General features: G+C 38.5%; 76 protein-coding genes, 9 tRNA genes and 4 rRNA genes (2 of these 89 cut by a window edge). All 89 read right to left on the bottom strand.

Going from position 1 to position 53,876, the window contains the following annotated elements; translation table 11 throughout:
* Window positions 1-1,475, bottom strand: a 16S ribosomal RNA gene (locus tag MHH88_RS00990); it reaches 77 nt to the left of the window's first position.
* A gap of 143 nt (window positions 1,476-1,618) precedes the next feature.
* Window positions 1,619-1,694, bottom strand: a tRNA-Ala gene (locus tag MHH88_RS00985).
* 20 nt (window positions 1,695-1,714) lie between these two features.
* Window positions 1,715-1,791, bottom strand: a tRNA-Pro gene (locus MHH88_RS00980).
* A gap of 9 nt (window positions 1,792-1,800) precedes the next feature.
* Window positions 1,801-1,877, bottom strand: a tRNA-Arg gene (locus MHH88_RS00975).
* 13 nt (window positions 1,878-1,890) lie between these two features.
* A tRNA-Leu gene (locus tag MHH88_RS00970) sits at window positions 1,891-1,979 on the bottom strand.
* A gap of 5 nt (window positions 1,980-1,984) precedes the next feature.
* Window positions 1,985-2,059, bottom strand: a tRNA-Gly gene (locus MHH88_RS00965).
* A gap of 48 nt (window positions 2,060-2,107) precedes the next feature.
* Window positions 2,108-2,192: transfer RNA gene (locus tag MHH88_RS00960), tRNA-Leu, on the bottom strand.
* A gap of 22 nt (window positions 2,193-2,214) precedes the next feature.
* Window positions 2,215-2,290, bottom strand: a tRNA-Lys gene (locus tag MHH88_RS00955).
* 6 nt (window positions 2,291-2,296) lie between these two features.
* A tRNA-Thr gene (locus tag MHH88_RS00950) sits at window positions 2,297-2,372 on the bottom strand.
* A gap of 3 nt (window positions 2,373-2,375) precedes the next feature.
* Window positions 2,376-2,451, bottom strand: a tRNA-Val gene (locus tag MHH88_RS00945).
* A gap of 10 nt (window positions 2,452-2,461) precedes the next feature.
* A 5S ribosomal RNA gene (gene rrf / locus MHH88_RS00940) occupies window positions 2,462-2,577 on the bottom strand.
* A gap of 115 nt (window positions 2,578-2,692) precedes the next feature.
* Window positions 2,693-5,620: ribosomal RNA gene (locus MHH88_RS00935) — 23S ribosomal RNA — on the bottom strand.
* A 366-nt stretch (window positions 5,621-5,986) separates the two neighbouring features.
* Window positions 5,987-7,538: ribosomal RNA gene (locus tag MHH88_RS00930) — 16S ribosomal RNA — on the bottom strand.
* Together the 16S, 23S and 5S rRNA genes with 9 tRNA genes alongside form the textbook arrangement of a ribosomal RNA operon.
* A gap of 554 nt (window positions 7,539-8,092) precedes the next feature.
* Window positions 8,093-9,595, bottom strand: coding sequence for a lysine--tRNA ligase (gene lysS / locus MHH88_RS00925; RefSeq protein WP_176723162.1), 1,503 nt, complete (start codon window positions 9,593-9,595; stop codon window positions 8,093-8,095).
* Between the two features lie 376 nt (window positions 9,596-9,971).
* Complete coding sequence (locus MHH88_RS00920; protein WP_339261026.1) at window positions 9,972-10,982, bottom strand: Abi family protein; 1,011 nt, start codon at window positions 10,980-10,982, stop codon at window positions 9,972-9,974.
* A gap of 543 nt (window positions 10,983-11,525) precedes the next feature.
* Window positions 11,526-11,813, bottom strand: coding sequence for a hypothetical protein (locus MHH88_RS00915; protein WP_339261024.1), 288 nt, complete (start codon window positions 11,811-11,813; stop codon window positions 11,526-11,528).
* Complete coding sequence (locus MHH88_RS00910; protein WP_339261022.1) at window positions 11,794-12,162, bottom strand: aconitate hydratase; 369 nt, start codon at window positions 12,160-12,162, stop codon at window positions 11,794-11,796. The genes MHH88_RS00915 and MHH88_RS00910 overlap by 20 nt, the downstream gene beginning before the upstream one ends.
* The gene (locus MHH88_RS00905; protein ID WP_339261020.1) at window positions 12,155-12,472 is read right to left on the bottom strand and encodes a YolD-like family protein; all 318 of its coding nucleotides are present in this window, start codon (window positions 12,470-12,472) and stop codon (window positions 12,155-12,157) included. Before MHH88_RS00905 ends, MHH88_RS00910 begins: the two co-directional genes overlap by 8 nt.
* Before the next feature lie 39 nt (window positions 12,473-12,511).
* Window positions 12,512-12,832, bottom strand: coding sequence for a YolD-like family protein (locus MHH88_RS00900; protein ID WP_339261018.1), 321 nt, complete (start codon window positions 12,830-12,832; stop codon window positions 12,512-12,514).
* Window positions 12,833-12,950: 118 nt separating this feature from the next.
* Window positions 12,951-13,250, bottom strand: a complete 300-nt coding sequence (locus MHH88_RS00895; protein ID WP_339261016.1) for an STAS-like domain-containing protein — start codon at window positions 13,248-13,250, stop codon at window positions 12,951-12,953.
* Window positions 13,241-14,149: an ATP-binding protein gene (locus tag MHH88_RS00890; RefSeq protein WP_339261014.1), complete on the bottom strand. Its 909-nt coding sequence runs from the start codon at window positions 14,147-14,149 to the stop codon at window positions 13,241-13,243. The genes MHH88_RS00895 and MHH88_RS00890 overlap by 10 nt, the downstream gene beginning before the upstream one ends.
* Before the next feature lie 206 nt (window positions 14,150-14,355).
* On the bottom strand, window positions 14,356-15,039 hold the full coding sequence (locus tag MHH88_RS00885; RefSeq protein ID WP_339261012.1) for an N-acetylmuramoyl-L-alanine amidase family protein: 684 nt from the start codon (window positions 15,037-15,039) through the stop codon (window positions 14,356-14,358).
* Window positions 15,039-15,296, bottom strand: coding sequence for a phage holin (locus tag MHH88_RS00880; protein WP_339261010.1), 258 nt, complete (start codon window positions 15,294-15,296; stop codon window positions 15,039-15,041). Before MHH88_RS00880 ends, MHH88_RS00885 begins: the two co-directional genes overlap by 1 nt.
* A gap of 12 nt (window positions 15,297-15,308) precedes the next feature.
* Window positions 15,309-15,617 carry a hemolysin XhlA family protein gene (locus MHH88_RS00875; protein ID WP_339261008.1) on the bottom strand — a complete coding sequence of 103 codons (309 nt, stop codon included), beginning with the start codon at window positions 15,615-15,617 and terminating at the stop codon, window positions 15,309-15,311.
* Window positions 15,618-15,674: 57 nt separating this feature from the next.
* Entirely contained in the window at window positions 15,675-15,848 is a 174-nt protein-coding gene (locus tag MHH88_RS00870; protein WP_339261006.1) for a hypothetical protein, read from the bottom strand.
* A 2-nt stretch (window positions 15,849-15,850) separates the two neighbouring features.
* Window positions 15,851-16,111, bottom strand: a complete 261-nt coding sequence (locus MHH88_RS00865) for a hypothetical protein (RefSeq protein ID WP_339261004.1) — start codon at window positions 16,109-16,111, stop codon at window positions 15,851-15,853.
* Window positions 16,112-16,131: 20 nt separating this feature from the next.
* The gene (locus tag MHH88_RS00860) at window positions 16,132-16,743 is read right to left on the bottom strand and encodes a hypothetical protein (protein WP_339261002.1); all 612 of its coding nucleotides are present in this window, start codon (window positions 16,741-16,743) and stop codon (window positions 16,132-16,134) included.
* The gene (locus MHH88_RS00855) at window positions 16,743-17,291 is read right to left on the bottom strand and encodes a putative phage tail protein (protein WP_339261000.1); all 549 of its coding nucleotides are present in this window, start codon (window positions 17,289-17,291) and stop codon (window positions 16,743-16,745) included. The genes MHH88_RS00860 and MHH88_RS00855 overlap by 1 nt, the downstream gene beginning before the upstream one ends.
* Complete coding sequence (locus tag MHH88_RS00850; RefSeq protein WP_339260998.1) at window positions 17,284-18,375, bottom strand: baseplate J/gp47 family protein; 1,092 nt, start codon at window positions 18,373-18,375, stop codon at window positions 17,284-17,286. Before MHH88_RS00850 ends, MHH88_RS00855 begins: the two co-directional genes overlap by 8 nt.
* Entirely contained in the window at window positions 18,375-18,779 is a 405-nt protein-coding gene (locus tag MHH88_RS00845; protein WP_339260996.1) for a DUF2634 domain-containing protein, read from the bottom strand. The genes MHH88_RS00850 and MHH88_RS00845 overlap by 1 nt, the downstream gene beginning before the upstream one ends.
* Window positions 18,779-19,105 (bottom strand): DUF2577 domain-containing protein, encoded by a 327-nt coding sequence (locus MHH88_RS00840; protein WP_339260994.1) that lies wholly within the window; start codon window positions 19,103-19,105, stop codon window positions 18,779-18,781. Before MHH88_RS00840 ends, MHH88_RS00845 begins: the two co-directional genes overlap by 1 nt.
* A 1-nt stretch (window position 19,106) precedes the next feature.
* On the bottom strand, window positions 19,107-20,069 hold the full coding sequence (locus MHH88_RS00835) for a hydrolase (RefSeq protein WP_339260992.1): 963 nt from the start codon (window positions 20,067-20,069) through the stop codon (window positions 19,107-19,109).
* The gene (locus MHH88_RS00830; RefSeq protein ID WP_339260990.1) at window positions 20,062-20,742 is read right to left on the bottom strand and encodes a LysM peptidoglycan-binding domain-containing protein; all 681 of its coding nucleotides are present in this window, start codon (window positions 20,740-20,742) and stop codon (window positions 20,062-20,064) included. The genes MHH88_RS00835 and MHH88_RS00830 overlap by 8 nt, the downstream gene beginning before the upstream one ends.
* Entirely contained in the window at window positions 20,735-23,041 is a 2,307-nt protein-coding gene (locus MHH88_RS00825; RefSeq protein ID WP_339260988.1) for a tape measure protein, read from the bottom strand. The genes MHH88_RS00830 and MHH88_RS00825 overlap by 8 nt, the downstream gene beginning before the upstream one ends.
* A gap of 14 nt (window positions 23,042-23,055) precedes the next feature.
* On the bottom strand, window positions 23,056-23,775 hold the full coding sequence (locus MHH88_RS00820; RefSeq protein WP_339260986.1) for a hypothetical protein: 720 nt from the start codon (window positions 23,773-23,775) through the stop codon (window positions 23,056-23,058).
* Between the two features lie 73 nt (window positions 23,776-23,848).
* Window positions 23,849-24,010: a hypothetical protein gene (locus MHH88_RS00815; protein ID WP_339260984.1), complete on the bottom strand. Its 162-nt coding sequence runs from the start codon at window positions 24,008-24,010 to the stop codon at window positions 23,849-23,851.
* A gap of 26 nt (window positions 24,011-24,036) precedes the next feature.
* A complete protein-coding gene (locus MHH88_RS00810) occupies window positions 24,037-24,462 on the bottom strand; it encodes a phage portal protein (RefSeq protein ID WP_339260982.1) in 426 nt (141 codons plus the stop codon).
* Window positions 24,463-24,522: 60 nt separating this feature from the next.
* Window positions 24,523-25,038 carry a phage tail tube protein gene (locus tag MHH88_RS00805; RefSeq protein ID WP_339260980.1) on the bottom strand — a complete coding sequence of 172 codons (516 nt, stop codon included), beginning with the start codon at window positions 25,036-25,038 and terminating at the stop codon, window positions 24,523-24,525.
* Between the two features lie 14 nt (window positions 25,039-25,052).
* Window positions 25,053-26,375, bottom strand: a complete 1,323-nt coding sequence (locus MHH88_RS00800) for a phage tail sheath family protein (protein ID WP_339260978.1) — start codon at window positions 26,373-26,375, stop codon at window positions 25,053-25,055.
* Window position 26,376: 1 nt separating this feature from the next.
* The gene (locus MHH88_RS00795) at window positions 26,377-26,604 is read right to left on the bottom strand and encodes a hypothetical protein (protein ID WP_339260976.1); all 228 of its coding nucleotides are present in this window, start codon (window positions 26,602-26,604) and stop codon (window positions 26,377-26,379) included.
* A complete protein-coding gene (locus MHH88_RS00790; protein WP_339260974.1) occupies window positions 26,597-27,034 on the bottom strand; it encodes a DUF6838 family protein in 438 nt (145 codons plus the stop codon). The genes MHH88_RS00795 and MHH88_RS00790 overlap by 8 nt, the downstream gene beginning before the upstream one ends.
* Entirely contained in the window at window positions 27,024-27,443 is a 420-nt protein-coding gene (locus MHH88_RS00785; protein WP_339260972.1) for an HK97 gp10 family phage protein, read from the bottom strand. Before MHH88_RS00785 ends, MHH88_RS00790 begins: the two co-directional genes overlap by 11 nt.
* On the bottom strand, window positions 27,443-27,751 hold the full coding sequence (locus MHH88_RS00780) for a hypothetical protein (protein WP_339260970.1): 309 nt from the start codon (window positions 27,749-27,751) through the stop codon (window positions 27,443-27,445). The genes MHH88_RS00785 and MHH88_RS00780 overlap by 1 nt, the downstream gene beginning before the upstream one ends.
* 47 nt (window positions 27,752-27,798) lie before the next feature.
* Window positions 27,799-28,194: a hypothetical protein gene (locus tag MHH88_RS00775; protein ID WP_339260968.1), complete on the bottom strand. Its 396-nt coding sequence runs from the start codon at window positions 28,192-28,194 to the stop codon at window positions 27,799-27,801.
* Window positions 28,195-28,199: 5 nt separating this feature from the next.
* Window positions 28,200-28,376 (bottom strand): hypothetical protein, encoded by a 177-nt coding sequence (locus MHH88_RS00770; RefSeq protein ID WP_339260967.1) that lies wholly within the window; start codon window positions 28,374-28,376, stop codon window positions 28,200-28,202.
* 14 nt (window positions 28,377-28,390) lie between these two features.
* Window positions 28,391-29,446: a major capsid protein gene (locus MHH88_RS00765; protein WP_339260965.1), complete on the bottom strand. Its 1,056-nt coding sequence runs from the start codon at window positions 29,444-29,446 to the stop codon at window positions 28,391-28,393.
* A gap of 16 nt (window positions 29,447-29,462) precedes the next feature.
* On the bottom strand, window positions 29,463-29,777 hold the full coding sequence (locus tag MHH88_RS00760) for a hypothetical protein (RefSeq protein ID WP_339260963.1): 315 nt from the start codon (window positions 29,775-29,777) through the stop codon (window positions 29,463-29,465).
* Between the two features lie 19 nt (window positions 29,778-29,796).
* Entirely contained in the window at window positions 29,797-30,402 is a 606-nt protein-coding gene (locus MHH88_RS00755) for a phage scaffolding protein (RefSeq protein ID WP_339260961.1), read from the bottom strand.
* 244 nt (window positions 30,403-30,646) lie between these two features.
* Complete coding sequence (locus tag MHH88_RS00750) at window positions 30,647-31,768, bottom strand: minor capsid protein (protein WP_339260959.1); 1,122 nt, start codon at window positions 31,766-31,768, stop codon at window positions 30,647-30,649.
* Window positions 31,769-31,865: 97 nt separating this feature from the next.
* On the bottom strand, window positions 31,866-33,371 hold the full coding sequence (locus MHH88_RS00745; RefSeq protein WP_339260957.1) for a phage portal protein: 1,506 nt from the start codon (window positions 33,369-33,371) through the stop codon (window positions 31,866-31,868).
* 14 nt (window positions 33,372-33,385) lie between these two features.
* Complete coding sequence (locus MHH88_RS00740) at window positions 33,386-34,651, bottom strand: PBSX family phage terminase large subunit (RefSeq protein WP_339262970.1); 1,266 nt, start codon at window positions 34,649-34,651, stop codon at window positions 33,386-33,388.
* Window positions 34,641-35,516 (bottom strand): terminase small subunit, encoded by an 876-nt coding sequence (locus tag MHH88_RS00735; protein WP_339260956.1) that lies wholly within the window; start codon window positions 35,514-35,516, stop codon window positions 34,641-34,643. The genes MHH88_RS00740 and MHH88_RS00735 overlap by 11 nt, the downstream gene beginning before the upstream one ends.
* A gap of 70 nt (window positions 35,517-35,586) precedes the next feature.
* On the bottom strand, window positions 35,587-35,901 hold the full coding sequence (locus tag MHH88_RS00730) for a hypothetical protein (RefSeq protein WP_339260954.1): 315 nt from the start codon (window positions 35,899-35,901) through the stop codon (window positions 35,587-35,589).
* A 133-nt stretch (window positions 35,902-36,034) separates the two neighbouring features.
* Window positions 36,035-36,397 (bottom strand): hypothetical protein, encoded by a 363-nt coding sequence (locus tag MHH88_RS00725; RefSeq protein ID WP_339260952.1) that lies wholly within the window; start codon window positions 36,395-36,397, stop codon window positions 36,035-36,037.
* Window positions 36,398-36,565: 168 nt separating this feature from the next.
* The gene (locus tag MHH88_RS00720; RefSeq protein WP_339260950.1) at window positions 36,566-36,817 is read right to left on the bottom strand and encodes a hypothetical protein; all 252 of its coding nucleotides are present in this window, start codon (window positions 36,815-36,817) and stop codon (window positions 36,566-36,568) included.
* A gap of 594 nt (window positions 36,818-37,411) precedes the next feature.
* Window positions 37,412-38,326 (bottom strand): potassium channel family protein, encoded by a 915-nt coding sequence (locus MHH88_RS00715; RefSeq protein ID WP_339260948.1) that lies wholly within the window; start codon window positions 38,324-38,326, stop codon window positions 37,412-37,414.
* 152 nt (window positions 38,327-38,478) lie between these two features.
* On the bottom strand, window positions 38,479-38,916 hold the full coding sequence (locus tag MHH88_RS00710; RefSeq protein ID WP_339260946.1) for a hypothetical protein: 438 nt from the start codon (window positions 38,914-38,916) through the stop codon (window positions 38,479-38,481).
* 384 nt (window positions 38,917-39,300) lie between these two features.
* Window positions 39,301-39,564, bottom strand: a complete 264-nt coding sequence (locus MHH88_RS00705; protein ID WP_339260944.1) for a hypothetical protein — start codon at window positions 39,562-39,564, stop codon at window positions 39,301-39,303.
* Window positions 39,565-39,595: 31 nt separating this feature from the next.
* Window positions 39,596-39,850 carry a helix-turn-helix domain-containing protein gene (locus tag MHH88_RS00700; protein ID WP_339260942.1) on the bottom strand — a complete coding sequence of 85 codons (255 nt, stop codon included), beginning with the start codon at window positions 39,848-39,850 and terminating at the stop codon, window positions 39,596-39,598.
* Window positions 39,835-40,260: a RusA family crossover junction endodeoxyribonuclease gene (locus tag MHH88_RS00695; protein WP_339260940.1), complete on the bottom strand. Its 426-nt coding sequence runs from the start codon at window positions 40,258-40,260 to the stop codon at window positions 39,835-39,837. The genes MHH88_RS00700 and MHH88_RS00695 overlap by 16 nt, the downstream gene beginning before the upstream one ends.
* A complete protein-coding gene (locus MHH88_RS00690; protein WP_339260938.1) occupies window positions 40,257-40,910 on the bottom strand; it encodes a hypothetical protein in 654 nt (217 codons plus the stop codon). The genes MHH88_RS00695 and MHH88_RS00690 overlap by 4 nt, the downstream gene beginning before the upstream one ends.
* Before the next feature lie 76 nt (window positions 40,911-40,986).
* Complete coding sequence (locus MHH88_RS00685) at window positions 40,987-41,166, bottom strand: LuxR C-terminal-related transcriptional regulator (protein WP_339260936.1); 180 nt, start codon at window positions 41,164-41,166, stop codon at window positions 40,987-40,989.
* Window positions 41,167-41,174: 8 nt separating this feature from the next.
* Window positions 41,175-41,771, bottom strand: a complete 597-nt coding sequence (locus MHH88_RS00680) for a dUTP diphosphatase (protein ID WP_339260934.1) — start codon at window positions 41,769-41,771, stop codon at window positions 41,175-41,177.
* Window positions 41,768-41,947: a hypothetical protein gene (locus MHH88_RS00675; RefSeq protein ID WP_339260932.1), complete on the bottom strand. Its 180-nt coding sequence runs from the start codon at window positions 41,945-41,947 to the stop codon at window positions 41,768-41,770. The genes MHH88_RS00680 and MHH88_RS00675 overlap by 4 nt, the downstream gene beginning before the upstream one ends.
* A gap of 22 nt (window positions 41,948-41,969) precedes the next feature.
* The gene (gene ssb / locus MHH88_RS00670; protein WP_339260930.1) at window positions 41,970-42,479 is read right to left on the bottom strand and encodes a single-stranded DNA-binding protein; all 510 of its coding nucleotides are present in this window, start codon (window positions 42,477-42,479) and stop codon (window positions 41,970-41,972) included.
* Entirely contained in the window at window positions 42,476-42,751 is a 276-nt protein-coding gene (locus tag MHH88_RS00665) for a hypothetical protein (RefSeq protein WP_339260928.1), read from the bottom strand. The genes ssb and MHH88_RS00665 overlap by 4 nt, the downstream gene beginning before the upstream one ends.
* Window positions 42,748-43,149: a YopX family protein gene (locus tag MHH88_RS00660; RefSeq protein WP_339260926.1), complete on the bottom strand. Its 402-nt coding sequence runs from the start codon at window positions 43,147-43,149 to the stop codon at window positions 42,748-42,750. Before MHH88_RS00660 ends, MHH88_RS00665 begins: the two co-directional genes overlap by 4 nt.
* Window positions 43,146-43,334: a hypothetical protein gene (locus MHH88_RS00655; protein WP_107896602.1), complete on the bottom strand. Its 189-nt coding sequence runs from the start codon at window positions 43,332-43,334 to the stop codon at window positions 43,146-43,148. The genes MHH88_RS00660 and MHH88_RS00655 overlap by 4 nt, the downstream gene beginning before the upstream one ends.
* A complete protein-coding gene (locus MHH88_RS00650; RefSeq protein WP_339260922.1) occupies window positions 43,327-43,719 on the bottom strand; it encodes a hypothetical protein in 393 nt (130 codons plus the stop codon). Before MHH88_RS00650 ends, MHH88_RS00655 begins: the two co-directional genes overlap by 8 nt.
* Window positions 43,719-44,009, bottom strand: coding sequence for a hypothetical protein (locus tag MHH88_RS00645; protein WP_339260920.1), 291 nt, complete (start codon window positions 44,007-44,009; stop codon window positions 43,719-43,721). Before MHH88_RS00645 ends, MHH88_RS00650 begins: the two co-directional genes overlap by 1 nt.
* Before the next feature lie 35 nt (window positions 44,010-44,044).
* The gene (locus MHH88_RS00640; protein WP_339260917.1) at window positions 44,045-44,851 is read right to left on the bottom strand and encodes a DnaA/Hda family protein; all 807 of its coding nucleotides are present in this window, start codon (window positions 44,849-44,851) and stop codon (window positions 44,045-44,047) included.
* Window positions 44,799-45,590 carry a DnaD domain protein gene (locus tag MHH88_RS00635; protein WP_339260915.1) on the bottom strand — a complete coding sequence of 264 codons (792 nt, stop codon included), beginning with the start codon at window positions 45,588-45,590 and terminating at the stop codon, window positions 44,799-44,801. Before MHH88_RS00635 ends, MHH88_RS00640 begins: the two co-directional genes overlap by 53 nt.
* A gap of 15 nt (window positions 45,591-45,605) precedes the next feature.
* Window positions 45,606-45,833: a hypothetical protein gene (locus tag MHH88_RS00630; RefSeq protein WP_339260913.1), complete on the bottom strand. Its 228-nt coding sequence runs from the start codon at window positions 45,831-45,833 to the stop codon at window positions 45,606-45,608.
* A 15-nt stretch (window positions 45,834-45,848) separates the two neighbouring features.
* Entirely contained in the window at window positions 45,849-46,211 is a 363-nt protein-coding gene (locus tag MHH88_RS00625; protein WP_339260911.1) for a hypothetical protein, read from the bottom strand.
* Between the two features lie 11 nt (window positions 46,212-46,222).
* Window positions 46,223-46,867 carry a hypothetical protein gene (locus MHH88_RS00620; RefSeq protein ID WP_339260909.1) on the bottom strand — a complete coding sequence of 215 codons (645 nt, stop codon included), beginning with the start codon at window positions 46,865-46,867 and terminating at the stop codon, window positions 46,223-46,225.
* Between the two features lie 50 nt (window positions 46,868-46,917).
* On the bottom strand, window positions 46,918-47,280 hold the full coding sequence (locus MHH88_RS00615; protein ID WP_339260907.1) for a hypothetical protein: 363 nt from the start codon (window positions 47,278-47,280) through the stop codon (window positions 46,918-46,920).
* Between the two features lie 11 nt (window positions 47,281-47,291).
* Window positions 47,292-47,993 (bottom strand): MBL fold metallo-hydrolase, encoded by a 702-nt coding sequence (locus MHH88_RS00610; RefSeq protein ID WP_339260905.1) that lies wholly within the window; start codon window positions 47,991-47,993, stop codon window positions 47,292-47,294.
* Window positions 47,968-48,423 carry a hypothetical protein gene (locus tag MHH88_RS00605; RefSeq protein ID WP_339260903.1) on the bottom strand — a complete coding sequence of 152 codons (456 nt, stop codon included), beginning with the start codon at window positions 48,421-48,423 and terminating at the stop codon, window positions 47,968-47,970. Before MHH88_RS00605 ends, MHH88_RS00610 begins: the two co-directional genes overlap by 26 nt.
* A 21-nt stretch (window positions 48,424-48,444) precedes the next feature.
* Complete coding sequence (locus MHH88_RS00600; protein ID WP_339260901.1) at window positions 48,445-49,389, bottom strand: RecT family recombinase; 945 nt, start codon at window positions 49,387-49,389, stop codon at window positions 48,445-48,447.
* Window positions 49,390-49,406: 17 nt separating this feature from the next.
* Window positions 49,407-49,661: a hypothetical protein gene (locus MHH88_RS00595; protein WP_339260899.1), complete on the bottom strand. Its 255-nt coding sequence runs from the start codon at window positions 49,659-49,661 to the stop codon at window positions 49,407-49,409.
* Entirely contained in the window at window positions 49,661-51,673 is a 2,013-nt protein-coding gene (locus MHH88_RS00590; protein WP_339260897.1) for an AAA family ATPase, read from the bottom strand. The genes MHH88_RS00595 and MHH88_RS00590 overlap by 1 nt, the downstream gene beginning before the upstream one ends.
* A 180-nt stretch (window positions 51,674-51,853) precedes the next feature.
* On the bottom strand, window positions 51,854-52,027 hold the full coding sequence (locus MHH88_RS00585; protein WP_339260895.1) for a hypothetical protein: 174 nt from the start codon (window positions 52,025-52,027) through the stop codon (window positions 51,854-51,856).
* 76 nt (window positions 52,028-52,103) lie between these two features.
* Window positions 52,104-52,238, bottom strand: coding sequence for a hypothetical protein (locus MHH88_RS00580; RefSeq protein ID WP_339260893.1), 135 nt, complete (start codon window positions 52,236-52,238; stop codon window positions 52,104-52,106).
* On the bottom strand, window positions 52,222-52,476 hold the full coding sequence (locus MHH88_RS00575; RefSeq protein ID WP_339260891.1) for a hypothetical protein: 255 nt from the start codon (window positions 52,474-52,476) through the stop codon (window positions 52,222-52,224). Before MHH88_RS00575 ends, MHH88_RS00580 begins: the two co-directional genes overlap by 17 nt.
* Window positions 52,464-52,757 carry a helix-turn-helix transcriptional regulator gene (locus MHH88_RS00570; RefSeq protein WP_339260889.1) on the bottom strand — a complete coding sequence of 98 codons (294 nt, stop codon included), beginning with the start codon at window positions 52,755-52,757 and terminating at the stop codon, window positions 52,464-52,466. Before MHH88_RS00570 ends, MHH88_RS00575 begins: the two co-directional genes overlap by 13 nt.
* Before the next feature lie 151 nt (window positions 52,758-52,908).
* Complete coding sequence (locus MHH88_RS00565) at window positions 52,909-53,205, bottom strand: hypothetical protein (RefSeq protein WP_339260887.1); 297 nt, start codon at window positions 53,203-53,205, stop codon at window positions 52,909-52,911.
* A gap of 40 nt (window positions 53,206-53,245) precedes the next feature.
* Window positions 53,246-53,476, bottom strand: a complete 231-nt coding sequence (locus MHH88_RS00560) for a hypothetical protein (RefSeq protein ID WP_339260885.1) — start codon at window positions 53,474-53,476, stop codon at window positions 53,246-53,248.
* 17 nt (window positions 53,477-53,493) lie between these two features.
* Entirely contained in the window at window positions 53,494-53,718 is a 225-nt protein-coding gene (locus tag MHH88_RS00555) for a hypothetical protein (RefSeq protein ID WP_339260883.1), read from the bottom strand.
* A gap of 1 nt (window position 53,719) precedes the next feature.
* Window positions 53,720-53,876 carry the 3' portion of an ORF6C domain-containing protein gene (locus tag MHH88_RS00550; protein ID WP_339260881.1) on the bottom strand. It continues 611 nt past the right edge of the window, so only the last 157 of its 768 coding nucleotides appear in the window; its start codon lies off the right edge, out of view; the stop codon is at window positions 53,720-53,722.

Here is a 53,876-nt window from a genome sequence, read left to right as displayed (position 1 = left end):
GCGGCTGGCTCCAAAAGGTTACCTCACCGACTTCGGGTGTTACAAACTCTCGTGGTGTGACGGGCGGTGTGTACAAGGCCCGGGAACGTATTCACCGCGGCATGCTGATCCGCGATTACTAGCGATTCCGGCTTCATGTAGGCGAGTTGCAGCCTACAATCCGAACTGAGAACGACTTTATCGGATTAGCTCCCTCTCGCGAGTTGGCAACCGTTTGTATCGTCCATTGTAGCACGTGTGTAGCCCAGGTCATAAGGGGCATGATGATTTGACGTCATCCCCACCTTCCTCCGGTTTGTCACCGGCAGTCACCTTAGAGTGCCCAACTAAATGATGGCAACTAAGATCAAGGGTTGCGCTCGTTGCGGGACTTAACCCAACATCTCACGACACGAGCTGACGACAACCATGCACCACCTGTCACCGTTGTCCCCGAAGGGAAAACCATATCTCTACAGTGGTCAACGGGATGTCAAGACCTGGTAAGGTTCTTCGCGTTGCTTCGAATTAAACCACATGCTCCACCGCTTGTGCGGGCCCCCGTCAATTCCTTTGAGTTTCAGTCTTGCGACCGTACTCCCCAGGCGGAGTGCTTAATGCGTTAGCTGCAGCACTAAGGGGCGGAAACCCCCTAACACTTAGCACTCATCGTTTACGGCGTGGACTACCAGGGTATCTAATCCTGTTTGCTCCCCACGCTTTCGCGCCTCAGTGTCAGTTACAGACCAGATAGTCGCCTTCGCCACTGGTGTTCCTCCAAATCTCTACGCATTTCACCGCTACACTTGGAATTCCACTATCCTCTTCTGCACTCAAGTCTCCCAGTTTCCAATGACCCTCCACGGTTGAGCCGTGGGCTTTCACATCAGACTTAAGAAACCACCTGCGCGCGCTTTACGCCCAATAATTCCGGACAACGCTTGCCACCTACGTATTACCGCGGCTGCTGGCACGTAGTTAGCCGTGGCTTTCTAATAAGGTACCGTCAAGGTACAGCCAGTTACTACTGTACTTGTTCTTCCCTTACAACAGAGTTTTACGAACCGAAATCCTTCTTCACTCACGCGGCGTTGCTCCATCAGGCTTTCGCCCATTGTGGAAGATTCCCTACTGCTGCCTCCCGTAGGAGTCTGGGCCGTGTCTCAGTCCCAGTGTGGCCGATCACCCTCTCAGGTCGGCTACGCATCGTCGCCTTGGTGAGCCGTTACCTCACCAACTAGCTAATGCGCCGCGGGCCCATCCTATAGCGACAGCCGAAACCGTCTTTCAGTATTGTCCCATGAGGGACAATAGATTATTCGGTATTAGCCCCGGTTTCCCGGAGTTATCCCAAACTATAAGGTAGGTTGCCCACGTGTTACTCACCCGTCCGCCGCTAACGTCAAAGGAGCAAGCTCCTTCTCTGTTCGCTCGACTTGCATGTATTAGGCACGCCGCCAGCGTTCGTCCTGAGCCAGGATCAAACTCTCCATAAAAGAAATTTGATTAGCTCAAATTGTTTTGCTGGCATCAATTTTGATGTCCAAAATTTTGTTTCGTTCACTAACATAAGATAGCTAATAAAAACTATATTGATTACGTTTTGCTTGTTCAGTTTTCAAGGTTCATTTACATTAATTGGTGGAGCCTAGCGGGATCGAACCGCTGACCTCCTGCGTGCAAGGCAGGCGCTCTCCCAGCTGAGCTAAGGCCCCATAAATTGTATTTTAGGAAATGGTCGGGAAGACAGGATTCGAACCTGCGACCCCTTGGTCCCAAACCAAGTGCTCTACCAAGCTGAGCTACTTCCCGTTTATTTATTGGCGCGCCCGGCAGGAGTCGAACCCACAACCTTCTGATCCGTAGTCAGACGCTCTATCCAATTGAGCTACGGGCGCTAAATATTAAAAATGGTGCCGAGGGCCGGAATCGAACCGGCACGGTAGTCACCTACCGCAGGATTTTAAGTCCTGTGCGTCTGCCAGTTCCGCCACCCCGGCACATTTGGAGCGGAAGACGAGGTTCGAACTCGCGACCCCCACCTTGGCAAGGTGGTGTTCTACCACTGAACTACTTCCGCATGTGCATAAGATTATTTATCCTGGCAATTATTATTTTAATATATAAATGGTGCGGGTGAAGGGAGTCGAACCCCCACGCCTTGCGGCGCTAGATCCTAAGTCTAGTGCGTCTGCCAATTCCGCCACACCCGCATATTATTGTTGGCAATTAAAATGGTGAGCCATGAAGGACTCGAACCTTCGACCCTCTGATTAAAAGTCAGATGCTCTACCAACTGAGCTAATGGCTCAAAAAATGGTGCCGGCTATAGGAATCGAACCCACGACCTACTGATTACAAGTCAGTTGCTCTACCTGCTGAGCTAAACCGGCATATGGTGGAGGATGACGGGCTCGAACCGCCGACCCTCTGCTTGTAAGGCAGATGCTCTCCCAGCTGAGCTAATCCTCCTGGGTATTATGCCTAGCGACGTCCTACTCTCACAGGGGGAAGCCCCCAACTACCATCGGCGCTAAAGAGCTTAACTTCCGTGTTCGGTATGGGAACGGGTGTGACCTCTTTGCCATCATCACTAGACTATTTAAAAGACAAGATTCATTATAACATAAAATATTATAATTACAAGCTTTTTTTTAAAACTTACTTGTTCTTTCAAAACTGGATAAACGGTTCATTGAATGTTTCAAACTTTTTGGTTAAGTCCTCGATCGATTAGTATTCGTCAGCTCCATGTGTCACCACACTTCCACCTCGAACCTATCTACCTCATCGTCTTTGAGGGATCTTACTTACTTGCGTAATGGGAAATCTCATCTTGAGGGGGGCTTCATGCTTAGATGCTTTCAGCACTTATCCCGTCCACACATAGCTACCCAGCGATGCCTTTGGCAAGACAACTGGTACACCAGCGGTGTGTCCATCCCGGTCCTCTCGTACTAAGGACAGCTCCTCTCAAATTTCCTACGCCCACGACGGATAGGGACCGAACTGTCTCACGACGTTCTGAACCCAGCTCGCGTACCGCTTTAATGGGCGAACAGCCCAACCCTTGGGACCGACTACAGCCCCAGGATGCGATGAGCCGACATCGAGGTGCCAAACCTCCCCGTCGATGTGGACTCTTGGGGGAGATAAGCCTGTTATCCCCGGGGTAGCTTTTATCCGTTGAGCGATGGCCCTTCCATGCGGAACCACCGGATCACTAAGCCCGTCTTTCGACCCTGCTCGACTTGTAGGTCTCGCAGTCAAGCTCCCTTGTGCCTTTACACTCTACGAATGATTTCCAACCATTCTGAGGGAACCTTTGGGCGCCTCCGTTACCTTTTAGGAGGCGACCGCCCCAGTCAAACTGTCCGCCTGACACTGTCTCCTGCCCCGCTAAGGGGCATGGGTTAGAATTTCAATACAACCAGGGTAGTATCCCACCGACGCCTCCTTCGAAGCTGGCGCTCCGAGATCTCTGGCTCCTACCTATCCTGTACAAGTTGTACCAAAATTCAATATCAGGCTACAGTAAAGCTCCACGGGGTCTTTCCGTCCTGTCGCGGGTAACCTGCATCTTCACAGGTACTATAATTTCACCGAGTCTCTCGTTGAGACAGTGCCCAGATCGTTACGCCTTTCGTGCGGGTCGGAACTTACCCGACAAGGAATTTCGCTACCTTAGGACCGTTATAGTTACGGCCGCCGTTTACTGGGGCTTCAATTCGCAGCTTCGCTTGCGCTAACCACTCCTCTTAACCTTCCAGCACCGGGCAGGCGTCAGCCCCTATACGTCACCTTACGGTTTTGCAGAGACCTGTGTTTTTGCTAAACAGTCGCCTGGGCCTATTCACTGCGGCTCTCATGCGCTTGCACGCTCAAGAGCACCCCTTCTCCCGAAGTTACGGGGTCATTTTGCCGAGTTCCTTAACGAGAGTTCTCTCGCACACCTTAGGATTCTCTCCTCGACTACCTGTGTCGGTTTGCGGTACGGGCACCTCTCACCTCGATAGAGGCTTTTCTTGGCAGTGTGAAATCAGGAACTTCGTCCATACGGACTCGCCATCACAGCTCAACGTTACAGTGTGCGGATTTGCCTACACACACGCCTTACTGCTTGGACGCGCACAACCAACGGCGCGCTTACCCTATCCTACTGCGTCCCCCCATTTCTCAAACGGTGAGGAGGTGGTACAGGAATATCAACCTGTTGTCCATCGCCTACGCCTATCGGCCTCGGCTTAGGTCCCGACTAACCCTGAGCGGACGAGCCTTCCTCAGGAAACCTTAGTCATACGGTGGACGGGATTCTCACCCGTCTTTCGCTACTCATACCGGCATTCTCACTTCTAAGCGCTCCACCAGTCCTTCCGGTCTGACTTCAACGCACTTAGAACGCTCTCCTACCACTGACATCGTAGATGTCAATCCACAGCTTCGGTGAATCGTTTAGCCCCGATACATTTTCGGCGCAGCGTCACTCGACCAGTGAGCTATTACGCACTCTTTAAATGATGGCTGCTTCTAAGCCAACATCCTGGTTGTCTGTGCAACGCCACATCCTTTTCCACTTAACGATTACTTTGGGACCTTAGCTGGTGGTCTGGGCTGTTTCCCTTTTGACTACGGATCTTATCACTCGCAGTCTGACTCCCGTGTATAAATATCTGGCATTCGGAGTTTGTCTGAATTCGGTAAACCGGGATGGCCCCCTAGTCCAAACAGTGCTCTACCTCCAGTATTCTCATCACGAGGCTAGCCCTAAAGCTATTTCGGAGAGAACCAGCTATCTCCAAGTTCGATTGGAATTTCTCCGCTACCCACACCTCATCCCCGCACTTTTCAACGTGCGTGGGTTCGGGCCTCCAGTAAGTGTTACCTCACCTTCACCCTGGACATGGGTAGATCACCTGGTTTCGGGTCTACGACCACGTACTAATTCGCCCTATTCAGACTCGCTTTCGCTGCGGCTCCGCCTTCTAAAGCTTAACCTCGCACGTAATCGTAACTCGCCGGTTCATTCTACAAAAGGCACGCTATCACCCATTAACGGGCTCTAACTACTTGTAGGCACACGGTTTCAGGATCTCTTTCACTCCCCTCCCGGGGTGCTTTTCACCTTTCCCTCACGGTACTGGTTCACTATCGGTCACTAGGTAGTATTTAGCCTTGGGAGATGGTCCTCCCGGATTCCGACGGAATTTCACGTGTTCCGCCGTACTCAGGATCCACTCTGGAGGGAATGAACTTTCGACTACAGGGCTTTTACCTGCTCTGGCGGACCTTTCCAAGTCGCTTCATCTAACTCATTCCTTTGTAACTCCGTATAGAGTGTCCTACAACCCCAAGAGGCAAGCCTCTTGGTTTGGGCTCTTCCCGTTTCGCTCGCCGCTACTCAGGGAATCGATTTTTCTTTCTCTTCCTCCAGGTACTTAGATGTTTCAGTTCCCTGGGTCTGCCTTCAAGACGCTATGTATTCACGTCAAGATACTACGCGATTAAACGTAGTGGGTTCCCCCATTCGGAAATCTCCGGATCAAAGCTCACTTACAGCTCCCCGAAGCATATCGGTGTTAGTGCCGTCCTTCTTCGGCTCCTAGTGCCAAGGCATTCGCCGTGCGCCCTTAATAACTTAACCTGCAGCTTCCGATATACATCGTAATCCAGCGTCAGCTTCATTCATTCGGTCAGTCACGTACAGAGGTACGCTCCTTCTCTCACTCAATCGCTTCCTTGTCTTACTCGTATCTCGAAACCTTCATTTGTTATTAAGCCTAAAAACTTAATTTAAAAAATAAATGTGTTTGTTACAATTTCAATGTCGTTTTATCCAGTTTTCAAAGAACAAATTCACTACCTGTTTCTACTTCTTCGCAAATTTGCGACGAAAGCGTAGCGACAGGAGCACAGTTTTGAAGTATTTCATCGTAATGATAAACCTTCAAAACTGAACGCAAAACGTAATCTTACAAACCCAAGGTTTGTATTCCGAAAATATCCTTAGAAAGGAGGTGATCCAGCCGCACCTTCCGATACGGCTACCTTGTTACGACTTCACCCCAATCATCTATCCCACCTTCGGCGGCTGGCTCCAAAAGGTTACCTCACCGACTTCGGGTGTTACAAACTCTCGTGGTGTGACGGGCGGTGTGTACAAGGCCCGGGAACGTATTCACCGCGGCATGCTGATCCGCGATTACTAGCGATTCCGGCTTCATGTAGGCGAGTTGCAGCCTACAATCCGAACTGAGAACGACTTTATCGGATTAGCTCCCTCTCGCGAGTTGGCAACCGTTTGTATCGTCCATTGTAGCACGTGTGTAGCCCAGGTCATAAGGGGCATGATGATTTGACGTCATCCCCACCTTCCTCCGGTTTGTCACCGGCAGTCACCTTAGAGTGCCCAACTAAATGATGGCAACTAAGATCAAGGGTTGCGCTCGTTGCGGGACTTAACCCAACATCTCACGACACGAGCTGACGACAACCATGCACCACCTGTCACCGTTGTCCCCGAAGGGAAAACCATATCTCTACAGTGGTCAACGGGATGTCAAGACCTGGTAAGGTTCTTCGCGTTGCTTCGAATTAAACCACATGCTCCACCGCTTGTGCGGGCCCCCGTCAATTCCTTTGAGTTTCAGTCTTGCGACCGTACTCCCCAGGCGGAGTGCTTAATGCGTTAGCTGCAGCACTAAGGGGCGGAAACCCCCTAACACTTAGCACTCATCGTTTACGGCGTGGACTACCAGGGTATCTAATCCTGTTTGCTCCCCACGCTTTCGCGCCTCAGTGTCAGTTACAGACCAGATAGTCGCCTTCGCCACTGGTGTTCCTCCAAATCTCTACGCATTTCACCGCTACACTTGGAATTCCACTACCCTCTTCTGCACTCAAGTCTCCCAGTTTCCAATGACCCTCCACGGTTGAGCCGTGGGCTTTCACATCAGACTTAAGAAACCACCTGCGCGCGCTTTACGCCCAATAATTCCGGACAACGCTTGCCACCTACGTATTACCGCGGCTGCTGGCACGTAGTTAGCCGTGGCTTTCTAATAAGGTACCGTCAAGGTACAGCCAGTTACTACTGTACTTGTTCTTCCCTTACAACAGAGTTTTACGAACCGAAATCCTTCTTCACTCACGCGGCGTTGCTCCATCAGGCTTTCGCCCATTGTGGAAGATTCCCTACTGCTGCCTCCCGTAGGAGTCTGGGCCGTGTCTCAGTCCCAGTGTGGCCGATCACCCTCTCAGGTCGGCTACGCATCGTCGCCTTGGTGAGCCGTTACCTCACCAACTAGCTAATGCGCCGCGGGCCCATCCTATAGCGACAGCCGAAACCGTCTTTCAGTATTGTCCCATGAGGGACAATAGATTATTCGGTATTAGCCCCGGTTTCCCGGAGTTATCCCAAACTATAAGGTAGGTTGCCCACGTGTTACTCACCCGTCCGCCGCTAACGTCAAAGGAGCAAGCTCCTTCTCTGTTCGCTCGACTTGCATGTATTAGGCACGCCGCCAGCGTTCGTCCTGAGCCAGGATCAAACTCTCCATAAAAAGAAATTTGATTAGCTCAAATTGTTTTGCTGGCATCAATTTTGATGTCCAAAATTTTGTTTCATTCACTAACAAAGTTAGCTAGTAAAAACTATATTGATTACGTTTTGCTTGTTCAGTTTTCAAGGTTCATTTCGATGCCGTTTGTTTCAGCAACTTTTATATAATAACATTTTCAAACTTCGTTGTCAACAACTTTTTTAAAATACTTTACTTCTTTAAGAAGTGACAACTTTTAAATCTTACCACTTCCAAATGTTGTTGTCAACATTTTTTTGCGGTCATTATTTAAGAAGTTTGTAATACTTAATGTTGCGTCGTCTTAACGACAAGTAATAATTTATCACGTTTCTAAAATCTCTGCAAGTATTTTTCTACAAAAATATTATTTCTTTAAAAAAAACGTCATTAGTAAGCTATTAATAGTAGTTTCTAGCTACGATGTTTTTACAATTATTCTTGCTTTGAAAACATTGTTATTACTATACCTCTGTTTTTGTCATTTCTCAATAAAAAAAGAGACCCTTTTCAACAAGGATCTCCTAATTTAATGATTATTTCGTTATATGACGCATTGTTGGGAATAATAGTACATCACGAATTGATGGTGAGTTTGTAAGAAGCATGATTAGACGGTCAATACCAATACCTAATCCACCTGTTGGCGGCATACCGTATTCTAAAGCTTCAATAAAGTCATTATCCATTTCGTGTGCTTCGTCATTGCCCGCCTCTTTTTCAGCTAGTTGCGCCTCAAAGCGTTCACGTTGATCGATTGGATCATTAAGCTCTGTGAATGCATTCGCATGCTCACGACGTACGATAAACAGCTCAAAACGATCTGTGAAACGCTCGTCCTCTGGGTTTTTCTTCGCTAAAGGAGAGATTTCTACAGGGTGACCGAATACAAAAGTTGGCTGCACTAGTGTTTCTTCTACTTTTTGTTCGAAGAATTCATTAATAATATGACCGACTTCATGCGCCGCTTTGACTTCTACTCCGTGTTCTTTTGCAAGTGCTTGCGCTTGTTCCTTCGTCATTGGCTGCCAGAAATCAACGCCTGTAGCTTCTTTAACTGCATCTACCATATGAACACGTCTCCAACCTACAGCAAGGTTAATTTCATCTTCACCGTATTGTACGGATGTTGTGCCAAGAACTTCTTGTGCTACATGGGCAATTAAGTTTTCTGTTAATGACATGATATCTTTGTAGTCTGCATATGCTTCGTACAGCTCAATCATTGTGAACTCCGGATTGTGACGAGTAGAGATACCTTCGTTACGGAATACACGGCCAATCTCATAAACTTTTTCTAGTCCACCCACGATTAAACGTTTTAGGTGCAACTCGATAGCAATACGCATGTATAGTTCCATATCAAGTGCATTATGGTGAGTAATAAACGGACGAGCCGCTGCACCACCAGCAATTGTATGAAGCATTGGTGTTTCTACTTCTAAGTAGCCTGCATTATCTAAATAGTTACGAATTGCGCGGATAATTTTAGAACGCGTAATAAATGTTTTTTTGCTATCTTCGTTTGTCATTAAATCTAAATAACGTTGACGGTATCGTTGTTCTACATCTTGTAAGCCATGGAATTTTTCAGGCATAGGACGTAGCGCTTTTGTTAGGAACGTAAATCCTTCAGCCTTCACTGAAAGCTCTCCCACTTGCGTACGGAATACGTTACCACGTACACCTACGATATCTCCAAGGTCAGCTTGTTTAAATAAGTCATAAGCTTCTTCACCAACATGATCCTGACGAACGTAAATTTGAATTTGTCCACCTAAATCTTGAATATGTGCAAAGCCAGCTTTCCCTTTACCGCGCTTTGTCATAATACGACCTGCGATAATTACTTCTTGTAGGTTTTCTTCTAGCTGTTCTTTTGTTTGATCTGCAAATTGTTCGCGCACTTCTGTAGAAAGATGTGTACGCTCAAATCGACTACCAAATGGATCTTGACCGTTCTCTTGAATAGCAGTCATTTTTTGACGTCTCACCAATAGCTGATCATTTAACTCTTCTATGTTTGACACTTGTTTCACTCCTTATTAAATTGTCCGCGTTTACGTCCATCTAACACCGCGGTTTGTTAATGTATTTGATTGTAATCTCTTTCAAATATAACAATACTTAATAAGTATACAACAGAGTTTTATTTTTTGCTGAAATTGATTGTAATTTGTTTATGGCATCGTTTCGGCATCATTCTTAAATAGTTTCAATCGATTATATTTTATAAACACTATACCATCATGTAGCGTGTTATTATTGCGTAATATGAAAGTCACAAACCTTTTTATTGTAGTAACCTGTTGGATTTCCTATTATAACTCCTCTAGTTCAAACGATACCTCACAGGCACGCTGTGATTTGTGAGTTTCAGGTCATTAAAAAGTATTACTTTAAAGATATGTTTCTTTAAACGCTTTTTAAAATTCCGTAACTTAAACAAGTTGTAACTCTATCATAAAAATCGAATGGAATTCCCAAAAAATTAAAAATACTCTGTGCATGTATCGGTTGTTTTTCCATGTAACCTTTTAACTCAAAGTTTAAAAAAACTACAAATTCATAAAGACGTTTGGCATCGTTTTTATGAAAATTAAGAATGGCTAAAAGGAAGGCGCCATTATCGCTTTTTCCTTGACCGCGGTTATACTCCTCCTTAGTGATTCCTAATAAATCGAAAAGCCACTCTCTATATGGTAATTCTATGTTTGTTTTGTAATTATACATTCTTCCACCATGAGCTGCTCTATTACGAAACTTGTTAAACAACTCCATGCTTTTCAAGAAAAATTCTTTTTCTTCTTCAGTAGGATCACTACCTAATAATATTATTAATACATTTTCTTTAATGTCTGAAGTTGATAATTTATATAAAACTAACAATTCTCCAAAAGTTAAAGATTTAACTAATATCCACGGAGGAACATTGTCATATTTTTGTACGTAATATTTTAATGGCTGTTCCTCAGCTTCTCTTATTTTTTTGTTTATTTTCCATAATAGATTTTCGCGTTCGGATTTTCTATTATAAGATTGTATTTTCCCAGCTTTATAATTTTCTTTTTTTAGATATTCTTCATGTTTTTCTCCATATTTTTCAGAAATACAATATGAAAGAACAGAATAAAAATTACATTCAATTGCTAAGACAGCATTAAAAATATGGGTACGAATATTCTTATCCAAACTATAAAGTGATATTAAATCATCAAATTTAGTATTAGGAAGAAATCTATCTTCATCAGTATTATTGACCTTGTCCTCTAAAAATATATCTTTATATCCATTAATTACATCATAATAAGTAGTTTTTAATAGAAACTTTTTTGTAGAATCATGAGAATCGATAATTAACCCTCTATCTATTAATTTTTGTACTTGCATATCTATGTTAAGAAATGGTTTTTCTAATATGGTCATATTATCACCCCTACATTATATATATTTCCATATTATACTAAAAAAGGACAGAAAAAAACCTCTTACTATATTACTTAAGTAAGAAGTTTTCTCTAGCCGATCGTCGGCCTGCATAATGTATTATATGTATAATAGCTCTGTATTATGTTAATGTCAATCATTTAAAGAGAATTTATTTCTTAAATAAGAAATTTTTTCCTTATTTATTTTTTAGTTTCAAAAAGTCTGGCTCATCGATTATTAGTGAGTACCTGACTATTATTGTTATAACGTACGTTTTAAGTTCTTATATGCGTATAAAATCACCGCTATATCAAATTTTGTATTTCTTACTCAAAGGTTTATAATTCCAACGGATTTAAGAAAAATATTAATCATTTCTACTCAACCTTATACTATGCCAAAGTGTTAATCGGGTCATTTACATTGTGACCTCATTTAACACTTTAAGTACCTAGCATTAATTTGGAGAATATAAAACATTATAAATAGAAGAAAGTCACTCATTATTTTTCAAATGAGTGACTTTTTTGCTTGATTCTTCTATTTTGTTTGCCTTTCGTCTTCTTCTTCACCAGTTATAATATTTCTTAATTTAATCAACTGGTTAATTACTACATCTAAACTCTCAACTTTATTAAAACCAAATGTAACAGGAGCATCATTTAAACTTAACTTTTCACCTTTTTCTAATTCTGTGCCAATCGGTACAGGGTCAATCTTAGTAAATTGAACAGCCCCTGTTTTTAGCTTTTTATTTCCAACTATACGAACACCTACATCGCCATCTCCAAATAATATTTGAACAGAACTAGTTCTTAGAATCGGCATTATCATTTATCTCCTTTAAGTACTTAAATATCAAATCTTCTGTTTGGGTTTTTAATGCTTGCTTTGCATAACGCAATTCAACATCTTCACCAGGAGTTTTTAAAACCACATCACTAAAATATTGGTCAATGTGAATCCACTTCACAACCTCTATTTTACATTTGGCCAACATACGCTTTTTGTTGTAATAATCATTCCTTATATTTTTTAATAGGTCATCAACCATTTTTATATAAACTACTGACATCTTTAGGTTTCCTAGTGCATCGTAATCATTCTGTAACGATTTTACTGCCATATCTAATAGGATAAATTCATGTACATTTCTGCGCTCATCAGGCTTAATCATCGTCGTCTACCAATGAAGCTTTTTGTATCATATCAAAGGTAATACGCTTGATTGATAGGTCAGAATCTAAAAGTAACTCCTTTTTATAAACATCTGCCCCAGTGATCTTTCCAATTTCATCATATAATTTTTGGTTTTTCCAAAGTGTGAGCTTAATTAGCTTTTGCATTTTGAAAGCTCGCTGGATTGTTTGCTCAATCTCTTCAAGCTCCCATTCAGTCAACTCGCGCTTTTTTTCGTAAAACTGCTCCTTTTTCCACTCCTTGAGCTGAACTAAATGTTCAGGCAACATTAATGCTGTCCATTTCATATTTCCACGGTCATTTAACATCACAATCACGCTCCACTATTAATCAACGTCAGATACTTTTAAAATATCTAGAAAATGTACCTTATGGATGCCCATATATCTGTCTTTTATGTGGATTAATTTAGTGTTAGCATCCATTTTTACGACCGTACCTTCTAATTGCTCATCGCGCTTATAAATTGTGTATGTATAAGCTTTATTCCTTTCCATTGATTCAGATAGTGTATAAGCGATTTCTTCGAGGTCAGATTCGTCTCGGGCTAAATGCTTTGGTTCTTTTGCTTGTGTAGATTTAGCTTTTCGTTCATCTAGTTTCTTCATCTTTGAAATTTTTGTTTGTTTCGGAACTGTTGCTGACATGTTTATCTCCCCTAAAAAAGAACGTTTGTTTGTATATATTATAGAACTAATGTTCTTATTTAGCAATAAAAAAGACTAGGATCAAAATTAATTGATTACCTAGTCCTTAATTTTTTCACTAAACACACAACGGTTGCCTATCTGAGAAAAAATCAAATCTGTCCTTTATCATAGTATTTATTGATTTATTTGAATTCACAAAAGATAAATGTTTTTTTACATAATTAATGTCATATTCTTTAATCAACTCAATAAAGGCTGAATTTGTAAAACTTGAAGTAATGCTGTTAACGCCTGAAAATGACACCGTAACGTTTTCTCCATGATCGAAATTACTTTTTATCAATCGAAAAATAACTGTTCCATCGTCATTGGAGTAACATCGTTCTACATGATTCAAAATTTCAATTACCACCATTCGAACTCCTCCTCTTCTTCCGTTTCAAGATCTTCTTTTTCAACTTCAGCAGTATCAATGTTGAATTCTAAAAATGTACCAGGGTAAAAACCTGCTGACTCTAAAGGTCTTGGAACCATTTCTCCATTATTAGAATATACATCCAATATACCATACCCAGAATTTATGTGTACAGAACCTTTTAGATTGACAACAACGTTCTTTATCATTGTATACAAACCAGCTCCTAAATTTCTAGGCGATGTTTTTGTGGTGAACCCTTCTTCGATTGCGTACATCAACGCTTCGGAATCAGAACAATTTGATACTACTTTCCTTATGTTATAAGGTATGCCCACTCCAAAGTCTGCTATACAAAAAGTCAGTAATTTTTTTTGAGGAAAATGTTGAGCATAAATACAACCAATGTTTTCATATGAGTGATCCTTAATATTATTAAAGATTTCTCCTAAGCACATTTCTATATTCCCTAGCGTTGCTTTTTTCACTCCTAACTGCTCAGCAAGCCATGGTGTAAAAGTTAGCTGCAACCAACTATGGCTTTGCTCATAATTTACATCTTGCAATGGTATTGTAGTGGATCTTAATACAGCACTTTCCACTAGAGGCTTACGTAAATGTTTCTTAAAAAAACCTGAATCATCCAAATATTTAGTGGGAGTGTTGTTATTAAGCACGTTTGTGTAAGTATTAAAACTAACATTTACGTTTCTTTTTAATAACCAAGCAATCATATTATCAAGAGCAACTACTCCTGCTGGTTGAATAAAATTTAGGGTCGTGAAATCTATTATTACTTCATTATGTAATGGCCTTTTATTCTCATCAAGAACATGAATCATTAAACTATTAATGCTGGATCTATCTAAATTCCTTGGTAACTTTAAATTTATAGCCATGTAAAATCCTCCCTTTTTTTGATTTTACTTCACTATAAAAATAATAGTTGTATTTTTTTGATATGAATGTACTATTATATTCACCTTTTTTAGGAATTTTTAATCAGCATTTAATTTAATAACTTAATTATAGAACAAATGTTCGGTTTATGTCAATAAAAAAATACCAGGCTCACAAATGTTTGTGATTACCTGGTATCTGTTGTTTATAAAGTTCGTTTTACCACTGAAATTAATAATCCTAAAGCTTCACCATCTGTCATAGAACCAACCCTTTCACTATGGTCCACCTTCAAGATTCCTTTTTGGTAAGTCGCTTTTAACAATCCTTTTAAATCCTCTTTAGCTGTTGATGTTAGTGTGTTTGGCACTTTTGGTTCCTCCTTTTGTTGAATTGTATTTTTCGGCTTCATTGCTTCTTCAATTCGTTTTAAGAAACTATTCCAGCGGTTTTCACTTAAGATACGATGCGGGCAGTATTTTCCGTTCCAGTCCTGATGTTTTTTCACGCGGTCAATGCCCCAACCGTACTGTTTTAAAAGTTTAGCGATATATTGTACAGCGTTTTCCTCGGCCGCAGCATAACGAGCTCCACCACTTTTGCTGTAGCAGATTTCGATACCGATACTTTTCCGATTACCGTTACCTTGTCCGTCTCCGCAATGCCAAGCGTTGCGATTGAATGGAATGGCTTGAATAGCCTGTTTATCATCTACTGCAACATGGTAGGATACTTGGTTTCCGTTAGTTATCATGTATTTAATTTCGTTTTCGGCAGAAGCATCATTTGATGTGTTGTGTACTGTGATGTATTGAGGCACCATAGTATAAGGTGACTTAATAGGATATTTACTTGAAAGTAGTGAGTTTTGTTTTAATGTATATGCCATTATTCATCATCCTTTAGTTTTGAATATGCTAATGCTTGTTCACTATCAGACGTTCCAATAGTCGTTGGATCAATAACGATACCCAATAAAGCTAATATGCTTAAAACAGTCTCTGAGATAGCAGTTACTTGATCATTGTAAATCGTAATATCGACATTAAAAATGCCCGCTATTTGATTAGCGAGCACGATAAGTAATGCGATTAGTGATACCCAAAATTGTTTGTGTTGTAAGCGTACTTTCCAGTTAATTTTCATAATATAATCCTCCTATTTTGTTTTAATAATTAAAGCTAATAAAGCTAAAATTACTGATCCAATGATTGTGGTTGATACCCACCAAATTATTTTGTCGATTTTATCTAATCGCTTATGAGCGCTTTTCGTACTTGCTAACGCTTCCTCTGCAATATCTTTAGCATTATCGGCAGTTTGACGAATGTCTCTTATATCATCAATCTTCGCCTCAATCCCACCCAAACGTTCATATATATTTCTAATCAATTCATCACCCATGCCCTCACCAATCCTTTGCCCAAAATAAGTAAAGCTGTCAGAAGCATCGAGATTCAGTACCATGTACAATTGCCCATCTCGATTACTCTCACAACGCTAAAATTTTCATAAAAAATAACGCTAAGCCTTAGCTTGCGTTTCCATTAATGTACATAACTCTTTATATTCATCTTGCGTGATACGTTTTGTCAGAACAAACAAATCCATGCTTGTTAACAATTCATTCTTTTGCGTTTCTGTCATGTTTTCTCGTTCTGCTAACTTTTTGCAAGCTCGATAAGTAAGGCTGTTCATGCTTAAACCTCCATTTCTTTCATAGAAATAAGCGTTTCTATATTTACTAAAATCTTAGCTTGGATTTCATCTATCTGTGGTTCAATCGGTATTGGTTCAGGACGATTAGGCGCTGTAAATTCTCCTGTTTCACCGTTATAAGTGCTACCTATTTTAACCTCTAAATCATTAATTAGTACCATATCATTTCTATCATCTTCGGCACTTAATTGGCTGACACCTATAACAGTATTGTTTTCACTTAACTGTGCGTAAGTATGCATTCTCTCTCACTTCCTTTTTATTAATAGTACTCTGTCACTTCCCATGATAAATAAGTAGCAGAATACAATGTACCCTCATTAGAAATGGATATTCTCATTGATGTCGAAGTAAAGCTAGATATATAAGCAATGTCAGTTCCCTTAAAATCTACAGTACATTTACTGATGTCCACAGAACTAAAATTAATAGTGATACCAGTGCCTCCTTGGGGTATTAAAGTTGTTCCTCTTTGTATACTTTTTACAGTTCGACCTTTAAGCAAAGTATTAATATCTGCGGATATACTAATAGTTCGTGAATTAATTGAATCGACTACAGTTTTTGTGCTATCAACAGTTGTTTTGGTGTTGTCTACTACTGTTTTAGTTGCATTAGTAGTAGTTTTAATTGTTTCCGTATTTTGTTTAATTTGGTCTGATTTTATGTTGATTCCGTCAACACCTTGTTTAATGTCGTCAAGCTTGCCATTGACAACATTAATATCTTCATGAGTAACACCATCCGCTATTTTGTCATCCAATGTTTTTAAAACTGTATCGATTTTATCCATGTTGCCATTCTGTACATTAACGTCATAAAATTCCTCTTCATTCGGTTTTTCTAAGTTGTAATTAGGTGTGTTTGTTGACATTATTGCATCACTTCCTCTCTGATTTGTTTATGTGTAAATGCTTTTAATTGAGCATGAGTGTATTTTTTTAGTAAGGCATGTTGGTTGTATCGTAATTCAACGGTTAAAATCATGTTTTGAGGTGTAATGCGTTCTAGCATGATGACCACTGCATCGAACATACCTTTCACTGTCAATTCAATTTTTACACTTAGTGTCTTAGCTGCTACATCCCGTTTCAATTCATATTTTCCCTCGCCTAATAGGCTATCAAGCAATTGTTTCAATACCCGATTTGTGTAAGGTGCTTGCTCTTGATAACGAGCTAAAATACGGAATCTACGTGTCTCGATGGAATCAGTTGCAGGAACGCTTAGTTTAAGCATTTTTTCATATCGACTAGCACCTTTCTCATTCGCTGTTACGACAAATTGATTGTTTAATGTGTTTTCGATTTCTTGCCATAACGCTTCTAATACAGGCTTTTCAACGTTTGCTATTCCAACAATTTCTTTAATTTCATGTAGAACAGATGGTAAATAGTCGATGATGTCTACCTCTCTAGCCATTTACAACACCTCGTTTCGGAATAGACTCAACATCTAGTGCGATATTGGATTGACTGCCATTTAATTGCGTATTGGCAATATCAAGTACACCTGTTACACCTAGCAATCGGTATTCAATTTGTGACACTCGTACAACCACTCCTGCATGATCTTCTTCATAACTGTTGGCCTTGGCCCATTCTTCTGCTAACTCTTTGAAATAATCATCAATCACCTTCTGCACTTGACTCTCAATGTCAGCCCAAGTCCAACCTGCTTGATAAGTAATATTTAAAGTAACATTAATAACCGATTCACCCACACCAAAAACGGTCACTATATGGTCAATAGGTGCTGTTCCTAAACCTTCACCTTGATGTTCCAGTGGATCAACAGTCGTTTGAACCTCATCGATTAGTGTTTGTGTTGGTTTTTCGTATTGAGAGTTGATAATGACTAACTTAACTGTCCCTCCACCATTCCATGCACGATAAACACGTACACCACCAACACCAGGTAATTGACCTACCTTTTCTTTATAGTCAGCTCGATTGCCTCCAAATGCGGTGGATTCAAAGCTATTGAAATAGCGCGTACGAAATGCTTCTGTTTCTTCTTCATCGTCTCCAGGTATCAAAACATCGGTTAATATAGCCGTTTCTAAATTGTTAATATAGTTAATCGGTATAAGTTGACCTGAAAACAAATTACCGACATTACCTGCAGTTTCACATCTCAATATGAATTGCCCCTGTGTAATGCGCTCAATAACTTCATAATTCAAATCGTCCAAACTAAAACGACTACCGATTGGTACATCAATATTAAATACACCTTTTCGTTTTGCATAAGTAGCTTCAAGAGGCTTTAAACCACGTTCTGCACCACGTCTAATTAAATACTCACGCGGGGCAGTATCAGCAAATACCATGTCGATAAAATTCTTCAAAGTGAATAGCATTTGAACGGTTTCAACACTATTAGCTGCGGTTGCGTTATACACTAATGAAGTGACTTCGCGCTTATCAAGAGAGTCATCAATGCCTGCCAATTTTCTAGCCATCAGTTCTTCAAATGTCGTATCTAAATTGAATGGTTCGGCCATCAATATTCCACCTCTTTCTTAAGCGTTAATTCACCGAAAATAGTGTGTGCTGTATAAGCAACATGCACTTTATTTTTCTTTGTTGTTACTACAAATGAATCCACTTTATTAATGCGATCATCTTGTAGCAAACACTCCTGTATACGTCGTGGTACTTCACTCGCTACATAAGCAGTGGGTTTACCGAATAAATCTTTGGATTCAAACCCTGCATTCCATGTATAGATAATGTGATCATAACGCTCAACAGAAAGCATTAAAAAAATCGCCTGTTTCATAGCTTCTAATTCATCAATAAAGCCAACACAGCGATTCTTGTCATATAGTAATTTAAAGTTTTTCGATGGCTCAATAACCTCCTCAAAGTCGAGTGTTAGTCCATCATTATCAATCTGTGGAATCATCAAACCACCTCTTTATCGATAATTAAGTATTGTTGTCCGCCATGCGCTCGTATCATTGTTACTTTGTCGCCATCGATTAAACCGTTATGAATTTTGAACTTTTTACGGCCTCCGATTTCTGTTTCGTGTTCAACCGTCATGTCTACCTCGTAATCGATGACCGAGCGAGTAAGCTTTAATTGTTCCTTTTTAAGCGTTAGTTTTTGGTCAACATAGACTTCTAATGGCTCTACACTAACTACGGTTCCGTATACAATCGTACAAAGCTTTTGAGCATTTAATACTCCTTGTACTATCTTTTGAAACTCAATTAAAATATCTTCCATACTACGCAACGAAATCACCGCCAATCAGTTTTAAGTCCATACGATGGTCTGATTCTTTGAAGGTGTGTTTGACCGTTTCAACCAACATAAAATGAGCTACCGTTATGTCCCCTAAGTACATTTGAACGCCTAATGTTGTGCCACCACGCACCGTTGGATCACCAAACACTTTATTGATGTGTAGCTTCCTTGATTTACGATTGTAAAGAGCCAACATGCCATCAGCTTTCGCTTTACCATTTTCTTTTTCATCCAGTTTATCTGTCATCTGCAATACGCCCCACTCGTTCATTTTGGAGCTGTCTTGTGCGATATAAATTTCACGTTTACCTGTTTTTTTGTTTTCTCGTACTAGCTTGATTTTGTTGTAGGTGTTCTCGTCAATTGAAGTTGTGTATTCAAACGATTCGCCCGATTCTTCATCGATAAGTAAATCTGATTTCAGCATCTTGATATTGCGAAGATTTAACGCGCCATAATCGTCATACAGTACATATAAGTCACCTGTGTTAAGCGTCGTTTCAGATAGGGCATTATCCATAATGGTAAATAGCTCTTGGTTATCCTCTACTCTTGAAGCAATGACATGTTTCGTATTCGCGACAATGCCTGTCTTTAGCCTAAAGTCCTCTGCAATCATTTGAAGGACTTGAGCAGCCGTTTTACTGGCGTATACGTATGTGTCTTTGTTTTTAAAGTAACGTAGTTGGTCATAGCAAGTAACGCTGATAAGACGGTTGTTATTCCGTTTTTTAGTGAATACAAAGCCAAAAAATATCTTGTGGCCATCGTAATCAAAACGAACTGCATCCCCTTCATGGAAGCCTAACACTTCATCTTTAATGATGTTAAATGTTAGCTTACCTGGTGTGCCTTTACGATGTGTTTCCCACTCGACACCCTCTTCTACAGCACATTCAAAAATACGTCCTTTACTCATGATATATAGCTGTGATTTAGCCAAGTTTTATCACCTGCCCAACTTTAATTTCATTTGGATTTTTAATGTTATTGAGCTTTGCAAGTTCGGGAAACTTTGAGCCGTCGCCTAAGTACTTCTTAGCAATTGCCCACAACGTATCACCTTTGACGACAGTATGTGTTTTAGGTGTTTCCTTGCCCGTTGTAGGGCGTTTTTGTTCAACCACTGCCTTTTGTGTAGTTGGTGCACTTGTAGCGTTATTGGGTGCAGTAGCTGACTTAGTAATAAGTCGTTTATTGCCATATGCTCGGTATTGCTTCAAACGGATACTTACCATGACATCAAAGCCATTTTCAGCGGATTCTTTGATTTCATAATCTTCTATTGAAACAGTCATGTTCGTGTCAAAGAGTAAGTTGCCATTCGGCATCATACGGTTAACGATGAATTGAAACGGCTTGTCAGATACCATTAATTTTTCAAGCTTATCGAGATAATAAGTAGCTGGTTGAAAACCATTCGGATAAACAGAAAACGGATATTTGGCGTTTGGGAGTAATACCTCAAACTCAATATCCGTTAAACCTGTTTTCTTGATGATATTTACTTCCCCATCGTTCATTAGCACGATTGTTTCATTACGGCCATTAATTTTCGTAATCAATTCAGAAGGAGCGACAGGGAACTGTACGCCATCTATGAAAAAGTTATACATAATCTGTCGGCCCTCCTTCCGCTAACATTGCAACTGTTTCCTCTACTTTTTCACCGAATTTATCAACAATCCCGTCGATGTCCATTTCGTTATTAATATAGTTTTCATTTTTCATATCCACTGTGATTTCTGCTGTAGTATATCGGTTGATTGCTTCACGTTCAGCAAGGTCACGCATATATTTCAAGTCCTCGCCTGCACCTTCTAGCGATTTTGCTGCTTTTGCTGTGTTCTTTGCTGTTTTATCTCCGTTTTGATTTCCTTTGTCTAATTTGTCACCAAGTGCATTTTTCATTGCATCTTCAATCGCCTGTTGAGATTTATCACTAGCTCCGTTCTTATCACCTTTAGATAAATCGTTGCCCCAATTGTACCCTGTATCCCAAGCAGCTCCCAATGACTTCATTTCCATTTTAGGTGCTTCCCAATAATCGGATGGAGCTTCACCTACCCAATCTTTTAATCCTGCTTTAATACCTTTGAAATCACTTGTTATTGATGTTCTATGAGAGAATTCAGTCCCTTTTCCTAATCCAATCTTAGCTGCAATATCTGTAGGTAGTAAATCTATTAACCAATTCCATGCCTGGATAGCTTTATTAACAGCATCGATCATCGCATTTGCAAAACCAGTAGCAAATTTATCCCAACCACTGGACATAGCAATAGCTTGGTCTAAAACATTGCTAGCAAGGTTGTAAAATAGCTTTTTTACTGAATACATAGGATGGCTCCACACATTAACGAAAAACTCTGCAATTGAAGCAAAGATATTCCATAAATAAGCAATAACGTTATAAATATAAGCACCTAACATCATGAAAAATCCTGCTATTGCTCCAGTAGCGCTATAAGAAGTACCTGCAAAATAATTAATTGCAGCTACAGCTAAATAAACTATTCCTATAAGAATAGCTATAGCCATAATGACAATAAATATTGGATTGGCAGCTAATGCAGCATTCAAACCCCAAGCAGCTGTTACCATTGACCATGTAGCACCAGTACCAGCACCTATTGCGGCAGCGTATAAAAAAGTTACTGTAGTTGAAATAGTAGTCCACAAAACTGTTGCCATTTTTGCAAGCTTTACAGCAAGTAATGCAGCCACATAACCTGTTAATATCGCTGTTACTGCTCCAATTACAGGTCCTATTACTGACCAATTATCGTAAATATAGCTACCACCAGAAATTAACAAATCCATTGCAGTTGTAGCAACTATCGCTAGTTTTTCAAAAGACGATGTGGTATTTTCCATCATTTGCTTCACTCTATCACTGTTGGCCACATCATTTATTTTTTGTAAAATGGGTGTGAATGCTTTTAGTGCTCTATCTGTCATTACAGTCCAAATATCCGACCATTTTGTAGGTATACTACCGAAGGCTGCGTTTGTTTCTTCTGCTGCATAGAACATTGCATTCTTAATAATATCTGCTGTAATAACACCATCTGATGCTAACTTTTTTATATTTGAAGCATCAATGTTCATTGCTTCTTCTAAATATCGCTGAATATTAGCTACAATTGGTTGAGCATTATCAAGGACTGCACCTAATTCTTCACCTTGTAAACGTCCAGCAGCCATTGCTTGTGTGAGTTGCAACATAACGGAACTAACGCCTTCCGCTGAAGAACCAGCAATAGCAAAAGTTTTATTGATTTGTTCAGCAAATGCAATAATTTCTGTCGGATTGGCAAATGCTGCTGATGCCTGCATCCCTAATTTACCAACCATGTCTGCTGTTGATTTATATGATGTAGCTGTACGTTGAGCTGATTCAAAAATACTATCTTGTAATTCTGCTGTTGTCATTAACGCACTATTAATACTCCCAGAGGCTTCTGCATTTTTTTGATATGTGCTGTTCATTAAATCTAGACGTGCTTGTGTATTAATCATTTCATCAGATAATTTAACAACATTACCCATTGATTGAAGGGTTAAGAAAGCAGCAACAATACCAGCAATTTTCCCTAATAATCCATCGGCAGCATTTGTACCATCTCTTATATGATTAGTAAAATTTTGTTGAGCGTTGTCAGCAGCATGAATTTCGTTTTCAATCTGATTAAATTGTTCAGCGGCTCTTGCTAACTCTTGGCGAGCGATTTCAATACTAGATGTATCCATCATGTGACCAGATGCAGCATTCATCGCTTCCATTTGGTTAACCATCATAGATACAGCATTATGCATAGCTCTCATTGGTTGGCTTAAACGGTCTTGAATTTGAATAGCTGTGCGAATTGTTGCGATATTATCACGTCCTTCTCGAAAAATGAAAAAGAGCACCACAAAGGCGCTCTTTAAAGATTCGTTATTTTTCTTTCATTTTTCAATAAATCATAGTAGTTGGTGTTAAAAAGATTTGCATTTGGTTCATTAGTAACTTCCATTGAAATATAATCTAACTCATTACCTTTTTCATAAGCAAATATTAAATATTTTTCGGTAATTGTGCTCGTCTTTTCTTTTGTTCTTCCACCTATCATAGCACCTAATGCTCCGAACAGAACATAACCTCCAACAGCACCGCCTGCACTGCTTACATAACTTTTTTGAATTTCGACATCTGTTTTAATTAAAATATCTCGAACTTTAGAAATATCTAATTCTATAGTGTCTTGGTTTCTTTCGAATATTATTTTATCTTTGCATCTATAAACAAAAATTTCTGCTCCTTCTGCAATCGGTAAACCAGCCATGTGTTTTACTTTAATACATAAATCTGCATTTAATAACTGTTGTCTAGATTTTGATCCGAGAATTTTACTTTCTGCCTCAAACTGTTCTTTCTTTTTATCAGCTTCTTTTTGTTTACGAGCTTCTACAGCTTCAAAACTATATGTCTTTTTATATAGCATAATTAAAAAAGTCTCAAATAAAGCAACAACTACCAATAAGATTGCAACAATTAAAAAGTCTGCACCTTTATAGCCTTTAAAGTTTAAAAATATATCAGACAGGCTTTTTAGAAAATACAACCCGACTAATACAATTACCAAAAGATGAAGCGTTTTTTTCATTAAATCTCCTCCTCATAAACAAATATACCTAATATGGAGAGATTTCACTATATCAAATTGGCATAATTGGTATTTATCGCTTTCTTTTGCCACCACGTTTAGCTTCCTTCTCTGCTTTTTTATCAGCGTCCATTTTAATTTGTACAGCAGCTATAACAAATGCTTTTTCATATTTAGGTAAATTATCAAATTCAGACGGCCACTTACGGAGCTTATGTAGACAGTAATAGGCCACATTAGCCTCATAATCGCCGCCTTCAATTAGTTTTTTGCTTCTTCTACAAGTTCATCCATTCCTGTGTCAAAACCATTGATTTTTTGAACTGTAGCTAAGTACTCATCATACTCACCTGGTAACAACATCTTTTTCAATAATTCCTTAGCGCCCATTACACCATACGAGTTCTGTAGTTCTTTGTCATGCAGATTAGGAAATACAGTACATTTAACAGCTAAATCAGTTAAGTATGCTGTGTAATTTGTTTCAGGTATCATAACACCCTTTTTACCAGGTACCGGCATACGTTTTGTGTTATCTTTTCGTAATTGATCATCCTCATCCGAAGTGATAGCTTGTACTTCCCACTTAATAGGCTTTCCATCTTGGACAAAACGTTTTGATACTACAACCTCCTCGTTTTCTGGTTTTAATGCGTTTTGAGCTAAAAATGCAGTTAAATTTGACATATATAATCACCTTATCCTTTTCGTTTTAATTAAAAAGAGCCCACACTGTGAGCTCTAGTCTTATAGCATTTCTTGTAATGTTGAGAATTCCTCAGGCATATCCCAATCCTCGAACGTAAAGTCGATTTCATCTTCTAGGTACTCAGCGTCTGCATCAAGTGCGGCAATAATGCCACCATCCATATTACAATCAATTAAGATTGTTGTTTGGCGTCCTACTTTAGCCGACTTATCTTCGTTTGTAATTTGGATATCAAAATAAATATCCTCACCAGTGTCTTTATATCGTTTCAACAGTTTGCGGAACATCGATGTATTAAAGTGGAATGTAGCTGAACCAGTACCTTCCCACCCTGTTGCCTTATTACCTTTACCTGTACTGCCCATAATCGGAACCTGTGTCTTTTCTTTGTCCATCCGTGCTTCAATATTGATTAATTGAGCGAATAGGTAACGATTACCCTCAATCGTTACATAAGCTCTCCCTTGTGAACCACTAACGGCGTCACGAGCATGCATTGTATTTTCTGCAAAATATTGAAGGTCTAATGGAATTAGCATTTTGTTTGGTTTCAATTTGATTCCCTCCTTTAAGCTACCATCGTTGTGATATAAAGTTGTGACATTGCTACTGTTGGGTCCACCACTTCATTTACCACTACAGCTTTCTTAGATTCTCCTTGTTCTACAGTAAGCTCGTCTTTGTTATAATTTTGAATCGCTCGAATGCGTTGCATTTCCATTCGATGTGCGCCGATATCATTCCATAAAGAAATACGACCGTCTTGGTCATTTGGTACCTGACCTAGATAACGGGTATTGAATAGATGCGCTGTATCAATTGCAATTTGATCCAAAACACGAATAACTTGGTTCATACTGAAATCTTCATTTTTATCCACTGTGAACGTTGTGAAAGTATTGATATCTTCTAATACTCGAATGTCATCACCGACGCGATGGAATACATATTTACCACCTTTTAAAAGCTCTGTAAGTTGAGCCTGTGTCTTTGTTTCAGACATATCAAGAGAATGTTCTCCGTCATATTTCTTGTTCGTATTAGACTTATTAACTGCCACACCAGCTTGTGCTCCAGTTGCCCAGTACACTGCACCGAATACTTCTTCGTTATCACCAATAGCATTGTTAGGAACATCGATAACTCCTTCATGATTGGCAGCTCCTAATTTATGCCCAACAAGTTGGAACTTGCCACCTACTTGGTCGCGAATACGTTTTGTGTATTCAATATATAAAGATTTAATTAGGTTATCCGAAGATAAACAACCTAACGTATTGAAGCCGTAAGCTTCTAATGCATCTAACGCCTCTTGATGGGCACCGCCTGTAATAGCAGATCCGTTTGAACCTCCAACTAATGGTGTGCCAGCTGTTAATGTAAGTGTTGCATCTGACTTAAATGTAACGAAATCATTAGCTTTTAAATCAGCAGCAGTAGTAACAGCGATTTGTTCATCTACTAACACATTAGCAAGTAGTGTTTGGACATCGAACTTTGTTGGTTCGTCAACATTAGCCTGAATTACAATGGTAATATCATTTCCTCGAACACCCTTGTGCTTCGCTGTAGCGTAGTCATTTTCAGAAGCTACTGCACCTACAGCAAGCTTGTAGAAAAATACTGTGATAGCATTTTTGAACACATCACGAATACCTTTTAATTTTGGATCAGTGTAATCATAGCCAAAGATTTTACGAGAATCTTTTTGTAAATCCTCTTGTGTTACTGCGAATACATCGCCGTCCACACCCCAATCTAGAGGTATCGGTAGACCGACATAACCACGATCACTTAGATTTACAAAAGCACGAGCTTTACTAATAAAGTTGTGATAAGTACCCGGTAGTACTTTGTTTTGTGTTAAAAATGGACCTCCACCTAATGCCAAGTTATTTACCCCCTTTGTCGAATTCCTTTAGAATGCCATCCACTTCAGTGAATGAGTATGTTTTGTCGTCCTCTAGTAACGCATTTAAAGCATCACGACGATGCACATATTTTTGGCTTTGGACTAATTGAACCTTTGTGAACTTTGGAAGGTTAGCTGTTACAACATCACGTACAGCTTCACTTGTCACAGGCTCAACTTTGTCTAGAATATCGTTAGTTTTAGTCACTAGGAATCACCCTTTGCTTGTTAATGTATTGTTCTAATGAGCCCATGAAAATCCTCTCTTCTACTTCTTGCAAGAAGAAATTGAAACGAATGAAATTATGTCCGATGCCATCTACTACCTCACTGTTAGCGCCAGTACCTAGCATCAGCGAGCCATTTAACAGCGTTATTTCTTTTAGTGCTTGTTGTACCTTCAATGTCATATTTGACACCTCGGATAAGCCATTTTCAGGGAAATACTGTACGTTAAACAGTGTTGTTACTTTCCATCGACCACCGATTTGTCTTATATGTTCAAGGTTCAAAAATTGAATTAAAAAAGCAGGAGTCTTAAACCCCTGCGGTACTTCATCAATATATTTTTTATAAGCTTCTCCGAAAGCTTTATGAAGCTTAACAGATATAGCATTTTGAATATCATTAATCTCCATTGAAAGCCTCCCTTAACAGCGTATATAGTTTTCTCTCAAGGACTGCTGGTGCCTGCTGTTCTACTTGGTCAGCGCTTATGGTCATCATGAATCGACCATTCACCCAACCTTGATGATTAGATGTACGGTGTCCAAACTCAACGTATTGAGCATATTCTACTGGATTAATAACCTCTATTTCGTAAACAGAACCACTCTTTTTTACTTGTCCAATAGTCCATCCACGCCTTAAAGTTCCTCCATCTACTTTCGCTACTGGAGTGCGTCTAATCACCTTTCCTAGTAACCTTGCAGCTAATTCTTTCGCACAATCTTCACAGAACTTTTCATAATCAGCAGTTGCTAACTTGGCTAGTTTTCTTTCAAACGCCTTTAACTGTCTTAAATCAACACGTCCACCTCTACCCATTATGCGTACCTCTCGAATGCTTCAAGCATTAGCTCTTGATGATCTGTATAAATAGCAGGCTCACCACTTCTTGTGTATTCAACAGTTTTACCATGCTGAGTTACGATAATCTTTGAGCCTGCTGGTATATCCAACTCTGGAGCAATAAATAGCTTGGTCGTCTGTGCAATCACAGCTGGACCACCTGTTGGAGTAGTTGATGTTTGTTTTTCATATGAAAGCTTGCATTTTTGGTCACTTAACATGGTTACTTCTTTATGCGTAGTTGCATGAGTAACAGGATTTTCAACCTCTTGCCAAACTTTCACTGTGCACAATCCTTTGTACAATGACTCTACAGCCTTTCTACGTGCACTTACCATGTAAGCACCCTATACTTCAAAAAATCTGTATTGCTATGTTTAAGGTATAAAATAAACGCTTCGAACTGAGCTTCAGGCGTTCTATTTGCTTCAACAGCAAATGCTACATTTGTGTCGCCGTCTTGTACTTGTTTAGCAACTGCTTCAAAGTTCAGTGTTTCGACATCTAGCAAGCCCATTGCTTTTTTCGTAAGTAAGAACTCTCCTACTACCATATCAATAGCTATTTCTTTTAAGCCTCTTGGAACCACTGATAAATTTGTTTGGTTTTTAATGTGACTAGTTACTTTATCGATTGCATGCTTCAACAACATATCGTCTGAACTACTTGGAGCACTAGATAAAGTCACTCCAAGTGCAGATAGACGCATTACTACATCTAAATACATACGAATCACTCGCTTTCAGACGTTTTTGACCTAGGAGCCTTTTTTGGCTCCTCTAAACGTTCCATTATAGATTCATTGAGATGTTTTTCATCAATCGTCAATTCATCACCAACTAAAAAACGCTCACCCTTATAACGAATTGGGAAAGCGCCATCTTTAACTTTTACTTTAATGTTTGCCACTACCCTCAACCTCCTTAGGCAATCGGTTGTGCTTGGAATACATTCTGTGCTTCTGGGAATGAAGGAATTGCTGTAGCTGCAGCTTTTGCCCATGTTGAAACAGGATCTTTACCTTCTTCATACACCATTCCAATTACTTTGCCGATGGTAGTCATTTCAACATCAGAACCACTACGGATAAGACGTGATTCTTCTGGTGTTGGGCCATATAACGATTCACCAAGTGGACCGTCGCCAAACATTACGAATTTATTATCTGGGAAGTAACTCTTTGTTGTGTATGTGCCATCAGCGTTTTGCTCGCGATATTTTGTGTTTGAATTAGATTCATACACAGCAATAGTAGGTAAGCCTTGTTGTGTAAAGAAAGCATTTAAATCCGTTAAGTTTGCCACACGAGCAGAACCAGCGCCGTATAGGTAACCAATAATCTTCGGATTGCGTAAAATAAGAGCTGCAATTTTTTTGGACGTTAACGCACGTGTTGGCGTAATATCTAACGCATCAGACCATCGTTCTAAATCTCCAAGAATATCCTCTGTACCTGTTCCCCATTGGTCAGTTCCAGCAAGTGCCTCTTTATGATCTGCTGGTACTCCATATCCAACCGTAAGAGTCTTAGGTGTACCATCTGCTGTATTCAAAGCTAATTTCAATTCACCCGTACTAAGTGCTTGCATACGCATTAATTCAACGCTAGCACGAACATCATTTGCTGCTTTGTCGATTAAATTAAATACTCGTTGCATCAAGTATTGTTGCTCCTGTGCTGTTCGTGGGAATTGTAATGCTATTAGATCCTTTTCGGTAATCTGATATTTCTTCTTGATATAAGCTGCCTCTAACACCTGTTTAGCAGCATCTAACGAGCCGATTTCTGCCTCTGTATCAAAAGAATGCACCTTTGCAATGACAGGCAATTCGTTAGCCCCAACAAGATACTCAAATTCAAGCGTGTCATGCTTCACTTCCGGGAAAAGCGCTTCACCAATACCGTAAGATTGGTACTTTCGCTCTTTCATATAATCTAATACAGTTTTTTGATTAAATAACTCTAAAACATCTGGCATATTGATTTCCCTCCAATTATCGGAATTTAATTTCTTTTAGTGCTGTTTTGGCTACTGCATCTGGAGCAGTAGGTAGACGATCTTCTAAAATGTAAGCTTCCACAATCAATGAACCAGGTTGTGGTCCATTTGTTACATCGACATCGGTATATAAGATACCTTCTGCGGTAGCATCGTTTTTTGGCAAAATAGTACCTGCCTTAACGATTTTCTTTCCGTTCGCATCAGCCGTTACACCTACATCACTCACTACATAAGTAAATGCCTGTACCTTTGATGATGCTAAAAAGTTTACTCTTTGGAATTTTTCAATTGGCTTTACATATGGCATATATAGCCCTCCTTTTTATTTAGTCCCAAGGGTTGTTATTTGTGTCACTTGAACCTTTTTCATTCGCCATTTTTGCGAAGTTAGAACCTACATCACTCGTTTCTTCTCCTTCGCCTAATCCTCCAGCAGGAACCCACCCTTTAAATGTAGGTTGTTGCTTTTCTGGCACAAATAAAAAGGACTTTGATTCTTGCAACGATTTTAGTTGCTCATCAAGTCCTTTAGTGACTTTTCCATCTTCACTTAATTCGATTGTGTTTCGATCAATAAGACCTGTAACTAAATCTGTATCATGCACTTTGCCAGTTAAGGCTAATTTTAATGCGCTTGATAAGCGTTCGTTTTTAAGGTCTTTTTCATATTGCTGTTTTGTTGTTTCATTAGCTTGCTGCAGTTCTGTGATTTTTGTTTGAAGCCCTTCAACATCTACCTTCTTCAATTCTTCCAGCTGAGTATCACGTTCTGAAAGTTGTGTTTCGAGAGTTTTTTTCTCTGTCGACAAATCGTTATATTTAGTTTTTGGCACTACATGTTTAGGAGCTTCTTTTGCTGCATTTGCTACAATTGTTTCGATTTGATCCTCTGCAATACCTGCGTTTTTTAATAATTCTTTTAACCAATCCATTTCATTACCTCCATACATTTTTATACAGGTTTGTACCTGTTGGTGGTGTGCGCTTCTTTATGGTCTAGCCTTTAAAAAGACCAAAATAAAAAACCATTCTAATGAACAGTTTTGTTGATCCCAATAATGCTACTTAATCTACCGTCTATAAATATAGCAATTGTTTTTGGCGTTAAATATTCAATTCTCAAATGATAGGACTGTTTTAATTTCATGCAACAAACCTCGTTCCTTACTCAGGATATTATTTTTTCTTTTGAATCGACTTTCTAAGATTCTTTAGTTCCTCCCATTCTGCAGCATTGCCGTATTTAACATCTTGGAAATCACTGAATGTTTTAATATTGAAATCTTTTCCTAGTAATGATTTATATTCATTAAACTGGATTTTATCGTTGACTAAATTGCGTTCTTTTTTCTTAGCAACAAGTATTTTATCTTCCCCATGCTTTTCAACCTGCGTTTGATACCATTCTTCATACTTCATATTGCTTGGTACGTAATATGTTTCGCCATCTAAATCTCGAGCGATTCGCTCACTGTAATCATCTTCGAACCAAGGGGCTGTAGTGGAACGACATCGTGGATGGAATGGATTAGCGGTTATACCAGGTTCAAAGTCTGCCAACTTAAATACCTTGCCATCCATGGAACGACAAATACTACTTGTTTTATGATCTAATGTTGCGATTATTTCATATCGCTCTACATCAAGTTCGCTGAATGCATCCTTTTGAGCAGAAGCACTAAAAAACGCTGATTCGGTTAAAACAAGCCGAGCAGCGTTAGAACGTGAGCTATTCATTTTTCTAGCTATCGTACTAATCATTTGGTCAGGAGCTTCACCGCGAGCCATTGATTGTATTAGTTCAGTATGCAATGTATCTAGCAAGAGGTTACGATCACGCCATATCTTTTGACTAAATGTTTGACCATCAGCAGTCCATGGTTTACTGATTATTTTAGTTAGCTTCGTTTCGTCTAGCGCTTGAAGTGTGAAACCAATTTCAAAAGCTTTTTGTACCTCAAATGCTGTGTGATAGTACTGCGTCTGATATGCATCTTTCATCAATCGCTCAAAACCCTCAATTTGCTCACCATACAGTTTTTCTACATGTTGCTGTAATTGTAACTGCAAACTCTCTAAACGGCTTATATGAACACGAGAAGAGGCATTTTCAAGCTGTTTCATCCAATTTTGATTGACAGCATTCTTTTTGCCGTATTCGATGTATTCCTCTACTGTCCACCTGAACTCTCGTAGTTCATCACTTTTAAGTAATTGTTTAGCTTCATCAAGACTGATTTCATTGTTATCAGCAAAGCGTTGATACCACTTAGCTATATCCTTCTCAATTTCTTGCATAGTTCGGATATAGGCTCTTTCAAGGTCCCTGTAGTAGCTCTCGCTCTTCTCATGCTGCACTTGCTCCAACATCTTGAACCGTCTACGCCAGTATTCTCTACTCTTGGCCATTATCATCACCAGACTTCGCATTCATTGCTTTAAAATGATCATCATAGCCATCATACTCATTCACACGTTCCTGACGCTCCTTCTTATTTCGCTGCATCTCTTGTTGAACATCTTTCACATATGGATGTTGCGCAATCTTTGTTTCTTCAGACAAGTAAGGTGATTTATTTAATACATCAACAACTTCCATCTCATTAATGAGAATGTCACGGTTAAAAATGATATTTACACTTTCACCTTCATAATCACCTTGGCCTGTATTGGCTAAATGAACATTGATAAACCATAGCAATTCCTCAAATGAAGCCTGGAACTCTGTTTCAATACCATCTGCGTCAAGATCAATCTCGCTGTACATGGCTCTAATATTTAATTGATTTGGGTTATTTGCCATACGTTCGTCTTTAGCGTCATAACCTCGCCCATTTTCAATAAGAGCCTTTTTAAATAGTGATAAGATAGATTTGTAGTTGTCTGCGTTGACTTCAATTGTTAGTGTTTCAACGCCTCCCTTTGCCCCATCCGCTGATCGTACTTTAACGGTGCCGTATATAGATAAATTACGTCTAAACTCACCTAAGTCCTGCCCATCATAGTTATGGAGAACGAGAATTGTATTTCTGGCGTCCTCCTGCATATTGTTTTCAAAGTCACTTAACATGACGTTAATGCCGTCTTGTAGTGATTTCACACGCTTGATTAAAGGGATTTCCTTGTTATTGAATTTAAACGGAATTAAAGGCGTTCGCTGCCAGTTCATACCTAATTCATTTTCACCATCACGTATAGTTATATAAGAGGTTTGGGATTTTGTTACATCCTTCACAAGATGCCCTGCGAACCACTGATAATGTTCCACTCCGCGCGCACTATAAACCTCTGCTTTCTCCACTACAACCTCTCTATCGCCCTCGTACTCTTTTACAGCATATAAGCGAATTGCGAAGTCTAGAATTGTTTGTTCAGAATCCTTCCAGAACGGTATGATTTCATATGGAGGAAAACGTTTGATAGCAAACTTTCCATTTTCATCATAATACGGATAAAGCCAGCCAAGCCCACCATTCAATGCATCCTGTCCAACACTTTTTAATGTGCGGTGGAAACGTTTATTGAAAATGTCTTGTAATTTCTTTAGATACTCTTCGCTTTTAGTTTCAATTGTTATTGGTTTACCTAGTTGATAGTTAACCTTTTGATCTACAAGCTTGGCATACTGGTTATCTAGTATCTTGTTATTTGGGAGGTTTCTATTTACCTCTAACCTTCCACCTTTACCAATGACCCATCGTTCACGTTTTAATATGTCTTGTTCACCTTCATAATAAGCCTCACCTATCAGTATCCACTTGCGTTTCTCCGACTTTTTAAACTTATTGATTTCGTTTTCAAGCCATTTGATATCTGTTATGACATTGTTTGCACCAGCTGTTATGTTTTCATTGATGACGTCTGTGTCTGTAACAGCACCCTGGTACGGAAAAAAACTCATGTTCTCACCTCTTTCTAATCAAAACTGTATGTGCTACCACGCATATCTTCTTCAAATGCATAGCGTGTTGCATCGATAGTGTGGTTATCCTTATCCTCTAAGCGAGGAATAGGATTGCCGTCTTTATCTGTTTGGTAATCGATGTTCTCAAACTCTCGTGCTATGTTTGGTGTACGTACTGGGTCAATGCAAATGAAATCTAAATCATCTAACCATTCCTCGCCATATTCAACACTGTCAGGCCCTTTTTTAACACCGTAAATGCGTGGGATTTGTAACTCGTCTCTTAATTCAGCAATAGATTTCGGCTCTGCTGAATCAGCTGCCATACGGTCCGATGGGTACCCTTTAGCCTTTAATTTCTCTGCTAACTTACGATTACTGATTTTCACGCCATAAATTTCATCGATTGCGTAGATTCCATTTTTCTTTTTGTCATAATGCCAACGTACAAATGCCAGCGGATCAGTAGCATACCCGAAGTCAACACCATTACGGATATTGTCAAAGGATGCTACCATTTCATCAGTAATTGAACCTTTTTCAATTTGTAAGTTATCAAACGGCACAACACCACTCCCTATCGCTTCTCCGAGGTATTCCCAGCGATACCGTAATTCATTACGCTGTTTAGCCGCCTCTGCTTCCTCGATAAACTGTTTTGAGATAAATGGGTTATCAAGGTAAGTAGACTTATGAACAAATGTGTTATCTGGCTGAAATGAGCTCTCATACTTCTTATTCACCCAGGACTGTTTACGCTTCGGTGGGTTATATGTGTAAAAAAACTTATAAAAAAGACCATTCTCAAGCTCACCACGTAGTAATGAGTTGGTAATGGTCGTTACTTCTTCTTCTGTCTTAAATTCAGCTAATTCCTCTAGCCATGCGATTGCAAAAGGAAAGTTGGCACTCTTTAATGATTTTATTCGAGTAGGATCTTGTGCACCACGGAATATCATGTAGTTACCCCGCGGAATGTAAGTTATCCGCATAGGTGATTTATTGATTTTAAAGAGATGCGAAACACCTTGCTCATTTATGGCCCACTTCATTTGCTCAAATATAGATGTCTCAATGGTGTTATCCACTTTACGTATGCCTACAGCGTTAACAGCGTATCTCATAAGCAATTGCACAATGATATGTGCTACGTCTGATGATTTACCTGAACCACGACCGCCCTTACATACAACGTTTAAAATATCGGATGCAACAGAGGCTCTCCATACCGGATGAAATGCTGGTGGTATCAATTCAGATAGTTTTTTAACTGCCATCATCTTCACCACCAATGTCATCAACAAAGACTGGAGTAACAGTTGCATTGCTACTATCTTTTGTTTCGGAACGAATCTTTGCAATATCAGCTTTAACTTTTTCTTCTTTCAATTGCTTTAACTCGTTTTCATTAAGTAAATCCATATGTTTCGACAAGAACTCAAGTGCTTTCATTTTGTCAGCAAGTTTGACAGTTATGCCATCCTTTCCTTGCTTAACCTCTGTAACAAGTGAGCCATCTATTTCAGCAGATTCATTCAGATGTACATAGTTGAATGCGTAAGTTTTAACATTGCCGTTCATATCAAGCTCTGGTTGACCATCCTCGTTGTAAATGATTTCTTCCTGCCTGCCAAATTTCATATAGTCTTTGATGTCAGCAAAGGCGATGTCTATCCACTTTTGAATCAAGGTACGTTTGTCGAGTAGTGCATCCTCAGTCAATCCATCACGAACCTTTATGATTTCTTCCCTAATCTTAGGGTTTCTTAGGTGTTTACTTCCCTCAACCATTGCTGTTGTATAAGCACACCCATAAACTTTTTGATATGCCTTAGTAGCATTCCAACACTTCACGTAATAAGCGACAAATAGCTGTTGTTTATCATTTAAACCATTATCGTCATCATCGGTAAAATAGACAATTTCATCTTTGGATGCATCCTCTTTTACGGTTGCAACCTTAGTTGTTTTGGTTGCATCCTTTTTAGCAGTTGCATCTCTTGTCCATGGATTGCCGTCTTTACCATCACGGCTCTTTCGACTCTTCAATGTACCAAGCTTTATGTCATGCTTTTCAGCAAGATCAGCAAGTGTAATTTTTGTGGTTTCCCACTCATGTTTAATTTCATCCCAATTAGCCATATCTCATAAACACCACCTCCAAAAAAACCAAATAAAAAGCCACGCTCGAATGAACGTGACTTTCTTAATCCTAATTTTCTTCTAATTGTTCGATTAACACCCGGAATTCTTGCTTTGCTTTGCCTAATCTATCGTCATAGTCCTCGTATGGTGTACCTATATCAGATAAATCTAGATATTTTTCTAAGTAATTATCGATTAGCTCTCTTTTTTCTTGATTCGAAATTTTATAATAAGGCGCTAAAGAAGCTGCAATTACATAATATCCTACACCAACAATATTTAGATTATCAGCATCTACTAGCCCACCAAGTGCTCCTCTATCATCTGCACCTAATGCACGTCTACATAAATTTTCGAAAAACAACGCATTTTCTCTTGCCATCTTATTCACCTCCCATCTTAATCCAATCATAAACCAGAAGATGAAATATATGTAATAACTTTCTGCTCTCAAAAGTAAGTACCGTTGCCTTAGCAGCAAAGGTGAAATTGCTCGATATTCACTTTTAAGAAGTTTATTGTCTTACTTGATTGATTAATAATTCTTCTAATTCATCAATTAAGTAATTAATTTCCCTACAAGAGATAAGTAATGAATCGATACTTTCAGCACAGTCGATATAACAATCAACTTCTTTACAGAACCTGTTATATTCATAAATAAATTCATCAAATTTAATCATGCTACAAGGATCAACATAATGTATTGACTTTAAATAACTAAAATCACTATACGCCTTACTAAGCAAATAAATCACCGAAGTTCTATCGATATTTTTTTTGTCACCCAAATCTTTTTCATATAAACTTATTTTAGATAAACTACCTCTTATTGCTTTTAAGGTTTCTTTAATTCCTTGTAATTGTTTTTCATTCATATTTATCCCTCCTACTCCATCATAAAACACATTGTAATGAATTACCATAATCTGCTCTCAAAACCACACCAAACTCTACCCTCTCAACTCAAAGCGCTTTGGCTGTTTGATGCAGTTTTCAAAGCAAAATAAAAAGCCACTCAAGTTGAATGGCTTAACCAGATGTTGTCAGTTGAAGATATACGTAATACCATCTGCACCTGTTGCAATGACATTAAAGATTCTAACCTTACTATTCATCACATGAACTAATTCATCGCTATAAACATTCACATAGAATTGTTCTTTTGCATCAAATGATTCAGATGGAACAACGATAGCTTCTTTTGTACCTTCTGCTTCAATACCAACAACAACGAACGGTAACTCTTTTTCTCTTGCTACTGAGAAAATATTAATTAAATCTTGTTTTGTTAACATGTTAATCCCTCCTCAATTCATTAATAAAAGCCCCCATCCCTGCGCTGGATGAAGGCCTGCATTCGTCTATTATTCTATTGTGGTAAAACTGTCGAGTTAGCTCACTTCTAGCAACCGTGGTAGAGCTACACCACGTTATTATTGTAATCGAATTGTGTTCGTGCATTTCCGTGCACGTTTAGTAACGTTTGACTGAATTATGGAAAGTGGACGAAGTTCACATAAAAACCACTCCTTATTCCGATTTTTAGCCTTTTATATTAATTAAGATACCTAATCTCTTAAAAAATATGGGCCGGCCATGTATGTCATGCTCCGAACTAATTTGCTCGGCGCTGGTCGGTCGTCGGTCTGTCTTTCCCTAATATTTAGGTTTTTATAAATACCAAGGGAGGAAACCTTTACCGCACCGAACCTACCTCCGAGTTTACAATACAATTTTTCAATCACAAACTATCGTACATGTTTTACATTTGTTCTTTTTGTTACATCTGTTTCATTTGTTCCTTTTGTTCCACATTCGCGCGGATTATTTTGGAACTGTTCATTAAACTATTGCTTACATTTTGATTTCTTTAGGAACATAAGTGCAACTTAATTTTCTTCGTCTTCGATAATCTCTAAAGCCATTTCTCTGTATTTTTTTGTGAATTCTAAACTATGGAGGATAAGATAGTAAAGAGAAATGTAAGGGTTTATGCTATTACCACCTGGAATATATTCCACTTCTCCTTTATGATTTTTTATCATTTCAGCATAATATTCTACGGCCTTTTGACTTCCAAGGTTTGTATTTGGTTGGCTTAATATAAAGGCGCTAGTATCTAATTCCTTAGCAACTTCTATAAATTTAAGACAGTAATATTCCAAATCTGGCCAATGGTGTATGTATCCGAGTTTCACTAATTCTTCAATAGATTCTAATAATTCTTCCAGACTTTCATAGTAATATTGAATTGCTGGAGCGAGTAAATCATCAGTCAATCTAGCAGTCGTTAGATATAGGTCTTGCATATCATTAAAACTGAAATCTTCATTAATGGTATTAGAATCTCTTTTACTCAACGGAGTAGTTATTGGAATTAAATAGTCTCTATATCTTTTTATCTTTAACTCAACTAATCGATTAAAGGCTGAAAACCTCTCTTTTGCTTGATCTTTATCTTTCTTTTGTTGTTTCAGTTTTTCGATTTTTTGGACTTCAATTCCGTGCTGATGAGATAAAGAATTTAGAAAAAGCCCGATTAGAATGATTCCTAAAATAGCCTCAGATGCCACAAGAAATTGAGCTATCTTTCCAATAGGTGTAATATCGCCGTATCCTAGCGTAGTTATTGTAACAATACTAAAGTAAAAACTACTGTAAAAGCCAGCATGATGATTATTTAGTTGAAAGCCGGATTCTGGTAAAATAGTAAAAAGAATTGCATATAGCGGGATTAAAATTAAATAAAGTCCCCCATATACATATGGTTTAAATGTAGTAAGCTTTTTTAAGAACTTCTTCATGACTTCACCTCTTAGCGCTTATTTCCAAAAAAAATATTTGGGAAATTCTTATATTAATTTTAACATAAATATCCATAAATATTATCGAAAGTTTTATATTTAAATTGTTCCGATTATTGAACAAATGGAATTAAAAAGAAGTAGCTCATTGGCTACTTCATCATCTGACTTAAAATATTATTTCTTACTCTAAAAATGGTCGTACTAGATAATCTCATATGCTTACCAATGGCACGCATGCTATCACCATCCAGCAATCTATGAAGTACCTCAATCTCCCTGTCTCCAGTTACTAGTGGTATACGCACTTGCACTTCCGCAATCTTTTGCTCATATTCCTTAATACGATAATTTAGGGAATATACACGACGTTGTACTTCTGTAAACACCGGATCACTTGTGCCTCCACTAGCCTTTGGTAGTGTTGCCTCAATACCATACATAGCTGTTTTAGCCCCAATGTAACTGTTGTTATCAACCTTTGCTACAGGCTGTCTTGCTTCCTCAATAGTTTCAACCATCCATCGATAATTTTCAATCCACTGAAGTAAATTCTCTTTTGTTACTTTAATTTGCCCTTGTTTGCCCATTAGGTTTGCCCTCCTAAGTTGTGATATAATGACTTATCTGACAAGCCTAAAAGGGCATGAACCAATTCGAGCTGTAGCGTGTGATGACGCTGCGGCTTTTTCTTTTCTAAATCTATCAATATGTTATAATTTGGTTAAAAAGAAAGCAGGTGGAATATGATAGATTTAGCATTTATATATGGAATATTTGAAAGTATGGTTAAGACTATTTCGGCCATTTGGAATATAATTGTTTTGCCATATAAACCAATTTGGATAGTTATAGTCATAGCTGTTCTAGGGAAATTTTACTTTAGAAAATCTCGAACAAACTAATCCTTAAAGTTTGGCAGGTATGTTCCTACCAAACTTTTTTCATTTTTTACTCAAAATGTGCAGTTAATCCTAAATTTCATGTTCGATTTCTAAATCAAATTCTTTCCTACAATTAGGACATTTACAATCGTAAACTTCAATGAACCATCCATATTTTTTGTATTCTGATTTATGGTCATAAACTCTGAAAAAATTGCGTTCATTGCAATGAGGGCAAGATTCAGAGGTAGTTACACTGCTACGAAATCCACCTTTGGGATTGTCGTTATTAACCGCATAAATCTTTCTAACTTCTCCACAAAATTTATCTTCGAACGGTAATACGAAAGTCATTTTCATTCTCCTTTTTACTGAACACTTTCTTTCAACTAACCACTTTCCTTTTTCCTAACAACCCACCAGCTCTTGGCTCAATCCGTCCAGCCATTTCAAGGTCCATAGCAATCAAAGCCACACTCACCTTACTTGTATTTAGCCTGTCAGCAATTTTGTTGATTGGATATCCTTGATTCCAAAGCGTGATGAATGTTTCTATTTGACGTTGTGTAAAATCAAATTTAACGATTTCATGGACCTCACCAGTGAATAAAATGTATCGATTCTCTACTTTTCTTGCCATTCAATCGTCACCTCTGCCCTTGGTTGCTCTGAATAATATTTACATACCGTCATCTCCACTATTTGAGCATCATCATGCCAGATAACTTTGCTCATCCCATCTTTTATACCTTTAATCAGATTGTCGAGATCGGGCTTAGTTGTTGGTCTTAATTCTCCACTAGCTATTAACGCTCTCTTTGGCCCTGTATGGTATTTCTTTGGTGGCATGAGATAAATATCAGCTTTTAGTTTAATAGGCTCTGTAATCAACTCTGACGGCTTATTTTGCCATGCTACAAGCTTTACAAAGTCTTTGAAGTCTCTGCTCTTTGGAGCATCATGTGTAACTACTCCTTTACCACGTCTGCTAAATCTTGGTCGTTCTTGTGGTTGAATGACTCCTGGTATTTCAATTTTGAGTACGTTCATGTTTGTTCACCTTCTTCTACATAGCGAAAATAAGTCTTTCGTTTTTCAATCTTCCATTCACACCATTCTGCATTCCAAGTTTCTTTTAACGTGGCCGTTAAGCTAGCTTTCGGACTAGAGTAATGTGTTTGTACATATTCGAGTATTTCATCAACTGTGGCCCATCTATCTCGTCTGTGCCATTTCAAGAATGTCTTCACACGTTCGATAGTTTCGCCATATTCCGTACGGAACTCACCACTCTTTAAACCACCTGTCAATTTGTCGTGATAGCCTTCTCTGATAAGGTGCCTTATTGAATGGTTTTTGGCGCGGCTTCTCGCTCCCCATTCCTCAATATGTGCCTGTTGTTTTTCTACATCTACATAAATTAATCCAATGCCATACTTCTTTAAAATATCGCGGATAAACCACCCATGATATTGTTTTGGTTCAGGTACTGAGATGAAATAATAATCACTTGCTGTTCTTGCTCTGTATGCTTGTTCTAAAACTTTGAAATTTAGATGTTTTTTCATTTCTACAACAACAGTAACGCCGCCCTTTAAGGCAACAACATCATACATGCCTACTTCTGCATAGACACTATGGCAACACATTTGATTGAGTAAAAATTGCTTTAAAGGTTCATACAGATCTGATTCTTTCATATTTCCACATCCTTATTAGCACTCTCATTAATCTGCTGATAAAACAACCTAATGCCGTTCTACCAGCAGCGTGTATTTAATCCTCAAGTTTAATGAGCTGCAATCTATTATTAACTTTACTTTTGGCACGTCTTTGATAAGCCCTAGACATGTAGAAATGAATTGTCTTAGGTTTAACACCACGTTCCTGTGCTATTTCCTCAACTGTTCCTATGGCTACCATCTGTTCACCTTTGAAGAGTGCGTATTCTTTCATGTAGCACCTTAATAGCCAGCGTTTTGACGCTCATGGTTGACCTTGTTCTTAGCGTAGTAAGCTTCTGCTACCTCTTCCCATGTGAAGCCAAGCAACTTACCTAACAGATAAAATTCCTCAAAAAGCTCCTCCCAAGAGTCTGTATTTTCCCACTGATCCACTTCCAGAATTCTAGAGGTAATATCTAAAAATTTTCGTGTAATATCTGATTCATCTGTTGTAATGTCATCCCACACTAAAGTTGGATTAACAACTAATTCCAACCCAATACTCAAAATGAAATGCAAGCAGTCAACGTAATCTTCGAGAAGTGAATTTGTATATCCATTACCATTACAATCAGAGCATCCTATAAACCATACATCATACGGATTGTAACGGACCTTACCTTTACCATTACATATTTCACATTTAACCTTGTTCCTCGGCTTCTGGTCCTTACTCCACTTCTTAAACCCACGCCATTCATTTGCACATTCACTAAGCTCCACTTGTAACGCTAGTAGCTTCCAATCAAGATTGTTCTGCCCTCTTAATTCCGGATGCTCCTGCATGATGTGCTCGTCCAACGCTGCCTGTGTTTCGAATAATTTAGTTAAGTTCATAATTTCACATGCTCCTTATCTGTTTCGAATTTCATTAGTATTTGATACGGTCTTGAATGATGTGGGAAATGATTAACTCTACTCGCTACGTTCCAACCTCTTTCCTTGTCATCCTCAATCAATCGTTCTAACTCTCGTGCTGTTCTAGCCTTGGTGATTTTTCTTAGTGGTACCATTCCTATCACCTCGATTTAATTTTTAGAAAGGTAAATCGTCAGAATTGACCTCAATCGGCCCTTTACTATTCGCAAACGGATCTTCATCCACCCTTGTATAATTTGACTGGTTGTTATTACCGCCATAATTGCCCTGTGGTGGGTTTTGATACGTTCCACCTGTATTTGTACTAGATTGATAGTTTGACGTGCTCTGTGAGCTTCCTGCGCTGTTTCTTGGCTCTAAGAATTGGATGCTGTCGGCTACAACGTCAGTAGTGTATACACGCTTGCCATCCTGCCCCTCATAGCTACCTGTTTGGATTCGCCCTTCCAAACCTATTAAATTTCCTTTTTTCATGAAGTTAGCTAGATTCTCGGCTTGTTTACGCCAAGCTATGCAACTAATGAAATCAGCTTCTTGTTCACCGTTTTGTCCTTTGAATGTTCTATTGACGGCTACTCGGAACTTACAAGAGGCAATGCCTGACGGAGTATAACGGAGCTCCGGATCAGCAACCAATCTTCCAACGATGACAGTGCGGTTAATCATGCTGTTTCCTCCTCAATAAATTTCAATAAATCTTGCTTCATCACGTCAAAAGCAATTGTATGTCCAACAACTTGAAAGGCTGGCTCACCATCTAACATTTCGTTCATGGAACTTTTGTAGAACTGACACTCTTTGATGTCTTTACCTTTTCGCAATGTTAGTCCGTTTACATACCTGCCAGAAACACCTAAGTAGATAAAATATTTGTTCGTTGGATGCCCTGCATAACGATTGTGTATGATGTCGCCTTTACGCCATTTAATCTCTGTCATGCAGTTTCCTCCAGCAATTCAGGGTTTTCGTAAATATTGCCGATGACTTCAGAATCTTCACCAGTTTCATCCGAGAAATCAAAATACTCGTAAAATTGGTGAATAGGTGAATAAATTAATTTCTCTTTCCAACTAAATTCACTCCACTCTATAGTTGTTATAATGTCTCCTTTTCCACTTAATGAAGGAGTTTTTAAAATATCTCCTTCATAAATCTCCTTGCCGTTCTTGTCCTTTAAGCCTGTGTATTCGCGAAGAATAACGCCTTTGTTAATAAAACCTTCTCGTCCATTTAAATCTTTAAAATAAGTCCCGCCTACTTCAAAATTGTGTGATACCACTTGCACCATTTTGTTTAGTTCTGAAATCCAAGCACGAAACTTAATCTCTCTACTCATGCAGCCTTCACCCCTTCTGTAATTGAGATTGCATAATCTAACGCCTCATCCTGTGTGCAAAGACCTTTCAGCACTCGTAAAGCTTCTAAGTTCTGATAAAACCCAATTTCGTTTTCTTTGTACTGGTATTTCTTGTAGAGCCCAACGTGTAACACTAGCTGATCGATTAGATATTGCTCATTCATCAGCTTCACCACTCAATGCTCTACGAGCTTTATCACCTTTATCTCTCATAATTACTGATTCATCATACATATCAACTACAAAATAACTATTCCCATTTGCATAAAACGCAAGTGTTTCTCGCAACCTCTCAACCTCAGCAACAAGCGCTGGCACATCTGTAATCGCATGTTTAATAAATTCAGCATTATCCTTATCAATAAATACACGACTATGTGGTTTATCACCCCAGTAAATCATTGTTACGACATGCATTGGTGATTTTAATTGTGGATGATGCTCGGCTGTGCCGATATGTGTTCCATCTTCCATTTCATACACTTGCCACGGGCCATCCGTTGCATTTAAAGCACGTTCTTTAATAGCATTCAACTGTTCTTGATTCATCACTCATTCACCTCGCGTTCGTGTTCTGTGACGTAAATGTATGGACGTGTATGAAAGTAATCATTTTCTTTCGGATACTGCACTTCTACTTCTGGATGTCTTGCTATAAACTCTCCAACGTTCAATACATCGCCCATTTCTTCTGTCACTAACGGAATACCAACCATGCTATAACGTGTGTTCCCTGAATAACCATTTCGTTTCAATGTTTCGATATTTTCATGCATTGCATCTAAATTGTTATGAATTACTCTGATAGTTTCTTTTATTTTTGTTTCAATTACGTGCATCCCTTCGCCCTCCAATCAAGGGGCTGTGCGCCCCTCTATCTATGTTCAAATACCTTGCGTAATCGGTAATTCACTTTCATGTCTTTCGGAATCGTTACCGTGAAATCTTGTGCCATTTCAAACAACCGACTTGTTAACGCCTCATCGATATAAAGCATGTCATCTAGTGATAATTCACTGGATATTAGCAACGGCTTGTTATTGAGATAGCGATAATTGACCACTTCAAAAATGGATTCAGCTTGCCATGATTTCACATCAACCTTTCCACCGATTGGCTTGAATAGATCGTCGATAAACAGGACATCAATTTCCTTCATACGGTCCATAATTTCGTTTTTACGTTCAAAATTGTTAGCAGCAAGATTGTTCATCCCATCCTTATAAGGGAAGTAGAGAACGGGTACTTGTTTAGCATGAATCAGATAATTCGATATAGCTGTAAGCAAATGTGTTTTGCCGCAACCAGGTTGTCCAATTAACATGATGCTGTTCTGTCTGTATCCTTTAATCTGCTCAAATGCTGCGTAATACTGATTGGCCTTGCTTTTCATTTCAACAACTTTCGGATGTACACCGTCAGTTGAGAAGTTTTTAAAGCTCATTTTCTGAAACTCTTCTGTAATCGCACTCGATTTAATGAGTCTATTAATCTTGAGCATTTTGCTACACTCGCACTCAACGTAATAGTCTTGTTCAACTTCAACCCCTCGGATAAAGTAACCGTTCTTTTTGCGGACTAAGTAACTGCCAGCATCTTTGCATCTAGGACAGTTGTAATCAGGTTCCTCAGCTACTGTAGTCTCCGAACACAACTGGCTTCTGGCCCTTAGCTCCTCCATTACTGCTGCCATTCGGTCGCCCATTCTTTCCATCAATCTTCACCTGCCAATCTACGTATGAATTAACTCCTTTTTCTAAGGCCCAGTTACGTAAAATTCCTTCAACATACTCAACGCTTGATCTACCTAAATCAGCAGTAAGTTTTATTGCTTCAATAATTAATAAGTAGTCAGGATATAGTTCGAGAATCCTGTCCATTTTTCGATGATCCGTAAAATTACTGATTCGAATTGTTGAATCATAGCAATTTTTAATCTCTAGGAACGGATTGACCGACTGACTCTCTTCTCTCTCTGTCAGTACTTGGTTATTATCAGTATTTGGTTTATTCAATACTTGGTTATTATCAGTACTTAGTAGTGTTCGATTTTCTACTTCTTGAAAACCTACTTCTTGGTTTTCTACTTCTTGCTTTTCTACTTCTTGAAAATCGGTAAGTAGAGAATTTATAGGTACTTCATGAACGATTGTTTCCCATTCTTTAATTCTTTGCCCTTCGCGAATAGGTTTACGTTCAATGTAGCCGCATGTCTTTAATTCATTGAAACCAGCTCTAAATGATGCCTTGCCGTCTGTTGAGTGAGTCATTAACTCATCAATATAAAACACCCAATCATCTGGCATTGAAAGCATGTATGCCATTATGCCTTTAGCTTTCCAAGATAGCCGGTTGTCGTTCAATGCTGTTCGATTCATCACTACATAGTTGCTGTTCTTAGCCACTCGGATGATGCCCATTTGCCCTCACCTCTCCTAAAATGGCAGTGATATGCCATCTATAAATAAATAACTAACATTTTTATCATGAATTACAGACTCTACAGCTAAAGATTGCAGCTCCTTATAAGTTGCATTATTGATTTCTTGAATAAATTTAAATGCTGTGTTTGTATCTAGTTGTTGGTTAGTTTTTTGAGCAATAATTTCTTTGATGATCTCTTTCCGAATTTGTTCAAGTTTTAATTTAATGGTTTTGTTCATGTATCAGCCCTCCTATCAAAAATCTATGCCGTAACGCTTTTTATCTCTGTCGAGAGTCGCAATCCTACGTAACATGCGTTCAGAAATATCCTCTTTCGCTTTAATAAAGCCTTTGAAGTCATACACTAAGTAATCTTCTGCACCGCATTTAATACATTCGTCGTGACTAGGTTGGTTTAAATGTTCTTCACCTGGTATCGGTGCCCATCGTTCTTTCCAATCGTGTTGGCAATTAATCAAAATTTCATAGCCTTTATCGATTAATTGAGTAGAACTATTGCAATACTCTTCCTCGTGAATTTTGGCGCCGCGCTTAGTGAGTAATCGTTTACCACAATGATCACATTGAAATAATGTTTGGTTTTCCAAGACTTTCATGGTTAGCCCTCCTAGTAAACTCTGCGTGGTAAAACTCCTATAGCCATTTCTTCGTTTTCAAGAATAAAAATTCTTAATGCTCCTTGATGGTGAACAGTAATGTTTTCATTTGAAGAAAACTTAATGAATGCTTCTAAAGCGTCTAATAAGTAACCAGTTGTGAAAGTGAGTGTATTTTCTGCCTCTTTATGTTGCTCAATTTCAAATTCAAAACCATCTAATTTCAAGTGAATACCAGGTACCGAAAGTTCAATAGAATCATTCGTAAACGTGAATTTCATCGTTAAAAACTTGTTAGCCTTTATAAATTTAATTGCAGGTATTAGTTGCAAAGCATCTTCTTTGGATAAACGGAAAGAGGACTGTTTATGATCTCCTACGTCTAATAACCTACTTATATCTGGATAGTTGTAACCCTTCATTAAATCCAATGTTTTATAGTTCAATAACAGCTCTTCTTTGTAGGAGTGAATGTTCTTCAGGATTATAGCCCGATGACTATCTGTTGCATGAATCTCACCATTTTCTTTTAAAGCTACATAAGTCAATGCTGGTCTAGCTTGTGATACAGCTGTAAACTTTTTCGCTACCTCTAAAGCAGGTGTTAATCTTTCTCGTCCAACTACTTCGATTTCATTTTTTAATGCTACTGCCATGTTTTTCGCCCTCCATATTTTCAATATTCAAATTTCTAATCACAGACTTATTACAATTCCCGCGCTAGAATCTCAATCATCATTTGACCATCTGGCATAGGTTTCACTTCAACAATGCTCATAACCTTCAATGTTTGTTTTCTTCCACCCATCATCGTTATGGATTCCATGGTGCTGTACAAAATAACAGGTTTATCCGTGATTAATGTAAATGATTCATACAGAGCACCCTCACGAACCTCATCCTCATAAAGAGCTTCTTGCATTTTCAATAATTCATCTAGTAAGTAACCGTCACTGATTTCCGGTTCTCTCGGTTGTTCGTTTTCAATTGCTTCCTCTAACTCGATCGAATAATCTTCAATCATACTAGCTAACGATTCAGTAATTTCTAATGTTTTAGTGTGTTCCAAATCAATTCCTCCTAAGGTATAAAAATCATCTTGCCTGTCTGTCGTGCTACTGCTTTAAAGATGCGCTCCGTGTTGCTGTTGCCATCTGATAAATGTAGTAGGTGTATTTCTTCGACCTTGCTCAAGTCGTTTGCTTTAAAGAACTCTAATAAGTTTTCTAAGCTGAAATGCGATTTCATAACCCTTTTACGCATTGCTGGGTGTATCCGACCACTCTCAACGTTTTCGTCTAATGTTTGTTGATCGTAATTACATTCGATGAGAATATGTGTGAGCCCAGTGAAACGATATTTGACGTAATAAGTGTCAGTTGCAAAAAGCATTTTTGAGCCATTGTCTGACTGCAACAGGAACCCTAATGGCTCGTTTACATCGTGCTGTACATCAAACGGCAATATGGTCCATGTACCAATTCGAAATTGTTCTTTACTTTTAATGACCTTGATACGATGATTATCTAGTTGCAGAGTATCTTTTGTACCTTGAGATAAGTAAACGTTTATCCCCATTTTCAAAAGGTTTTTAACGGATTTAGAATGATCTAGGTGTGCGTGGCTAACTAGCACGCCACCTAGATTAGAAGTTTGAAACTCCAAAGCTTTTTTTATTTCTTTAATGCTTATACCAGCTTCAAGCATTAATTTAGTTTTACCATCAAAAACAGTGTACATATTACCTTTACTTCCACTAGCGAACGTTTTTATCTCGACCAAACATTTTCCCCTCCATTGGCGTTTCGAACATAGCTTTAGGAGTCCATCCTATCCTTGCGCGACTTCTCAATGTGTAATAATTTAAATTTAGTTCCCTTGCCCAGTCTGCAAGACTTTGTTCTTTACCTTTGTAGTAGTACATAGGAGTTTTACGAGTGTTATTTACTTGAACTAGTTGTGTCGCCCAACGGCAATTTGTTGGTTCGTAATTTCCATTTACATCAATTCGATCTAAAGATAAGCCTTCCTTGTATCCATTTGAATGGGACCACTTGAAGAAGTTTTCGAATTTTTGCCATTCGTTGCAAACCTGAATACCTCTTCCCCCGTAATGCTTGTATTTCTTACTTTTCACATTTCTACACCGTTGACGCATTTCCACCCACACGTAATATAGTTTCGTACCACTTTGACCATGAGTCTTTGTCATTTAATCAACTTCTTTCTTTTGTTAGAAATTAGGACCATCCGCAAATGATGCTTGCTGTTGTTCTTGATGTTTTGGTGGTTCATTTTGTTGCTGTACCTCTACAAATTCAGCTTCTTGGACAGATGATTTTGGTTGTTGTTCCTGAATATCGAGTTCCTCCGTGTTGGCATTTTGCTCAATTTCTCGCTTCACTTCTTCAATATCACCCATGTCTTTCACAGTAGGTTCATACTCGTCCTCCATAGTGCGGTTAACAGACTCTATTAAAAGATCACTATCATCAGATGTGTTAATAAAGGCCTTTGAAGCTCGGTTTATAACAGTACGTTTAGCCATTTCTTGCGGATATTTATTTTGGACATTTTGGGTTTTGGCAGTTGTCCAAGCCGTTAAAATTTCATCAATTGTCATAACCGTTAGGAACTGTGTGCCATCCTCACGCTCAATGATGCAATATGCACCTTCGATATCCTCTTTCTTACCTGTTGCAGCTTTCCAGTTAACCTTGTGAGCTTTGAATGCAAGTTGGCCACGTTCGTTGTATTCTACTTCAAACTCCTCGCCTTTCCAGATAACATTTGCCCATAAATCTTTTACACCATGCAATCGTTTGAGTACTGCTTGAGTACCGTGATATGAGCGAAGGAACTGCAATTTATTTCCGTAAGGTATAAAGTATCCTTGTTTTTTAGCTACAGATAAACCTTGAATAGCCATGTCTTGTAAAGCAAATGCAACAGATTCAGGAGTTACTTTGTCAATCAATGCTGTTTTATCGCTGAAACTAACTTCTGTAAGTGTGAAATAAGCAGCTTGTAAAGCATTCACTGCGGAATAATTATCCGGTAAATTGATTTGACCTTGCTGCTTCATCTCTGCGATTTTGTCAGCTACCTTTGTAACGAAAGCATTTTGTTTTTCCTTTGGCTCTACTTGGTTTTGTTGTTGCGCTACTTGATTTGTCATTGTTTAATTGCCTCCTTTTATTCGCAATAGCTACGGTTGCAGTGTGGGCAACCTGTAACTAATTGGTTTTCTGCTTCTTCAGTAGAGATACCGCACATGATAGTTTCTGTTGAACCATCAAGTTGGTGATATACCTTCGGTAGTTCTTCATATATGTTTTTGTTGCACTTCCAGCAAACTCCCGATTTAGGGGCAAAGTGAGGAGCCCCAGTATTTTCACAATATTGTTTTTGTAGACGGATACTTTCTTGTATATTGAATGTCTTAGCCATTAAATTGCCTCCTTAAGCATTGGTTGTTGATCTTTCACCTCTACACGTAGCTGCTTGTCCTTTTCTGATACAGTCAATGCAATTAGTTGGGAATCTGAATCGATTAATTTCGTCACAGCTTCTGCATTGTCGATAAATATCGGAGCCAGTACACTATGATGAGCTGAAAGTGTATTGATAATATCTAGACCTACGTTGATTCGAGCAGCGTTGTTAAGACCTTGCGAGTAAGGTACACCTTCATAAAGTGTCTCGCAGATTTCTTCAAGACCACCATTATTCTGGTCATGGAATAACTTGAAGCGAGCATATTTAAATTTGCTGTTAATGCGTTCATCAAGCATTTTCACCTTCGTACGAATGAACATGTCGATAGTGAAAATTTGCTTTTCTAAAACCTCAAATTCTTTAGCTAACTTAACCTGTTTTTCTTCTAACTCTTTTACACGCTTATCGATTGCGGCAATGTTTGCAAATTGTGCAATTTCAGTGTTTATAGATTGTTTTTGTTGGTTAAGTTCGCTGATTGATGCGTCAATACTAGATACAGCTTCGTGAGCGTGCTCATTTAATTGTTGTATTTCAGTTAATAATGACTGCTTTTTAGACATTATTGATTGATAGCCATCTGATTTTGTTACATCTGGAACAGCTGATTGAGCTTGTTGTAGTTTAGTTGTAAATTTGGATAATTCTTTTTGAGCACTATCCAATTTCTCATTAACTTTTTCTAGTTCCATTCCATAATGAAAAATCTCATTATTTAAGTATTCTTGTTGTTGAGTACTCTCTTCCAACTCTTTTTTTATAGCTGTTCCTTGCGAATCAATCTCAGCTAATTCTTTCGATTTCGATTCGTTGAATTTAGCTAAAGCTTCCTGAACATGTTCAGCTGGCAACGATTGTTTACACATTGGACATTCATGTTCATTTTCGAATGTTTTGTTGTTGATCTCGTACCATTTTTCAACTAACTTTTCACGTGATTTCTTTAAATTATCGAATTTATTAACATTTGCATTTAGATACGATTCTTTTTGAGCCTTTTGATTTTGTAGTTGCGTAAGCTCACCTTGGATAATTTGAACATTCCCTTGAGATTCTTGTACTCTTGCCCGAAGTTTAAAGACTTCCTGCATGCTATCAGTTTCGAATGATTGTTTTAACTTACTTAATTCAATATCTAGTTCTTGTAATTGCTTCTGTTTTTCAAGGACAGCAGCACCATTCAGAACGTTATGACGTTGTGTTTTCAATGCATCGATTTCGGATTCTAATTCAGCTACTTTTTTAGTAAGAGCATTCACATCGATAGTCAGTTCAGGTTTCATGCTAAGATTTTCGTTCACTAGTTTTGGTATTAATTGTAATTCTTGTTTGATTTCACGTTGTTTCTCGACAAGCATATCTTTCGTGTTTTCAGGTGTACGATTTTGAATGATTACTGGCAAAGATGCTAAGTCAGGGTTAGAAGCAATAACATCTTCATCTGACACATTCCCTGCAATTTGAATTAATCGTTTACGGCGCTCTTGCCATTTCAACTGTTCATTAAAGGCAAAAGGTGATGTAATGAGTTTGAATGTATCCTCATCGATGATCTCTGCGATGCGGTTTTTATATTCTTTCTGCGTTTTGATTGGTACACCATCGATATAATTTTTCGTTTTATTTCCAGCGTAAGTTTTTTGTGGAGAACCTTGTTTTTGTACCCAGTCCTCATATAAAACTTTTCGCAATGTAATATCTACGTTATCAATGCGCAAAGTAGCTTCTACCGAATGTTCAAGGTTATGAACTTCCTTTCCGTCCACTAACGTTTTAATAGCGAATTTCGCTTTATCGGAAGAATCTTTTTCAAACAACAACCAAGTGAATGCATCAAATAATGTCGTCTTGCCCGCAGCATTATCCCCAAACACCTCTGCATTGCCACCGTTTAATTGAATATCCAACTCTTTAATACCTTTGAAATTGCGTAATTTCAATACTACTAACTCAATTTTCTTCATTTTTCTTGCCCTCCTGTGGTAGAATGATTTTAATTAAATGTTTTTGCAGACCACTGTTAGCGCAGTGGTTTTTTATTTTGATGGCATCCCATCAAGCAGCTCATAATGTGTTTGGCTAACCAGACCAATTTGAGGAGGATTATGAACTGCTTGACGAGAGCGAGATAACTCGCAAACGTCTTATTTAAGGTCATACACTGTTGTCATGCCTTGACCGTATGCTTTACGTTCCAAAATGTTTATTGCAACGATGATGTCATGTATCGCTTGTGCAATGTCTTTTTCACGATCTACTGCATATATTTCATACAAAGCTCTCGCTTCGTTTTTAAGATTGTTTATGATTTCGTCCACTTTATTACCTCCTTGTGGTATACTGGACTTGTATATGTTGTGGCTGTTTAGTCGTTCCCGCGATTAAGCAGCTTTTTTATTGCCAACATGTAATAATCACTGGTACTCCGATAACTAACATCGTAATCGCGGCACCGATACAAAACTTTTTATGTGACTCTGGTACATTTTCCTCTGGTAAGTAAAAATAGTTATCAAGCCATTTCCACAACCTCATTCACCGCCTTCTGTAGTTTTCCATTTTTATTCAAAGTAGCTACAGTTGCCCAAAATCCTTTTTTCTCATGCAGTTTTTCTAGTTGTTGTAAAGAATTATGTAGGTCTCGTTCTAGTTGTTTTAGTATGTCTGTTTGACCTTTTCGAGCATGCATTTTAATTTCTTCTGTTAGATCATCTATACATAAAATTTCACGTTCTATTTGGTTATTTAAATTTGTTAAAGCATCCAACTAACAAACCCTCCTACTATTGATGGAACTGTTTGTGATAAGTGTGTAAGAGCATTCGCTACTTCCATTCCGAACATCATTGCTGTTCCAGCAAACTCCGATTCGGTAATTTTCAACCATGAAGCGAAGGTGAAAATATCTATTGTCTTTCTGCCACTTTCTAATTTACTTACAGCTGATTGTGTACTATTTAATCGATCTGCCATTTCCTCCTGAGTAATATTTGCATCAATGCGGAATTTTTTTAGCATTTTTCCGACTTTCGCAAAATCTGCAACCATATCTTTTTGCCCCTTTATTCCAATTTCGAATATATTCCTTAATCGAATACCAATTTCGACCAAGTTAACTTAATATAAAGATAAGAGGTTGATTTGCCCCAACCTCTTACTAGATTGGTAGTTTGACAGAGGCCATTTGCCCTGGCCTCTCCTAACTTGCTTTTAACTTTTTTATGGATTTAACTTGATTTGTATTTTGTTCAATCCATTTAAAAACTAAATCTCTTGGATACCTTCCGTGTATATGTTCGAACTTAGGAAAGGTATCAATTTTTGTTAATTTATAAATAGCGTTCCGTTCACACTGGAATATTTCGCATAGATGTTCTTGCTTCAACATGTGAGGGTACTTGTTGATTGAGATGTTTTTCAAAACTTGTTCCATTTCTTCACGAATGATTAGTCGGATTCTTTCAAATATATTAGTGATAAAATTTGGATCAAACATAATAGCCCTCCTAACTTTGTGTGTTTTGACTAATAATCTATTAAATTACTCCATCACCTAATATTGTTGGTTGATTTTCTGAGAACTTAACTGCTTCTTGTAAAACATCAATCATTTGTTTTGCTTCTGAGATACCAACATATGTCTCGACTACATCGCGTTGGTTATTCTCTTTATATTCTGTTAAAGAGATTACAAAACCACCGTCATTCACAATAGAAGCTTCGAAATGAAATTGTGCATCACCAATAGAAATTTTTTTGATAGTCATTTTGTTTACCTCTTTCGTTAATTTAATTGATGGAATACGCATCCCAATGTTGTTAAAACGTAATCCATGACACTTTCTAAATACTCGTCACGACCAGCGACATAATCATGTGTACCGTGTTCATCAGTAAGTTTCATGCGATAAGCAGATTGTTTATCTGTTATAGCGTGATCCATAACATCACAGACATCCTGTAATGTTTCTAATTGTTCTTTTGTAAGTAAATTGACTACTTTTGACAAATCACTTCACCAACTTTAATTGTAATTGCGTATTATAATGTTCTATTTCTAACCGCAATTCTGTGCTTGGTTGCCATGCGAATAGGAATTTCATACCCAGTTCAAATTTAACGCGTGGCAATTCTCGGTATTCACTAATGTCAAAGTAGTTTTTAAAA

This window comes from Lysinibacillus sp. FSL K6-3209 (genome assembly GCF_037976175.1).
In the GTDB taxonomy this organism is placed as follows: Bacteria; Bacillota; Bacilli; order Bacillales_A; family Planococcaceae; genus Lysinibacillus; species Lysinibacillus sphaericus_D.
This window is presented reverse-complemented; position numbering and strand designations above follow the sequence as displayed.

What these genes read in the sequence shown, in the direction of transcription:
- MHH88_RS00920 (WP_339261026.1), bottom strand. Translation starts at nt 10,982, where the DNA reads ATGACCATATTAGAAAAACCATTTCTTAACATAGATATGCAAGTACAA.
- MHH88_RS00915 (WP_339261024.1), bottom strand. Translation starts at nt 11,813, where the DNA reads ATGCCGATTCTAAGAACTAGTTCTGTTCAAATATTATTTGGAGATGGC.
- MHH88_RS00910 (WP_339261022.1), bottom strand. Translation starts at nt 12,162, where the DNA reads ATGATTAAGCCTGATGAGCGCAGAAATGTACATGAATTTATCCTATTA.
- MHH88_RS00905 (WP_339261020.1), bottom strand. Translation starts at nt 12,472, where the DNA reads ATGAAATGGACAGCATTAATGTTGCCTGAACATTTAGTTCAGCTCAAG.
- MHH88_RS00900 (WP_339261018.1), bottom strand. Translation starts at nt 12,832, where the DNA reads ATGTCAGCAACAGTTCCGAAACAAACAAAAATTTCAAAGATGAAGAAA.
- MHH88_RS00895 (WP_339261016.1), bottom strand. Translation starts at nt 13,250, where the DNA reads ATGGTGGTAATTGAAATTTTGAATCATGTAGAACGATGTTACTCCAAT.
- MHH88_RS00890 (WP_339261014.1), bottom strand. Translation starts at nt 14,149, where the DNA reads ATGGCTATAAATTTAAAGTTACCAAGGAATTTAGATAGATCCAGCATT.
- MHH88_RS00885 (WP_339261012.1), bottom strand. Translation starts at nt 15,039, where the DNA reads ATGGCATATACATTAAAACAAAACTCACTACTTTCAAGTAAATATCCT.
- MHH88_RS00880 (WP_339261010.1), bottom strand. Translation starts at nt 15,296, where the DNA reads ATGAAAATTAACTGGAAAGTACGCTTACAACACAAACAATTTTGGGTA.
- MHH88_RS00875 (WP_339261008.1), bottom strand. Translation starts at nt 15,617, where the DNA reads ATGGTACTGAATCTCGATGCTTCTGACAGCTTTACTTATTTTGGGCAA.
- MHH88_RS00870 (WP_339261006.1), bottom strand. Translation starts at nt 15,848, where the DNA reads ATGAACAGCCTTACTTATCGAGCTTGCAAAAAGTTAGCAGAACGAGAA.
- MHH88_RS00865 (WP_339261004.1), bottom strand. Translation starts at nt 16,111, where the DNA reads ATGCATACTTACGCACAGTTAAGTGAAAACAATACTGTTATAGGTGTC.
- MHH88_RS00860 (WP_339261002.1), bottom strand. Translation starts at nt 16,743, where the DNA reads ATGTCAACAAACACACCTAATTACAACTTAGAAAAACCGAATGAAGAG.
- MHH88_RS00855 (WP_339261000.1), bottom strand. Translation starts at nt 17,291, where the DNA reads ATGGCTAGAGAGGTAGACATCATCGACTATTTACCATCTGTTCTACAT.
- MHH88_RS00850 (WP_339260998.1), bottom strand. Translation starts at nt 18,375, where the DNA reads ATGGCCGAACCATTCAATTTAGATACGACATTTGAAGAACTGATGGCT.
- MHH88_RS00845 (WP_339260996.1), bottom strand. Translation starts at nt 18,779, where the DNA reads ATGATTCCACAGATTGATAATGATGGACTAACACTCGACTTTGAGGAG.
- MHH88_RS00840 (WP_339260994.1), bottom strand. Translation starts at nt 19,105, where the DNA reads ATGGAAGATATTTTAATTGAGTTTCAAAAGATAGTACAAGGAGTATTA.
- MHH88_RS00830 (WP_339260990.1), bottom strand. Translation starts at nt 20,742, where the DNA reads ATGTATAACTTTTTCATAGATGGCGTACAGTTCCCTGTCGCTCCTTCT.
- MHH88_RS00820 (WP_339260986.1), bottom strand. Translation starts at nt 23,775, where the DNA reads ATGAAAAAAACGCTTCATCTTTTGGTAATTGTATTAGTCGGGTTGTAT.
- MHH88_RS00810 (WP_339260982.1), bottom strand. Translation starts at nt 24,462, where the DNA reads ATGTCAAATTTAACTGCATTTTTAGCTCAAAACGCATTAAAACCAGAA.
- MHH88_RS00790 (WP_339260974.1), bottom strand. Translation starts at nt 27,034, where the DNA reads ATGGAGATTAATGATATTCAAAATGCTATATCTGTTAAGCTTCATAAA.
- MHH88_RS00785 (WP_339260972.1), bottom strand. Translation starts at nt 27,443, where the DNA reads ATGGGTAGAGGTGGACGTGTTGATTTAAGACAGTTAAAGGCGTTTGAA.
- MHH88_RS00775 (WP_339260968.1), bottom strand. Translation starts at nt 28,194, where the DNA reads ATGTATTTAGATGTAGTAATGCGTCTATCTGCACTTGGAGTGACTTTA.
- MHH88_RS00765 (WP_339260965.1), bottom strand. Translation starts at nt 29,446, where the DNA reads ATGCCAGATGTTTTAGAGTTATTTAATCAAAAAACTGTATTAGATTAT.
- MHH88_RS00760 (WP_339260963.1), bottom strand. Translation starts at nt 29,777, where the DNA reads ATGCCATATGTAAAGCCAATTGAAAAATTCCAAAGAGTAAACTTTTTA.
- MHH88_RS00755 (WP_339260961.1), bottom strand. Translation starts at nt 30,402, where the DNA reads ATGGATTGGTTAAAAGAATTATTAAAAAACGCAGGTATTGCAGAGGAT.
- MHH88_RS00750 (WP_339260959.1), bottom strand. Translation starts at nt 31,768, where the DNA reads ATGCAAGAAATTGAGAAGGATATAGCTAAGTGGTATCAACGCTTTGCT.
- MHH88_RS00745 (WP_339260957.1), bottom strand. Translation starts at nt 33,371, where the DNA reads ATGAGTTTTTTTCCGTACCAGGGTGCTGTTACAGACACAGACGTCATC.
- MHH88_RS00740 (WP_339262970.1), bottom strand. Translation starts at nt 34,651, where the DNA reads ATGGCAGTTAAAAAACTATCTGAATTGATACCACCAGCATTTCATCCG.
- MHH88_RS00735 (WP_339260956.1), bottom strand. Translation starts at nt 35,516, where the DNA reads ATGGCTAATTGGGATGAAATTAAACATGAGTGGGAAACCACAAAAATT.
- MHH88_RS00730 (WP_339260954.1), bottom strand. Translation starts at nt 35,901, where the DNA reads ATGGCAAGAGAAAATGCGTTGTTTTTCGAAAATTTATGTAGACGTGCA.
- MHH88_RS00725 (WP_339260952.1), bottom strand. Translation starts at nt 36,397, where the DNA reads ATGAATGAAAAACAATTACAAGGAATTAAAGAAACCTTAAAAGCAATA.
- MHH88_RS00720 (WP_339260950.1), bottom strand. Translation starts at nt 36,817, where the DNA reads ATGTTAACAAAACAAGATTTAATTAATATTTTCTCAGTAGCAAGAGAA.
- MHH88_RS00715 (WP_339260948.1), bottom strand. Translation starts at nt 38,326, where the DNA reads ATGAAGAAGTTCTTAAAAAAGCTTACTACATTTAAACCATATGTATAT.
- MHH88_RS00710 (WP_339260946.1), bottom strand. Translation starts at nt 38,916, where the DNA reads ATGGGCAAACAAGGGCAAATTAAAGTAACAAAAGAGAATTTACTTCAG.
- MHH88_RS00705 (WP_339260944.1), bottom strand. Translation starts at nt 39,564, where the DNA reads ATGACTTTCGTATTACCGTTCGAAGATAAATTTTGTGGAGAAGTTAGA.
- MHH88_RS00700 (WP_339260942.1), bottom strand. Translation starts at nt 39,850, where the DNA reads ATGGCAAGAAAAGTAGAGAATCGATACATTTTATTCACTGGTGAGGTC.
- MHH88_RS00695 (WP_339260940.1), bottom strand. Translation starts at nt 40,260, where the DNA reads ATGAACGTACTCAAAATTGAAATACCAGGAGTCATTCAACCACAAGAA.
- MHH88_RS00690 (WP_339260938.1), bottom strand. Translation starts at nt 40,910, where the DNA reads ATGAAAGAATCAGATCTGTATGAACCTTTAAAGCAATTTTTACTCAAT.
- MHH88_RS00685 (WP_339260936.1), bottom strand. Translation starts at nt 41,166, where the DNA reads ATGAAAGAATACGCACTCTTCAAAGGTGAACAGATGGTAGCCATAGGA.
- MHH88_RS00680 (WP_339260934.1), bottom strand. Translation starts at nt 41,771, where the DNA reads ATGAACTTAACTAAATTATTCGAAACACAGGCAGCGTTGGACGAGCAC.
- MHH88_RS00675 (WP_339260932.1), bottom strand. Translation starts at nt 41,947, where the DNA reads ATGGTACCACTAAGAAAAATCACCAAGGCTAGAACAGCACGAGAGTTA.
- ssb (WP_339260930.1), bottom strand. Translation starts at nt 42,479, where the DNA reads ATGATTAACCGCACTGTCATCGTTGGAAGATTGGTTGCTGATCCGGAG.
- MHH88_RS00665 (WP_339260928.1), bottom strand. Translation starts at nt 42,751, where the DNA reads ATGACAGAGATTAAATGGCGTAAAGGCGACATCATACACAATCGTTAT.
- MHH88_RS00660 (WP_339260926.1), bottom strand. Translation starts at nt 43,149, where the DNA reads ATGAGTAGAGAGATTAAGTTTCGTGCTTGGATTTCAGAACTAAACAAA.
- MHH88_RS00655 (WP_107896602.1), bottom strand. Translation starts at nt 43,334, where the DNA reads ATGAATGAGCAATATCTAATCGATCAGCTAGTGTTACACGTTGGGCTC.
- MHH88_RS00650 (WP_339260922.1), bottom strand. Translation starts at nt 43,719, where the DNA reads ATGAATCAAGAACAGTTGAATGCTATTAAAGAACGTGCTTTAAATGCA.
- MHH88_RS00645 (WP_339260920.1), bottom strand. Translation starts at nt 44,009, where the DNA reads ATGCACGTAATTGAAACAAAAATAAAAGAAACTATCAGAGTAATTCAT.
- MHH88_RS00640 (WP_339260917.1), bottom strand. Translation starts at nt 44,851, where the DNA reads ATGGAGGAGCTAAGGGCCAGAAGCCAGTTGTGTTCGGAGACTACAGTA.
- MHH88_RS00635 (WP_339260915.1), bottom strand. Translation starts at nt 45,590, where the DNA reads ATGGGCATCATCCGAGTGGCTAAGAACAGCAACTATGTAGTGATGAAT.
- MHH88_RS00630 (WP_339260913.1), bottom strand. Translation starts at nt 45,833, where the DNA reads ATGAACAAAACCATTAAATTAAAACTTGAACAAATTCGGAAAGAGATC.
- MHH88_RS00625 (WP_339260911.1), bottom strand. Translation starts at nt 46,211, where the DNA reads ATGAAAGTCTTGGAAAACCAAACATTATTTCAATGTGATCATTGTGGT.
- MHH88_RS00620 (WP_339260909.1), bottom strand. Translation starts at nt 46,867, where the DNA reads ATGGCAGTAGCATTAAAAAATGAAATCGAAGTAGTTGGACGAGAAAGA.
- MHH88_RS00605 (WP_339260903.1), bottom strand. Translation starts at nt 48,423, where the DNA reads ATGACAAAGACTCATGGTCAAAGTGGTACGAAACTATATTACGTGTGG.
- MHH88_RS00600 (WP_339260901.1), bottom strand. Translation starts at nt 49,389, where the DNA reads ATGACAAATCAAGTAGCGCAACAACAAAACCAAGTAGAGCCAAAGGAA.
- MHH88_RS00595 (WP_339260899.1), bottom strand. Translation starts at nt 49,661, where the DNA reads ATGGCTAAGACATTCAATATACAAGAAAGTATCCGTCTACAAAAACAA.
- MHH88_RS00590 (WP_339260897.1), bottom strand. Translation starts at nt 51,673, where the DNA reads ATGAAGAAAATTGAGTTAGTAGTATTGAAATTACGCAATTTCAAAGGT.
- MHH88_RS00570 (WP_339260889.1), bottom strand. Translation starts at nt 52,757, where the DNA reads ATGGTTGCAGATTTTGCGAAAGTCGGAAAAATGCTAAAAAAATTCCGC.
- MHH88_RS00565 (WP_339260887.1), bottom strand. Translation starts at nt 53,205, where the DNA reads ATGTTTGATCCAAATTTTATCACTAATATATTTGAAAGAATCCGACTA.
- MHH88_RS00560 (WP_339260885.1), bottom strand. Translation starts at nt 53,476, where the DNA reads ATGACTATCAAAAAAATTTCTATTGGTGATGCACAATTTCATTTCGAA.